Consider the following 41,277-nt stretch of genomic DNA (forward strand, 5'->3'; position numbering starts at 1 on the left):
GAAGCCACTTCTGAGTACAAACACTGACGCTATACTTTGGTTGTTTCTACCTAACCTTTACTTGATTTTTCTCCCTTCCTTTACATCAGTTCCCCGGAAGATTTTACCGCAGGTAAAACGGTACAGGAAAGAACAATCAATGGCTTTAATTTAACCCAACTAAAAACTTTTACCTCATGAACAATCCAACATTAGACGCTTACCAGCAGGTATTTGCAATGGCCTGCATCGTAGGGCGTGCCGCCGGTTACCACGGTCCGGAAACCCTGCTTCAGCAACAGCTTCAGCAAGACCTTTCTTTTTATCTCAGCGGCGTTCCGCCTGTGGATCCCATCAAATCGGCTTCTACCGCCGACCCTTTGGTGACGCCGGTTTTAGGAAACTGGAAACTGGTATGGGGACCGGCGGTGCTTGAAGAAGTGATCAACGGCGTTCCGACCGGTGTTGCCGACAATTCGCTGTTTGTTGCCCAGTGCGATGCCGTGGCATTTCCCGGCGGTACAGTAATGCCCGCTTATGTGGTGGCGGTTGCCGGAACCAATCCCGATTCCCTTTATGACTGGGGCGATGAGGATTTTTCGGTTTCCACAGTCGTGAACTGGAATACCTACGATCCGTCCGGCTTTACCCCGTCGCCTTATGTGGAAGGTACCCCGTTTATCTCCAAAGGGACGGCAACCGGCATTCAGAACCTTCTCGGAATGATTTCCCCGGATGCGGCAGCCGCTCCCGGCACCAGCCTCGAACAGTTCCTGACCGGTGCAAAACCCCAACCGGATACGGCTGTGATTTTCTGCGGCCACAGCCTGGGCGGTGCCCTGTCTCCGACCCTTGCGCTTTACCTGAAACAGAAAAATGACCTGGATGCCTTTGCACTGACGCTGGTGTATCCTACCGCCGGACCGACGCCCGGGGAAGCCAACTTTTCGGAACTATTCAACACCACTTTCCCCGCACTGCCCTCCGGGTGGGAGCCGCAACCGCTTCCCTACCAGAGCTGGAACACGATGCACTGGAATTCCATCGATGTGGTTCCCCACGCCTGGGATACCACCGACCTGGAAAAGGTCGCCACCCTGTTCGGAAAATCGCCTCATTTCTGGACAAACTTCTTTCTCGACCGGTTACAGAAAATTGCCCTTAACGATGCCGCAAAATCCGGAGCGTCCTATACCCGGATCCGGAACAGTTCATTGACGGGCACCCTACAGTACTCGGACGGCAAGAATGCGATTAATGTTCCTCCCCTGAAAATGAAGGATTACATTTCCCAGCTCTTCGTTCAGCATGTGGATCTTTACCGCGGGGTGTCATTCGATCCTGCCGTTCCCGGCCTGATTCTCTCCCGGCCTCTTCCGCCACCGCCGGCCTCGGATCTCATCCCGGGCATCCGTGAGGTCACCCGCGACGAACTGGTCGAGACCACCTGCGCCCAGATCATCAGCTGGATCGCCTCCCGCGCCCTGGCCGCTGCAGAACCGCTGGCGAAAGTTTAAAAATAGAAACAGATTTACCAAATAAAAACCACCTGCCGGATGCGGCGGGTGGTTTTTGTTTAGCATATAGGAATTGGCAGACCTGCTGGTCTTGAACACCGGTTCTTTAATCATATCAATCGTTTTGATCCGGGTAAATTCTTACCGCTTCCCGTATCCCATTCTTTTTAAAATTCTGAATTGCTTTCATTCAATCGTATCTTTGGGATACAACACAATGGGTTCAAATCCCGTATTCTCCACAGAGCAGTTGTGAATTGCTTTCATTTAATCGTATCTTCGTGATACAACACAACATGAGGGCGGTAATATGCCGCCCTATTCTCGTTGTGAATTGCTTTCATTTAATCGTATCTTTGGGATACAACACAACCGTGGTAACCCGGCTCCTTAATCTCTTCCAGTTGTGAATTGCTTTCATTTAATCGTATCTTTGGGATACAACACAACTTAAAAACGTACGGGAAGTACACCTTCCTGGTTGTGAATTGCTTTCATTTAATCGTATCTTTGGGATACAACACAACAATGTTGACGAACCGGGAGTAAACATCCGCGTTGTGAATTGCTTTCATTTAATCGTATCTTCGTGATACAACACAACTTCTTTTAATTTCGTTTATACCTTGAATTCGTTGTGAATTGCTTTCATTTAATCGTATCTTCGTGATACAACACAACAGGCAGCCGGGAAAGCAACGACGTACGCACGTTGTGAATTGCTTTCATTTAATCGTATCTTCGTGATACAACACAACTTTCCTGATGGTGTGTGAGCATCTGAGGCAGTTGTGAATTGCTTTCATTTAATCGTATCTTTGGGATACAACACAACTCATGCTGCCAAGCCCTTTTGTGAAGCGTTGTTGTGAATTGCTTTCATTTAATCGTATCTTTGGGATACAACACAACCAATGACCCAAACGCTATCTACGATGATATGTTGTGAATTGCTTTCATTTAATCGTATCTTTGGGATACAACACAACCTCCTGTTGTACTGCCTGTATCCTTTCGTTGTTGTGAATTGCTTTCATTTAATCGTATCTTTGGGATACAACACAACGCGACTCTTTTGAAGGCGTACTTAAGTGTAGTTGTGAATTGCTTTCATTTAATCGTATCTTTGGGATACAACACAACCCACCTGTCATAAAGTTCTCGAATTTAGTTGTTGTGAATTGCTTTCATTTAATCGTATCTTTGGGATACAACACAACTTTTTGAACATATAAACGAACCACCCATACGTTGTGAATTGCTTTCATTTAATCGTATCTTTGGGATACAACACAACTACGCTTCTTAACTAATTGATAGACGGTTAGTTGTGAATTGCTTTCATTTAATCGTATCTTTGGGATACAACACAACGACGCGAGGGACTTAATCTCATTCCGGTTTGTTGTGAATTGCTTTCATTTAATCGTATCTTTGGGATACAACACAACACCTTCACCATATTGTAATCCACCAACACTGTTGTGAATTGCTTTCATTTAATCGTATCTTTGGGATACAACACAACATCATCCATGATGTAGAACTCTCTTTCGACGTTGTGAATTGCTTTCATTTAATCGTATCTTTGGGATACAACACAACATATAACGTCAAAGGTGATGAGATCAGAATGTTGTGAATTGCTTTCATTTAATCGTATCTTTGGGATACAACACAACTTTAAGGATAAAGTCAAACAGTCTTTCAGAGTTGTGAATTGCTTTCATTTAATCGTATCTTTGGGATACAACACAACGTAGGGAAAAGGGCGGCCGCTAAATCGGCAGTTGTGAATTGCTTTCATTTAATCGTATCTTTGGGATACAACACAACCCATTCGGCGAGCTCGTCGTCATCGTCCAAGTTGTGAATTGCTTTCATTTAATCGTATCTTTGGGATACAACACAACTTCGATGCACGAATGGCCGCTAACCGATGCGTTGTGAATTGCTTTCATTTAATCGTATCTTTGGGATACAACACAACTTCAAAGCCTTAAATTGCTCATCTTTCATGGTTGTGAATTGCTTTCATTTAATCGTATCTTTGGGATACAACACAACTCACCACCTTTTTGAAATGGCACATTCTGAGTTGTGAATTGCTTTCATTTAATCGTATCTTTGGGATACAACACAACCTAAACCGGTCAAGAACGGTTTTTAAATGTGTTGTGAATTGCTTTCATTTAATCGTATCTTTGGGATACAACACAACCCAAAAGTTCTTTTTTCATCCGTATTCCGTGTTGTGAATTGCTTTCATTTAATCGTATCTTTGGGATACAACACAACTAAATCAAAATTCGGCTTTGAACCGATCAAGTTGTGAATTGCTTTCATTTAATCGTATCTTTGGGATACAACACAACAATTTGACGTTATCTTCGGAGTCTGATCGAGTTGTGAATTGCTTTCATTTAATCGTATCTTTGGGATACAACACAACTTGATGATTCAAAGATACAAACACTTTTCTGTTGTGAATTGCTTTCATTTAATCGTATCTTTGGGATACAACACAACTCGCAACCAATAATCAACGCCTTTAATGCTGTTGTGAATTGCTTTCATTTAATCGTATCTTTGGGATACAACACAACCCAGGGCCGCAATGGCTAGAATAATCAATCGTTGTGAATTGCTTTCATTTAATCGTATCTTTGGGATACAACACAACCTTCCCGCTTAACCCCCTCGATGAAAGCGAGTTGTGAATTGCTTTCATTTAATCGTATCTTTGGGATACAACACAACAAAGGGAGAAATAAAAATCGCTCGTCATATGTTGTGAATTGCTTTCATTTAATCGTATCTTTGGGATACAACACAACCGTTAGCGATAAAAGACGTTTTTGTCATATGTTGTGAATTGCTTTCATTTAATCGTATCTTTGGGATACAACACAACGTATGATCGCGAATTATTACGCTGGGACAAGTTGTGAATTGCTTTCATTTAATCGTATCTTTGGGATACAACACAACTATTACGATAAAAGGCAAATCCGATTCTTTGTTGTGAATTGCTTTCATTTAATCGTATCTTTGGGATACAACACAACATACGGAAGGTAGTGCAGGGGATCTGTACTGTTGTGAATTGCTTTCATTTAATCGTATCTTTGGGATACAACACAACAAGTTTGCTCACAATAAAGACAAGACCGGAGTTGTGAATTGCTTTCATTTAATCGTATCTTTGGGATACAACACAACTGACCTGATCCACATACGGAGAACATTCTTGTTGTGAATTGCTTTCATTTAATCGTATCTTTGGGATACAACACAACGTCATAATTTGCCTCCCGGCCTAAACTAATGTTGTGAATTGCTTTCATTTAATCGTATCTTTGGGATACAACACAACTTTTGTTGTTCCGAATTATTAAATCCGTTGGTTGTGAATTGCTTTCATTTAATCGTATCTTTGGGATACAACACAACTTCACCGTAACAGGCCGTTTCCGCCTCATAGTTGTGAATTGCTTTCATTTAATCGTATCTTTGGGATACAACACAACTGAGCAATTGCAAAGCCGGCCTGCTCCGAAGTTGTGAATTGCTTTCATTTAATCGTATCTTTGGGATACAACACAACCGACATGGAAAACATTATACAAAGAATAAAGTTGTGAATTGCTTTCATTTAATCGTATCTTTGGGATACAACACAACAAATCTGTAAAGTAACATCCGAGATCCTGGGTTGTGAATTGCTTTCATTTAATCGTATCTTTGGGATACAACACAACTGGGTTTTCGGGTCATAATCGAATTCACTGGTTGTGAATTGCTTTCATTTAATCGTATCTTTGGGATACAACACAACTCGCCTTCCTGGATACCAACATATTTTCCGGTTGTGAATTGCTTTCATTTAATCGTATCTTTGGGATACAACACAACATCATTTAGTTTTGCAGCAAGAACAGAAGTGTTGTGAATTGCTTTCATTTAATCGTATCTTTGGGATACAACACAACTTTATGGTTTTATGTCAGTCAGTCAGTCAGGTTGTGAATTGCTTTCATTTAATCGTATCTTTGGGATACAACACAACATGGTTTATTTATGGTTATTATGGTTATTAGTTGTGAATTGCTTTCATTTAATCGTATCTTTGGGATACAACACAACTATGGTCAGTCAGTATATGGTTATGTCAGTGTTGTGAATTGCTTTCATTTAATCGTATCTTTGGGATACAACACAACTTATGGTCAGTCAGTCAGTCAGTATTTATAGTTGTGAATTGCTTTCATTTAATCGTATCTTTGGGATACAACACAACTATTTATGGTTTATGGTATGGTATTTATGTGTTGTGAATTGCTTTCATTTAATCGTATCTTTGGGATACAACACAACTTATGGTATTTATGGTCAGTATATTATTTAGTTGTGAATTGCTTTCATTTAATCGTATCTTTGGGATACAACACAACTGTGCCGTTTTGTGGCTGATTGGTTTCGTAGTTGTGAATTGCTTTCATTTAATCGTATCTTTGGGATACAACACAACTAACGATCTTAACGCACTTTTAGCATTTTTGTTGTGAATTGCTTTCATTTAATCGTATCTTTGGGATACAACACAACCTCAACATTTAACCCACTGAAATGCAGTGGGTTTATTTGTTATTTAGGATTAAAAAAATCAGAAGAGTTCGAGCTGCTGGAAGGTTGGAGGCGGTTCTTCTTTATTCCTGGCAAAGAAGATCTCAATATCGCCGAACTGTTTGTCCGTGATGCACATGATAGCGACTTTCCCGGCTTTGGGAAGCATACATTTGACGCGCTTGATATGCACTTCCGCATTTTCACGGCTCGGGCAGTGGCGCACATACATGGAAAACTGGAACAGCGTAAAGCCGTCATCGATCAGCGATTTCCGGAAACGGTTAGCGTCCTTCATATTGGCTTTCGTTTCGGTCGGGAGGTCATACAATACAATTACCCACATAATCCGGTATGCGTTAAACCTTTCGGCGTCCATATTTTTATTTGTAAAATGTACAACAATGTAAGAAGTAATTCAATTCATCAGATCAGTTCAGGATAAGAGATCAGCCGTTTTTCACCGGTATAGCATTTGTAAAGCGATGAAGCCGTGGTTTTCACCGCCACCAGCAATGGCCTGGTTTTATCATCGATGCGTACGTCCCTGGTTGCAATCTGCAGCATATGGGCTTTGAAATCTTTCGACAGTTCATCATTTTCAGGATGAAGTTTAAGCCACTGCATGACCAGCAGATCGACAAATGGCCGGTAAGGCTCCATCAGGTCGTCGGCCAGGCAGTACGGATTGTATTTGTTCTTGTGAAAAATCCCGAGAACCGGGAGCAGTCCCGTTTCTACGATCGCTCTGGCCACAATACTCCGGAGCACCGCATAGCCGAAATTGAAGAACGGGTTGGGCGAATCCCCGAAACGCTGCCTCAGGAAATCCAGGCTGATCAGGTATTTCCAGTAATGCTGGGCGGCAATGCCTTCCATATTTGTACTGTCTCCTGATTTTACATTGCGCTGGTATTCCAGCATCGGTTCGTAATAATTCCCAAGCTTCATCAGGACATTTTTCTGATTTTCGATCTTGCACTCCACCGTCTGTTTCCAAAGCTGTTTTTTCAGCGGTTCACTGGCTTCCAGCTGATCCTTCACCCGGTCCGAGTGCTCGGTATGCCCATACAACGGAAGCATGATCCCGTGCGGCAGATGATGGGCATCACAGCTTACAACCACCACATTATTCCCCATCATTTTCTGGATCAGGTTGTGCGAGACGGTGATCTGGTAATGATCCAGCATCAGAAGTCCCAGGTCTTCAACAGGTACACTCCCCTTTTCCGTTTTCGTTTCCGGACAGAGGATTTTCAGCTGCTCGTCCTTGAGCTTAAGGTAAGCAGGATTGCCGATGTAAATGGAGCGGGTGATCATGGTTTTTAGCTTTAATTATTTAATGATAATATTCATAAAAAATTTCTCTCATATCATCCGCAAATCCATATCCGCAGTACTCCGACCACTTGACACATTGTTCGGCACGGTCTTTAAAATCGTCTAGCAGATTGTTCTTTTTTAAAAATACCAGTGCTGCTTTGTAATTATTAAATGTACCATTATAAAATTGTTCGGAAAAATCCCCGAACAGGGCAGTCAATTCACAGGCACTCTCAGGTAAATATAACATGACGTCCGCCAGGTATTCCGGTGACGGCTGCAGATTCTTAAAATCTGAAATTGCCCGTTTTGCCACAGAAAACTTTTCGGTACTCCGCATCGGATTTTCCACATTGAATTCTTTGCGGATCAGCCTTTTGTATTTTTCCGCCAGTAGTTTTTCGTTGGCCGGATTAAGATAAAACTTATAAAACTCCTGAACTGAACTGTTTTTTTCATACAGATCCAGGATATGTTCGATGAGCTTTTCTTTGTTAAGTTTTTGAAGTTTTTTTTTGAGGGCTGTTTTAGACATAATTAAGATTAAATTAGTAATGTTTAATATTCTCCTACTTCGACAATATCTCCAATATGGTTGAGACGGACTTTTACAATATTCGCTAATGGATTAGTGCTTCTGACACTTATATATGCGACATCTCTAAGCTGTGACTGTTCTTCAACATTTGTTTCCAAATGATTTCTAAACATATAATTTTTTGTTGCCAGCTTTTGCACCCTAAACAAATTTGGACTTATCTCCTTCTTATTTTTTACATCTAACAAATCAACTTCCTTCGGATTAAATCCTGTTTTTTCATTCGGGAAAACAAAGTATTCATTCTGTTTCATGGTGAATAAAAATTGCCATCCTATTCCTTGATTATAATTTTTATCAATTACAGGTTCTCCCGCATTTACGAGTTGAACAGCATCAAACAACGACACTACTCGTTCCTGTAAGCTTCCTTTTTCATCACGGTAAATGGCAACGTGATGATTATTCCCTGTACTCACAAAATCAACCGGAATAGGCTTGCCGTTTTTATCTAAAATTTCGTTTCCAAAATGGTCTTTTTTGTAATGCAAAAATTCGGCATTTTTCACACCTGAAATGGTGACTCTTTTAATTGAAATACCTTTTGCTTCATCGAGCCAGATCGGATTTTTTTCTAAATCGGAAAATGCTTTTTTCGGATCGTTTCCAAACTTTTTTAAACGGTTTTGTAAAATTCTTTTTACCCCTTCGTCCAGGATTTTTTCGATGGTCTTTACATCTTTAAAGTTCTCCGGCGTAATGTCTTTTCGGAAGGAATAATCTTCTTCCAGCCAAGTCAATTTTACTGTTTCGGGAAGAACTTCGGTTTTTTCTTCATTCAGATAAATTGGACTTTTGCTCAAAACGTTTTTTCCGGCAAATGCTTTTTTAGGATCGTTATCATTTTCTGAAAGCCTTTGAAGCAATAATTTTCTATAAATTGGATTGGCTACTTGCTCGATGGTTTGCTTATCAAACTTCGCACTTATTTTTTCTTCTTTATTCACGTAAAACTGGTATTTTCCGTAAACAGTTTCTTTGTGCAATTGCCCTCTCGGTGTCAATTCAACTTTCGTTTTTCCGCCGTTTTTAGACTTGGTTTTATTTTTGTTTTTGGTGACGACTTTATTTTTTGCCTTGTGCGAAACCAGAATATTTTCCAGATGTTCTTTGGCTACCTGCCGGAAATTGGGAATGGGTAATCTAAAAACTCTTTTTTTGTTGCCATCATCATCCGTTTTGATCTCTGTTTCTGCATTTTCAATACCAATAATGCTGTTATGAAGTTTATGAAATTCATTTTTTCTTGCATTCAGGAAATTCAGGTATTGAATATGGCTTTGCTTGGTGAAAGCTACCGTTAAAGCATCCATTGCATGATGACGATGATCATTCCTTTTGCTCCAGTCTACAATGCGTTCCTTAAAACTTCCATCTTTCTTTTCTACCATTTCTGTAAGACCCAAAGCTTTGAATTTTTCAAAATTCAATTCCTGCATAATATTGATAAGATCCCAATCTTCTCGTAACCTTGCAGTTACACTTCCCGTAGTAGGTGTTACAGTCCTGCAAATGTCATATAAAAGATTTCTCGACTTTCTGGCAATATACTGGCTATCACGCAAATCCCTTTCGATGAAACCATCACCAATTTCCGATTCCTGCTTCAGTAATTTCTGGTACTTGGCTTTGGAAATTCCCTCTTCCTTATTTTTCTTTCCCTGTTCAAACAGCATTTCAATTCTTGACTTAAAATTTTCGATACCGGTTTCTCCGAATTCTTCTGAAATATAATCAAAGGCAGTTCTGTTTCCTTTTTTCAGGTTATCCTTTCTGTAAACCACTGTCTTATTTGAAAAACTGTCATCAAACAATTTAGACTGAGGGATAATATGATCAATATCAATCTGCTTACTGAATAAGATTTCTCTAGGGATATATTCATTGGTATACAGGTCTTTATAGCCGGTACCTTTCAGTTCTTCATATAGCCGATACCTGATGATATCATTTCTCGTTGGATTTTTAATATGAAACTCATTCTGAAGCAATTTGAAAATTTTTTCATGGGCGATCTTCGATGCATTGATATTGGAAGTCATTTCCCTGCGTTCTTCTGCATTCTTTTTCAGATCACGTGACAGCTCCACCCGAATTTCATCAAATCTGAAATATTCCGTAATATTTCCTTCCTCATCTTTTTTGCTGTTGGTTTCGATGATTGTGTTGATGACGTTCACCAGTTGATTGAGAATTTTTTCAACCACTGGATTTCTTAAACTGTTCTTTTTGAGGAGTTCCAATTTGTCTTTCAACGGACGATTGGCGATTTCTTCTTTGGTTAAGGACGCAGCGGAATGTCTGTAACCCGCTTGCAGACAAGCTTTATCGTAAGTTACTTCTTTGATATGCGGATAAATTTTCCGCATCGCTTTGCTACTTAGATTTCCGTAATCATCAGAAAAAGCAACATTCGCCAAAATCTGTGAATGTTCTTTTTTGAACCCAAATTTTTCTTCCAGCAATCTGAACAAAGTATCATTTCCAGTTTTAGAATCATCTTCCTGATACGAATACAACAAATGCCAAAGCTGATAGGAAGCCTGTTTTTCAAAATCTTTTCCTTCTAATTCTGCATCAAATTCTAAAATTTCCGTGTTGATATTCAGCACTTCAAAAATACGTCTGATCATATCTTTAATTTCTGATACAGGTGCTTTCAGCTCTGAAACGTCAATATCATCTTTACCTTGCAGGGTAAGCAAATCTTTATCATAGCCTTCTGACTCCAGAATTTTCAGAAAAGCATCATACAGAATTTTATTGGTTCTGTTACCTTCCAATTCTGAATAATTCAATTCCCAATCAGAAGATCTGTAGCCTAAAATTTCAATAATTTTTGCCGATTTCAGATTGCCTTTGATGTTTAACTCATCAAATAATTTCTGTTTGGCTTCCAAATCAAATACAAAAATTTCCTTTTCTTCTTCAAATAAGGTTACAGTGGTTTCTTTTGCAACCCTCTTTTCACTTCCTTTTTTTCTGACCAGAACATTGTTCAGAACCTGCCAGATTTTAAACTCCTGAAATAATGGTGATGATTTGGGAGCAACTTTTAAACCGATGGTCCTTTTAACAGTTTGTCCGTTTTTTTCAATATCTATTTCTTTACTTTCAAATTCACAAAAGCTCACTAAACCTTTCTGCGACTTTAATTTTCTTTGATAAAATATGATAATGTCACGGATTTCAATTTTCAGTTTTTTGGTCAATTCCGGATGAAACTTCGCTTGCATTTCCCATATTTTTTCAAATTCATCCAAATAATCCTGACGATAAAATACCTGATTTTTCAGTCTCGTATGCGGATTTTCTTTCAGTTGTTCATACAGATATTGCCCTACCGTTTGGTTATTGAAATACAATTCTTTGCTTCTATCGCTGATAGCACCCAGATATCCGCTGGAATTATTCAGATTATTGTTGATTTCGGTAATCACAAAAGCGACTTTATCTTTTTCCAATTGCTTCTCGATTGCTTCACTTCTCCACAAATACGCTTGCAATTTTTTTTCTTCTCTCGATTTTGCTTTATTTTCTGCCGTATTAAATCCATATTTCGCCCAAAACATCGCAGAAGTAGCTCGCTGGCCTTTACCTTTTAATTCCATATAAAATTCATCTGTCAGAATTTCAGGATAAAACTGCTTCTGGAAATTCCAGACTTTATCAAATTCTTCTTGTAAATCTGAACGATAAAAATCCGGCAAATACTTTTTTCCTTCTTTTAATAATTGATAAGCTAACTTACCTGGTGTGAGATTTTCTTCATAGATTTTTTTTGCAACTGCCATTCCGTCAATAATTTGACCTTCACCTTCATTTTTGGCCTTACGACTACTTTTGTAGCCTCGTTTTTTATTAATAGCTAGGAAAACTCTTGCCAATGCTTCTTTATTAATTTTCTCTAAAACCGATTTCGCACGTAAATGCCAAGTTTCAAAAGTTGTTTGCTTTCCATCTTCAGCCAATATCGAATTCTCCGAAATAATATTTGCTTTTATTAATACCTCTATCAAGTTTTTTCTTCTTAACTGATAGCGGTCAAGTGTTCTTCTGGCTCCGCGTTTCAATGTTCTTCCTGCATTTGGAGAAAGTCCTCTTCCAGAGGCAAAATCATCTTTAGGACTTTTAGATTCTGTAACCTTTCCTGATTTATCTACTTTATCAAAATTGTCATACTGAATTATTCGAACACCAATTTTTTTTATTGATGATTGTTCAGGCGAATTGCCTTCAGTAACATGAGCAAATCCAATGGAAGTTGTTCCCAGGTCCAGTCCAAGTATATGTTTAATCATAATGTATCAGTTTTTAGAAATTGCATAAATGTAAAAAGAAAAAAAGGAAGTTTTTTACGGGAATCCAGAAAAGGATTAAAAAAATATTTTCTACATTTGTATATGAAAGCAATTCACAATAAGGATTATTCCGTTGTGAAAACATTTGGGTCGCCTCTTGTCCATAATCAGGAGGCTTTTTTATGCCCTGCCGTTTCGGAATGCGGAGAGCACGATCAATACGGTGACGGATAAAACCTGACGGGTTTCGTTTTTAGTTGTGATTAGAGACTGTCTGCAGATCCGGCCGATCTATTTAATCAAACCAGTACGGAAAAGCATACAAAAAGCCACCCCAAAAAAGGAGCGGCCTACAAGATTAGATCTAACAATATTATTTTTTCGCTTTTACGTCTACGGCGATTTCGATGTCTTTGCTGATCATCCATTCGGCAGGATCGGTTTCGGAAGTTCCGAACTTGATGCCCCAATCCGCTCTGTTTACGGTAAATTTAGCCTGTACGGAAGCAGCGTTTTCCATTACGTCTACTTTAGCCGGGAAGGTCACGTTCATTGTTTTTCCGGACAGGGTAAGGTTTCCGCTTACGGTTTTGTTGGCTCCTGCCACCGCGTCTTTAGCTGGCTCTTTAAGATCGGTTACGCTGGTGATTTTGAAGTCGGCCGTCGGGTTTTTAGCCGTATCGAAGAAATCAGGATTTTTAAGGTGAGCCTCAAGATCCGTGTATTTCTTGTCTTTTTCGGTTACGGAAGCCGGGTCTACTTTCAGGGAGTTCATATCGATCACGAAGTTACCGGCGGTAACGTTTCCGTTTTCAACGCTCAGGTCTCCGGATTTTACCATTAAAGTTCCCCAACGCGGCGCCATTCCCCCTTTGTGGAACGCTTTCCAGTTTACCACAGATCCCACGGTATCTACCGGCAATACTTCCCCTTTGCTTTCCGCTACGGTTTTCTCGGTAGACGTTGCTGCATTTTCAGCCGATTTGTCTTTGTTACACGATGCGGCAAGCATTCCTACAGCTACCAATGCAATAACACTAAGTTTTTTCATATTATTTATTTTATTAATGAGTTTAAAGATTTTAAATATAAGCAAAATGAAAGATCCCACAAGAATTTTCATTTAAAAAGCCAAAGATAACAACTTCCCTACTCTGTTTTCTTAACCTACATCAATAAATGAAAACCGAACATAAATTTTACGGGTAGCTGATAAAGATGCTTCCTGGCTGGAATGCGCAAAGTCGCCATTTTCTTTAAAATAATAATGTTTAAAGACGACAAGAATTTGACGCGGTCAAATTTTAATGCTGCTGAAATTGTTTTTTTATAAGATCTGTTTTCACAATTAATCAGCGTTCTACAATTTTATTAAAGATAAGCGCTTTGTGCCTTTGCGCATTCCAACACCTCCACACTATGAATCCCTTACACCTGCTACGCAAGATTCACCGTTCACCCTAAAAACCACCCTGTCAAAAATTCCCTGAATTTTCGACACCCCTCCAAGGGAGGGGAATTGCGGTGAAGGGAATTTACATCAGACTTTTGGTTGGGTTGGAGTACACAAAAGCACTAGGTAATTGGATAATAATGCTGTTGATCGGTGTAGAAATCAACGCTGTCAAATATATATTGTTAAAATTAATATTCTATAATTTCTTTTCTTTAAAATCGATTTTCCAAAACTGCCAGTATTCAGAAACTTGGTGTGCTCCTGTAAATGAAATGGCTTTGTGAAACTTGAAAATGTTATGTATTAAAAAAAACTCCGTATTTTATGTCTTCAGGCAAAAACTTCTTTAAAATTCACATTTCACTATTTACTTGCAGCGCAAAATTCACCATTCACCAACCCACCCCATCAAAAATTCCCTGAATTTTCGACCCCCCTCCAAGAAGGGGAATTGCGGTGAGGATTTCAGCGGTACGCCATTTTATCAGAGGTAAAAACCCTTGCGTCTTTCCCATGAACAGCAATTAAAATCCTTTCGCGCTCTTATGCATTACAATCCTTACGTTACATATAAAATTGACAATTCACCATTGACAAGCGAAGCATATTGACCATTGACCATTCACCTGCAGCGCAAAATTCACCATTCACCCTCCGGTTTTCCGTTTATTCAGTCCTACTCTTACAAAAAGAATGTATTTTAGCCGTTTAAAATTTCAGATGAACACCGTAACCTATATCCGACAATCCCTCAATATATCCGAAAAAAGCATTGACGCTACGCTGAACCTCCTGGCGGAAGACTGCACCATTCCTTTTATTTCCCGATACCGGAAAGACCGTACCGGCAATCTGGATGAAACGCAGATCGAACAGATCTCAAAACTGAACAAACAGTTTGAAGATCTCGTTAAAAGAAAGGAAAGTATCCTCAAATCCATCGGGGAGCAGAATGCCTTAACGCCTGAACTGCAGCAGCGGATTGAAGAAAGCTTCGATCTTCAGGAACTGGAGGACCTTTACCTGCCTTTCAAAAAAAGAAAAAAGACCAGAGCGGATGCGGCCAGGGAGAAAGGGCTGGAACCTTTAGCCAAGATTATCATGAGCCAGAAAGCGCACGATGTACGGTCTCTGGCTTCAAAATACCTGAACGATCACGTTTCTTCCGAAGAAGAGGCCTTGCAGGCTGCCAGGGACATCATGGCGGAATGGATCAACGAAAATATGTACGTCCGGAAAAACCTCCGCCGCCTCTTCCAGCGGAAAGCGGTGATTACCTCCAAAGCGGTAAAAGCGAAAAAAGACGATGAAGAAGCGCAGAAATTCTCCCAGTATTTCGAATGGGAGGAAAACCTTAACCGTACACCTTCCCACCGGCTCCTGGCCATGCTCAGGGCAGAAGCCGAAGGCTTCGTGAAAACCAATGTGGGAATCGACAGAGAGGAAGCCCTGGAATTTATTGAAAAAGCCATCATCAAATCCGACAATGAATCATCGGATCAGATTGCATTAGCGATTAAAGACAGTTATAAGAGACTGCTGGAACCGGCCATTTCCAACGAATCCCTTCAGGAAGCGAAAGAGAAAGCGGATAAAAAGGCCATTGAAATCTTTTCGGAAAACCTGACCCAGCTGCTATTGGCTCCCCCATTGGGCGAAAAAAGGATCCTGGCCATCGATCCCGGATACAGAAGTGGCTGTAAGATCGTCTGCCTCGATGAAAAGGGCGATCTCCTGCATAACGAAACCATTTATCCGCACGCACCGCAGAACGAAACCGGAATGGCCATGAAAAAGATCCGCTCCATGGTGAACGCCTATAATATCGAAGCCATTTCCATCGGAAACGGAACGGCGAGCCGCGAAACTGAATTCTTTATTAAAAAGATTGCCTTCGACAAGCCGCTGCAGGTTTTCGTGGTATCGGAGGCCGGTGCTTCGGTATATTCGGCGAGTAAAATTGCAAGGGACGAGTTTCCAAGTTATGATGTAACGGTCCGCGGTGCCGTTTCCATCGGCAGAAGGCTGGCCGATCCGCTGGCGGAACTCGTAAAGATCGATCCGAAATCCATCGGGGTCGGACAGTACCAGCACGATGTGGATCAGACGCAACTGAAAAACGAACTGGATTCTACGGTGATGAAATGCGTGAATGCCGTCGGCATCAACCTCAACACGGCCAGCAAATCCCTGCTGAGTTACGTTTCGGGAATCGGAGAAAAAATGGCTGAAAATATCGTGAACTACCGGACGGAAAACGGCGCTTTCGAAGACCGGAAGCAGCTGAAAAAAGTACCGCGGTTAGGTGAAAAGGCCTTTCAGCAGGCAGCGGCATTCGTTCGGATCCATCAGGCAAAGAACCCGCTGGACAACTCCGCCGTTCACCCGGAAGCCTACGGAACCGTCGAGAAAATGGCAGAAGATCTGGGCATAAAAACCAACGAACTGATTGCCAACAAAGAGAAAATTGCCCTGATCCGGCCCGAAAAATACATAACGGAAGACATCGGGATTTTAAGCATCAAAGATATCCTGAAAGAACTGGAAAAACCGGGGCTCGACCCGAGGAAAGCCGCTAAAGTCTTCGAGTTTGACCCGAAAGTCAAAAGCATTAAAGACCTGAAAACAGGAATGATCCTTCCGGGCATCGTCAACAACATTACGGCTTTCGGATGCTTTGTGGATCTTGGCATCAAAGAAAGCGGACTGGTCCATATCTCCCAGCTGAAGGAAGGTTTTGTATCGGATGTGAATGAAGTGGTAAAACTCCACCAGCACGTTCAGGTAAAAGTAACCGATGTGGATGAAGGAAGAAAAAGGGTTCAGCTGAGCATGATCCTGTAAAAGGTGAATGGGAATGGTCAATCCGCTGCGCTTGTTAATGGTCAATGGTGAATATTCAACTTTGAATTCACCATTCACCTGCAAAGCAAAATTCACTATTCACTATTCACTATTCACTATTCACTATTCGCCACTGACCATAAAAAAAACCGGCTTTTTGAGCCGGTTTTTTTAGAACAACTATTTTTTTGCTTCTTCAACAGAAACTTTTCTGAAATCCTTGAACAGTTTGCTAAGTTCCAAAGCTGATTTACGGGCTCTTGTTCCCGCTGCCTTGTTTCCTTTTTCTACTTGTTGGTTAGCTTCAGCTGTGAAAGCTTCAAATTCCGCGTTGATTTTTTCAATTAGTTCTTTCATTATTTCAAAAATTTAGGCTGCAAATATAGGTTTTATGGGAATTCCAGCCTAATGGTGAAGAAAAAATTTATATGAATTCGTACAGAAAACAGGCTTTTATTGGAAATGATCCATGTTTTATCCCTCAAAAAACGGATGCCGGCAAAAAACCGGTCAAAAAGGGTCGTCATGATAAGGAAATCCTTTTCAGGTAAGGCACCCGGTTTTTTAGCTTTAAAATTTTAATCAACAGCTTCAGAATTTTTCATCAAACCGTACGAAATTAACCCAGGTCAATTTTTGTCTTATGCCGATGTCCTACTTTTGTCAAAGAAATAAACAACAAAACAATTAATCGAAACAAAAAATTTACAGCTATGAGTACACTTACATTAAAAGACGGAACAGAGATTTTTTACAAAGACCAGGGGCAGGGCCCGGTGCTGATGTTTCACCACGGATGGCCTTTGTCATCGGACGACTGGGACGCACAGGTCATCTTTTTCCTTCAACGCGGATACCGGGTGATTACCCATGACCGAAGGGGCCACGGAAGGTCCAGCCAGAATATTTACGGCCACAACATCGAACAATATGCTTCGGATGCCGCCGAACTGGTCCAATTCCTGGATCTGAAAGAAGTGATTCATATCGGACATTCCACAGGCGGAGGCGAAGTGATCCGCTATGTTCACAAATATGCCAACGGAAGAGCGAAAAAGGCCGTACTGATCAGTGCCGTACCTCCGGTGATGGTGGCCGGTGAAAACAATCCGGATGGGGTCCCAATGTCGGTTTTTGATAACATCAGGGAACAGACAATGAACAACAGGCAGCAATTCTATATGGATCTTACCATTCCTTTCTACGGCTACAACCGGGAAGGTGCCGATATAAAAGACGGTATCCGGAATAACTGGTGGAGACAGGGAATGATGGGCGGTATCGTTGCCCATTACGACGGCGTAAAAGCTTTTTCGGAAACGGATTTTACAGAGGATCTGAAAGCGGTGGAGATTCCGGTATTGGTACTGCATGGTGAAGACGACCAGATTGTCCCTTATGAAAATTCAGGACTGAAATCGGCAAAACTGCTGAAAAACGGCAAACTGATCAGTTACCCGGGGTTTCCGCATGGAATGCCGACCACAGAAGCAGATACCATCAATAAAGACCTCCTGGAATTTATACAGGCGTAATTTCTTTTTTAATACAATATAATGCGGGTCCATGAGATCCGCATTATATTTTGGTACCACTTCGGGCATATTCGGGGCGGTATGATCATTTTATGGCTCCGTTTTTGTGTTGACTTTTTCAGAGCCTTCTGCAGTGGCTCATTGATTTAAAACACCAAAAAAATAGAAATATGCAATTTATCGAATTTAAAAAAGAACATTTTATCCACGACGAAGAACAGAACTGTTACTATCTTGAAATATCCAAAGACGAGGTGGGTTTTGACGGCATCAGGATACAGCAGAAAAAAGACGGTCACCTCTCGGATGACATCGATTATGATGTTATCGACCATCCTACACGCATCCGGGTCGTGGTGAAAACACCGGAAGACATCAGGGTCAATTTCTGACCTTCTTTTACTACCGCTTAATCCATGCAATCCCGGAAATCCAGCCATGAATAAAAACCAACGCTTTGCCGTGCTGCTAGGCAGCATGCTCCTCATCCCTGCCGCTTACCGGGGACAGGAAAATCAGGAGAAACATTATTCGCTTTTCAATCCTGTTCCGGAATCCCTGATGAGGGAGATGGAGACTGACCGGCCGGACGTTACGGAATCGGCCTACACGGTGGACGCCGGACACTTCCAGTACGAAACCGACCTGATCCGGCTCGAGAAAGAAAGATCTGATTCCCGGGAAGTTTCTACGGTACTGGTTAATCATGGAAACCTGAAACTGGGGATTACCGGTTCAACGGCCATACAGATCGGCTTCGAGACTTACGGGGTGCAGCGGGAAAAAGACCTGTCTTCAGGAAATATCCGGAGAACCGACGGATTTGGAGACATCAATGTAAGGATTAAACAGAACCTGATCGGAAATGATCATGGGAATTTCGTTATGGCCATTCTGCCTTATGTTAAATTCCCGACTTCCGGATACGATGATGAGAGCCGTTTTGAAGGAGGGCTGATTGTTCCGATGATGTATAAATTGCCGGGCGAATGGAAACTCGGATTCCAGGTGGAAGTCGACCGCCTGAAAGACCTGGATCTGCCGGCCATGCATACCGAACTGCTGCAGACCCTGACGCTCAGCCATTCCATTGCCAAAGGAGTCGACGGGATAGCGGAAACCTATTACACCTATGATTTCAAAGCCCACGAGCTGTCCAATTACATCAACGCAGCCATTGAGGTCGATATAGCTAAAGATTTTAAGATGGATGCAGGACTGAATTACAGGATCCAGCATCAGGCACAGAAACATTATTTTGTCGGTTTATCTTACCGACATTAACGACAGCAAGTTAGACGCTGAAATTACCTGAATAACCGTATGATCAAGTATGGAAACTTCAGAAAAGTTTACAATAAAACAGGCAATCCGAAAGACTGCCTGTTTTTATTTACGTGAATTCGCCTGTATTCAGCTTGTATTCAAATATTTAATCAATTCAAAAGCAAAATTAAGGCTTTATCAATCAGGATATCAAATAGAATGACTTCTTGTAGGATAAATCAATGGTCCATACCTCTGACAGGATTTTATCGTATCCTGTAATAAGCCGTTCCTTCATGACTTTAAGATAATACAAAGATCTCCGGTCCTATTTTGATCTAATAAACTTCCGGCATCCTGCTTCCCTCTTCCAGCCTTTTCATCCGTATTCTTCTTCGAGTTTACCTTATTTTATTTAAATGAATTAAAACTATTTTTTATTGTACGCCACTCTCCAGACGATGCCGCTTACATCATCGGCTACCAGTAACGACCCGTCTGCAAGCTGAAGCACGCCGACCGGTCTTCCGTACACATCCCCTTTCGGTTCGTTGGCAATGAAACCGGTGAGGAACGGCTGGTAAGGACCCGAAGCTTTTCCGTCTTTAAAAGAAACGAAAGCAACCTGATATCCGGCCAGTGACGATCGGTTCCAGGATCCGTGCTGTCCGATGAACGCGCCGTCCTTATACTTCCCCGGAAACTGTGCGCCTGTATAAAAGGTAAGTCCAAGCGATGCGGTATGGCTACCCAACGGGACATCCGGAACAATGGTTTTTGCTACCAGGTCCGGTTTTTCCCCTTTTCTTCTCGGGTCTTCATTTTTTCCGAAATACGCATACGGCCAACCATAAAAGGCGCCTTGCTTCACCCCCGTCAGGTAATCCGGCACAAGCTCGTCACCCAGTTCATCCCTTTCGTTCACTACCGTCCAGAGTTCCCCGGTTACCGGGTTCCAGCTCATACCTACCGGATTTCTGAGACCTGCGGCATAGATCTTCTCTCCTTTTCCGTCCGGGCTTACTTCCAGGATATTGGCTCTTCTGATTTCATTTTCCATTCCGTTTTCTCCGACGTTGCTTCCGGATCCTACGGAAATATAGATTTTAGACTGGTCTTTGCTGGCAATCAGGTTCCGGGTCCAGTGGTTGTTGTAACCGCCCGCAGGAAGGCTTACGATTTTTTTTCCCGGCTGTGTAATTTTAGTATCTCCCAATTTATATGGGTAGACCCACACGCCATCGGTGTTGGCTACGTAGAACTGGTTGCCGATGATCAGCATACCATACGGCTGGTTCAGGTTGGCCAGAAATACGGATGAGGATTCCGGGATGCCGTCTTTGTTGGCATCGCGGTACATCAGGATCCTGTTGGCCGATTTTCCGCCGACTTCCGCATCGCTTTTGCCACTGATGTCGTTTTTGATTTTCTCGGAAACCGATCGCTCAGAATTGGAAAGGACTACAAAAATATCGCCGTTCTCAGCCTGGATCATGTTCCTCGGGCTCTTGATGTTCTCTGCAAAACGGGTCACTGTAAATCCTTCGGGAGCCGTTGGCGCTTTATCTTTCGGCCAGCCGATGACATTGCTGAATTTATTTTTGGAAGCTTTTTCATTGGGCGGCGGAAGCTTTAGGGTATCGGTCTGGGTAACGGCGGTATCGCCTGATCCTGTTCCGTTGGATTTGTTCTTGTCCTTACAGCTAAACAACAATAAAGCTGCTACCGGCAGTAGATAGTTTTTCATAATATTTCGATTTGTAAATTTTTAAGTGATCTGCCAAAAAGTTACAAAAACCGTTCCTTAAATAAGGCACTTATCTGGCGAAGCGGCAGACTTATGGGAAAGACTTTCCTTATTTAAAAATTAAAATCAAGTTTGGCACTAAAATTATTAATTATTCCAGAGTCATCTTAACCGAAATCACTGAATTTAAATAAGAGAAGGTGCCAATGCTGTTGAAAAAATGACCGGTCTTTAATTATAAGGTTTAATTTATGAAAAAAATAATAACGGCCCTGGCCTTGGGAACTTCAGCAGTCGCAGCAGCTATCTATCTTTCCGGATACGGCTACATTTTCAGAGCCGCAGCCCTCAATCTGAAAAAAGGTGCCGTTACCCCCTCTATCGATGATGAAGAAAAATTCCCTTCCCGGCCGGTGCCGAATCTGAAAGCAGAAGCCTGGAAAAAAGATGCCCACTACAACCGGATGACATTATCAGAGGATATTTTAAATGAACTGAAAAAGACCAGGGCCTCTTCCCTTTTAGTGGTGCAGAACGGGAAACTGCTGCATGAGCAGTATTGGAAAGACCACGATTTCTCTTCCCTCATGAATTCTTTTTCCATGGCAAAGGGTATTTTATCTGTCCTGACCGGATGTGCCATTGATGACGGTTACCTGGAATCGGAAGACCAACTGGTTTCTACGGTATTTCCCCGGTATGCGGAAAGCTTTTACGGGAAACACCTTACCTTCAGGCATCTGATGACCATGCAGGCCGGATTCGACTGGATTGAGGAATACCGCCACCCCTTTGCCGAAAACTCAAAGCAGTATTTTGTGGAAGACCTTGCAGAACAGGCTTTTGACATCGGTTTTATTGAGATGCCGGGCACAAGGTACGAATACCAGAGCGTGGCTGCTCAGCTTCTGGGGCTAGCCCTCAGAAAGGCGGTTAACCAGGATCTTGCCACTTACCTTTCCGAAAAAATATGGAAACCGCTGAATATGGAGTTTCCGGCAAAATGGAGCACCGACGAAAAAGGAATGGAAAAAGCTTTCTGCTGTATCCATGCCACGGCCAGGGATTTTGCAAGACTCGGGCAGCTTATTATGCAGAACGGCCGGTGGAAAGGCAAACAGCTGATCAGCGAAGACTACTGCAAAAGGATGCTTACCCCCACTCCCGAAAATGATGCTTTTTGCTTTACCGTATGGGCTGATGATGAGAACCCAACAAAATGCCGGTTCTTCTACGGTTTTCTCGGCCAGTTTATCATCATGATTCCCGAGCGGAATATGGTGATTGTAAAAACCGGATTTTACAACCGTCTGGAGGTAGATAAAAAGAAAAGGCCGCTTCAGGTAAAATTACTTGCAGATGCCCTTAGCCAAATCAACAAGCCGTTAACCATATAGCTGTCAACAGCCGTTCCTGTCCGGCTGAAACCCGTTGTTTACGGAATTCACCGTAAACTTTAGATACCACACCGCCACCACAGGCATACTTATTGCAAATTATGAGGAGGATCATAAATAAGGTAGGCAATATTTTTGTAATCATTGATTTCAGGAGGTTTTTTAAAGGATGTATACAACAGGAAGACCCAAAGAAAATACTGTTGTCTGATATTGCCGACACCCATTTCTGATCCGGGAATAACCGCAAAATATCAATCTCATGAAAAAGCCCGACAGCATTGCGATCATCGGAGGGGGACCTGCCGCTCTGTTCGCCGTCAAACATCTGATTTCCGAACAGGCATTACCTGACGAATTACACATCTTCGAAAGAGGCAACCGGCTGGGAGCAGGAATGCCCTACAGCGAGCGCGGTGCCTGCCATGAGCATGTGGCCAACGTATCGGCCAATGAGCTTCCCCATTTACCTGAAAGTTTAAGCGATTACATTAAGCGTAAACCTTACTCCGATGATCCTGATTTCAGCGACTACAGGAACCTGAACGAATTCCAGGTGATCCCCAGATTACTCCTCGGAAATTATATGGAAGAGCAGTTTAAGCTGCTCTTAAACCAGGCCAGGAAAACGGGAACTGAAGTACAGGTGCATAAAGAAACGGGCGTGGCGGATATTTATAAAAAAGACGATGAGTTTCATATCAAAACCGAACGGGGCGATTCGTATATCTGTTCGAATGTTATTCTCTGTACCGGGCATCACTGGCCGAAAAAGAATGAAGGTGAAGTTAAAGGCTGGTTCGATTCACCTTATCCCCCATCCAAGTTTACCGGAACGACCAACTGTGCCGTGGCTATCCGGGGAACTTCCCTCACGGCTGTAGACGCCATTAAAACATTAGCCCACCTGAACGGGACATTTACAAAGAACGATGACGGATACACCTATACCCTGCATGAAGAAAGCAAAAATTTTTCAATGACGCTCTTTTCAAAAAGAGGGTATCTGCCGGCCTTGCGGTTCCATTCCGAAGGCAGCCCGTATTCGGAAGGATGGATCATGTCGCAGGAAGAAATTTATGAATACAAACAAAACAACGGAGGTTTTGTAGATCTGGATTATATCTTCGAGAGAAATTTTAAAAAACCGCTGCAAAAAAAGAATGAAAAATTCTATAATGACATCAAAGATCTGAGCATTGAGGAGTTTGTAGAGAAAATGCTGAGTTTACGGGAAGAACTGGATAGTTTCGAGCTGTTTAAAGCAGAATACCGGGAAGCGCAGAAATCCATTGAAAGGCATCAGACCATTGCCTGGAAAGAGATGCTCGCCGCATTCAGCTATGCCATTAATTATCCGGCCAAGCATTTTTCGGCAGAGGATATGATGCGGATGCGCAAAACCCTTCTGCCGCTGATCTCCGTAATTATCGCTTCTCTTCCGCAGTCCTCCTACCGCGAAATTATTGCCCTGTACAATGCCGGAATCATTGACCTCATCAGTGTAGACGAAGAAAGCCGGGTGGAGCCCGATGAAAACGAAGGCATTATCTACCATTACAGCGATCACCAAGGAAACAAGGTAGCGGAGCATTACCGGCTGTATATCGATGCCATCGGACAGCAGCCCGTTCAGTTTAACGACATTCCTTTTAAAGGTCTGCGTGACAGTGGAAGCATCAGTTCGGGCTATCTCAAGTTTAAAGATAAAAATAAAGGAGCGGAAGCTCTGGAAGAGGGCAACAGCCATATCCTGAAAATAGAACCCGATTATTTCTACCTGCGGGTGGACGGATTGAATATCAACGATCATTTTCAGGCACTGGATTATTACGGTGAGGCAACAGAAAATCTGTACATCATGGCAGTACCGTATATTGCCGGCCTGAATCCGGACTATTCCGGTCTTGATTTCTGTGATACGGCCGGAAAGCGGGTGGCATTGGCCATTAAACATACGTCCGAAGCCAACCAGCTGGTTTCATAAGTTACCCGGAATTATTTGAATGATAATGGCAGACCGATTAATTTCTGTCTGCTTTTTTTTAAAATAAACGTGAATTCGAAGAAGAACCTGGATTACCCGGCTGGAAGAAGGAAGCAGGATGCCGGAAGTTTTTCCTGTCAAAACAGGATCAAAGGTCTCGATTATCAAACTGAATATTTTGTCATTCTGCCAGATAGATTTCTGATTCAATCCCGACTCAATAGCTTTAGTTTTATTTTAACCATGATTGAACTGATATCATTTTAGAGTCCCAAAGGAATAGTTCATTACAGGACATGATAAAATCCTGTCAGAAAAGTAAACCGTTTATCTTTCCTGCCGGGAGGAATTCTGTTTAAGCTCCTGACCGAATCAGCCTCAATTTTATTTTTAAACTATATAAACTATTGAATATGATACAAATAAGGTCGAATTCACGTTATCTAAAGTAAAAGAACTCATTCCTGCACCCTGCTGACGGTCAGAAGAGATGAAAGGAAAAAATAAAGGAACAACAATCTGCTGTTCCTTTTACTACACTCGAAATACAATTTATAAAATTATAAAGATAAAAATAGGGAATCTCATCATTGTACAGTATGACCGGAATCATGAAAAGTTATTAAATAACGCGAACGCTGAGTAAATCCTGATAAAAGGCCGGAACAGGTATCAATTTAATCTAGCTAAATTTACGTTAAATAAATTCGGTTTTCCTGCGATCCGGTTTCATAATAGAAACACTGATTCCTGCCACAGCAAATAAAATCCCGGCCGTTATGATTGCCGATGAGGGATCAGCACCTAAAAAATTATTGAAGATAAACCCGAAAGACAGGGTCTGAATCAGCATGGGAATAACGATCATCATATTAATTACTCCCATATACACGCCTCTCTTCTGATGAGGGATTGACGGAGAAACCATTGAATATGGCAGCCCCATCATGGAAGCCCACCCGATTCCCAAAGCTATCATCGGAAGCAGAATGAGATATTCGTTTTTAATGAACGGCAGGGTGACCAATCCGGCCCCTGTAAAGAAAAGGCAGCACGTATAGGTGTTTTTTGAAGTGAACTTATTGGCAAAAGGTACCAGCAGCAATGCGGAAATCATCGTCACGATATTGTAGGAGCCGTTCATCAGCCCGGTCTGCCCGACAGCAACTTCTACCTGATGAAGCACGCCTTTCGCCCAGGTAAGATCTGAAACCGCTACGGAAATCCCGTTTTCGGCATGTTCCATGATTGTATTCGCCTTTGTTTCCTCAGCTTCTGAAATTCCGTACAGGGATGATTTAAGCATCGGGGTTATAAACTGCCAGTAAATAAAAAGTGCATACCACTGGAAGAGGTATACCAGAGCCAGCTGCCATAAAATTTTCGGCATTTCCCGGATGGCCACGGCAATTTCAATAAAAGGTGTCAAAAAAGTACTTTCTTCTTTTGCTTTTTTCAGTTCTGCCAGTTCTTCAGCGGCCGGCGGAATTTCAGGTGTCCTGTAAACGGACCAGGCTACCGAAGCGATCGAACAGAAAGATCCCAGAAAAAATGAATAATATACCCAAACCGGGATTCCACCGCCCGCCGCATTGCCTCCCAGATATTTCTGAAACACAAAAAGTGAAAGGTTGGCCAGGGTAATCCCCGCTCCTACGAACAGGCTCTGCATCTGGAACCCAAACGTCTGCTGGTCTTCCGGCAGCTTGTCTCCGATAAAAGCACGGTAAGGCTCCATGGCGGTATTGTTGGCTGCATCAAGGATCCACAGCAGGCCTAAGGCCATCCAGATCGAAGAACTGAACGGAAACAGAAACAAGGCAACACTGCAGAACACGGCACCCAGCAGAAAAAACGGCTTCCGGCGGCCCCACTTCGGGCTCCAGGTTTTATCGCTGATGGCCCCGATCAGCGGCTGGATCAGCAGTCCGGTAATCGGGCCTGCCAGGTTGAGGATCGGCAGTTGTTCCGCATGGGCTCCCAGAAAGGAATAGATGGGATTTACGGCCGTCTGCTGCAGTCCGAAGCTGTACTGAATACCGAAAAAGCCGACATTCATATTCCAGATCTGCCAGAAGCTCAGGCGCGGAATGATTCGTTTTGTATTCATAAATCCGGGTTTATCAGTTCATAGTTTTTTCCGAGGATAAGATCCGCATTATTTTTGAAATTCCGGATGATCCGGTGTTCAATTTCCAGTACCTGCTCTACAAAATCACTCTGTTCGTCACGGTTACGCTTCACACGGTTTTCATAGGTGTCTTTATAATTCCGGTCGATGAAAATTTTAAAATCAAAAAAATCGATTTCAAAGATATAGGTTCCTTCCACAATTACGACATCGTAAGCTGAAGCATCAAATATCTCCGTTCCTATGGAATTCTCACTGTAATTCACCAAAGGTTTTTCGATTTCTGCAACTCCGTTTTTAAGGTCTTTGATATTTTGAGCCAGCTTTTCCAGATCCACTTCATGGATTCCCACATTTTCCAACGACTTCAACCGGTTTTTATGGTTGGTTCCCGGAGGAAGCTTAAAATAATCATCCATCTGCAGGACCAGGCTTTTTACCTCCTGCCCTTCCAGTACTTTCTGTAGGGCAAATGCCGTCACCGACTTTCCGCTTCCGCTTTCACCGGCAATGCCGATGGCCAACTTGGTCTTGCCCTTCAGTGGAAATCTTTTTTTTAATAGAGCTATGATGTCTCTGGCAGGAGCCAGGTAGTTTTCATTTAATTCGATTGTATCACCGATCATGTTGTTGTTTTTATCTTGTTGTTTGTTCTTTAACGCATAGGCCACAAAATTTTTTTGACTGCTAACTGTTTTTTAAGTTCGCCAACGCATTCTACTTAACGAAGACCGCAAAGAGCTTATTTTCTACCACAGATTTTCACGGATTTTCACAGATGATGACGCTTTATTTTATTTTTTAAAAGCTTAAGCCTTATTTTTAAAATTCCTTGATGATTAATTACACCTAATGAAAATCTTCGATTTTTATTCTTTTGTGATCTGAACCTATGCGCAATACGCTAAACTAAAATCTCATGTGACTCATGTGCCAAAAAAGCTTTTGTGACTTTTGTGGTTGAAATTTCTCCCATAGATTGCATGGATTTTCAAAGATCATTTTATGTGGCTTCGAGAGCCTCAGCCACCAGGCCTTCCAATTTCTCAAAATATGACAATATTAAAAAATCTTTGATTTTTAATCTGATGTGAGTTGAAATATGCGCAATGCCTTAATCTAAAATCTAATGTGCTTTATGTGTTTTTCATTTCAAACCGTCATAAAGAGGTATCCCGATGCGGAAAAGCAAAGCTCTTCCGTTCCCAGCGGGAGCAACCCATCCGTGGAATAGTATTCCCTGAAAGGTTCTCCTTTTTCTCTCATCAGCGTTTCATATTGGGCAAGGATTTTTCCGGGGATTTCCGGTAGTCCTCTTCTTTTAAGCCCAAGGCAGAGCCAGCCCAGGAAAATCGGCCACGATCCGCCGTTGTGAAAATGGTACGGTTTATTTTTGAAACTGTAGCTGTAATTGTTCTCCAACAGACGCCAGTCGTCGTCGCTGGGGTGAATCACAGGGTAAAAGACAGGCAGCATCCAGTGACGGAATTCCCGGTGAACCGATTCGAGAAAGTCTGAAAAGGCTTTTAAGTCCAGGTCAAAATCAAGGAGGATGGCCAATGCATTTCCGGCAAGATCAAACCGTGCGTCGTAACCGTTCGCATTAAGGGATGCCCAGAAATAAGGTTTTACCGGAGCTTTGGCATAAGCTGTCTCGTGGTATTTTACACTACCGGAGTTATTTTTAAGGAAATTTTCCTGGATCAGCTGTTTTGTGCCGACAGCCCTGGCATGAAGTTCTTCATCTTGGTAAATTTCTGCCGCATTTTTCAATGCCCAGTACCGTAGGATATTATCGTATAAAGTATATCCGGAAGTTACATATTCGTCTGCCCAGTTTCCGCCCAGCGGACTGTAGACCAGTCCCCTCTGGTTGTACTCCCAGGTTTTCAGACAGGAAAGCGCCTGGTAAACCGGCTGCCGGAGCTGGTTTTTAAGGGTTTCTTTTTCCGGTCTTTTCAGGTATTCGCAGGTCGTTACAATCAACCAGGTGGTGGCGTCGGTTCTTCCGACATGGGTTCCGTAGCTGGCTTTGCCGTTCACCACATTGGATGGGACCTGTCCGTTTTCAGCCTGTTGCCGGGCCAGCGTAAGGATCGACTGTTCAAGTCCTGCAAGGATTTCCTCATCATCGATTAAAATGCCCGCATATCCCGCCATCATCGAATCCCGCGCCCATACCCTCGCATAATTGTCGCGCTGTTGGGCAGACGCCAGAATCCCTTCTTCGGTAATGGCTTTTCTGATCATTTCAATAGCTTCCTGTTTAAACATCGTGTTGTTTTTAAAAAAGCGGAATGAACCGTAAAGCTCATTCCACAGAGTTTAAATTATTAAAAATCAAATTTCATGCTCGCGCTGTAGGTACTTCCCGGAAGTGTTCTGGCCCGTACAATGCCGTTTCCTCCGGTAATGGAACCTTCTTCCGCTTCCGTAACTGCAATGGTATTGAAGATATTATTGGCATTGACGCTAACGGAAAGATTTTTCATGATCTGATAAGAAACATAAGGATTTACAATCGCATATCCCGGCATCATCAGTTTGTTGCTGTCCTGGGTATAGGCTTTTGTAGCCCCGATCAGGTAGAACCCGATGCTGAACCCGTCCCTACTGAAATTAGGGTTTACGGAAAACATCAGCTCCGGTGTCCTTCTCGGCATGTTCCCGATAATCGTAGGATCAAGTGCGTTTTTGATTTCGGCGTGGGTATAGGTAAGTCCGGCTTTTACATCGAAGCTTCTGCTGATCCGGTAGTAGCCATCCAGCTCCACACCCAGCGACTGGTATTTGTTTTCCGTTTTTCTCTGGGTGGTTGCTTCGTAGTTGGCTTCTTTGGTCCCGGCATAGAATAAGGTGGTGTTCAGGAAGTAACCGGCTCCTCTCAGCTTATATCCGGCTTCCACCTGGTTTACTTTGTTTACCTTTACCGCATCCAGTGCCGGATCATTATTGTTGGTATAGTTGTAGCCGGAAAACAGGATCCGGTCTGCCGAAGCGCTTCCGCCCTGGCTTACCCTTGCAAAGACAGCGTTTTTACTATTCAGTGCGTAGTTCGCTCCTACCGAATACCCGAAGATTCCGTAGCGGTAATTCACAGGAACATTGATGTTATCATTTGAACCCACCATCTGTTCCGGAATATCGATCACCCCGTTTCCGTTCATGTCGCGGCTGGTATACGTTACCGTAGCACCGGAGAAATAACCGCTTACTTTTCCGATGTCATATCTTGCCCCGGCATCAATCGTCAGTTTATCGGTAGCGTTGATTTCCACCTGGGCGTACGGAGCGGTAATATCGTATTTGGTATTGTAATCCCTTTTCAGGTTGCCCCAGTCCTTCATCCCGTAATTCAGTAAACCATTGTCTGTAATGAGTGTGCCTGATGTATTTTTTACATCCACCAGTCTTGCATTGTTATCGCTAACTTCCTGGATATAATTGTTCCACATCCAGGACATATTGATGTCTTGGGCAGATTTGTATAATCCGGCATTCATTTTCACCTGGCTCCATTTTTTGCTGATGTTAAAATCATTCACAAAATTATTGAAGTTGTTGAGCTTTACGTTAAACAGGGCGAATTTCATATAATAAGCATTCATATCGACCGGTGTATTGGTTCCTGCATATACGGCACTTCCGAAATTGGTAAAGTTCCCTGCCGTAAAAAAATCGCTTCCTTTGCTTACACTGGCCGGAAAAGGCGCAATAAACTGCCCGCTGTTCGCAGCATAGCGTATTTTCTCTTCAAATTTCCAGCCTTCTCCAAGATCATAATTAAATTCGGCACCGATGGTTTTGGATACGGAGTGCATTCCGTCTGAAATATCGCTGTTGAAGATATTGCCGTCGTTCCCTAAAGTCCGGTCGTGCTGAAGACTGATCGTCTGCAAGGCTCCGGTAAGGATATTGTAATTCGGCAATGAAGACCATTTCGGATCAGAGTCCGTTCCCGTTACGCTTACCGGCATCGGCATATAGGCAGCCGTCCTGTCATCCAGTACTTTGGCATAAACCCTGAAACTTCCGCGATCGAATTTTTTAAGCAACGATAGCCTGAACTGTCCGCCGTTGTTGGAATTGAAACCTGCTTTCCGGGGTCCGTCCCCGATGCGGTAAAATCCGCCTACTGCTGCATACGTGCCTTCGGCGATCCGGGTCCCGTAATCGAAATCGGTCCGGTAGTTTTTATAATTGAGGCCCAGCTGCTGCGTGATGCTTCCGCCTTCCTTCTCCCCTGTTTTGGTGATGAAGTTGATGATCCCCGCCGGAGAATTGCTGGCAAAAACGGATGCCGAACCTCCTCTCAGCGCCTCTACTCTTGAAACAAAAGAATCGAATCTGGTGAACTGGTCCTGGGTACCAAAGGCAATATCCCCGAACTGCATCACCGGCAGACCGTCTTCCTGGATCAGCAAATACCGTGAACCTCCGGCAGAAACAGGAACCCCTCTTACGGTAATATTCGAGTTTCCTTCACCGCCTGAAGATTCGGAACGGATTCCGGGAATGGTCCGGAAAATCTCGGCTGTGGTTCTCGGGGCTGCATTTTCGATGTCCTTCAGCTTTAATGTAGAAATAGAGGTACTGGTCTTGATGGAAGCCTTCGGATTGGAATTTCCGGTAACCACCACCTCATCAATGGCTTTGCCACGGGTAATCGTGTCATTTTGCACATTCTGGGAGAACATGAATGCTGCGGTATTCATGGCACCGAAAACGAGCAGTCTGGTAAAAATTTTTGATTCCATATTTTTCAGGAGTTTTTAATGATGGTCTAAAAGTATTTTTTTTACCTTATTCAAAATACGGTTTACAGACTGTATTAAATTTGTATTAATTTCAAACGTTTGCGCAAACGTTTGCGGTGGATAAGTAATTTATAATTTAACTTTTTATTAACTTTTATTGCGAAAATATTAACCTTTTTTAACTTAAATTTAGCGATATAATATCACGAAATTAACCCAAATATCGTCTCCATTAACTTAAGAATGAAAAGAGTCACCATAAAAGACCTTGCTGAAATGCTTAATATCAGCATCTCTACAGTATCCAGAGCACTGAAGGATCATCCGGACATCAGCCAGGCCGTGAAGGTGCGGGTAAAGGAGGCGGCAACTACCTTCAACTATGTTCCCAATGACTTTGCCATTAATTTCCGGAAAAAATCTTCGAAGGTAATCGGACTTATCATTCCCGAAATGTCGATGTTTTTTATCCCTTCCATTATTAAAGGGATCTCTTCGGTGCTTCACCGGGAAGGCTATCATTTTTTCGTCCTCTCTTCGGAAGAGTCGCTCAGCATGGAGGCCGAAAATATTATTACCTGTATCAACTCCCGGGTAGACGGGATCCTGATTTCCCTGACCCGGCACACCAAAGATCTTTCGCATCTTCAGAGAATCAGGGAACTGGAAGTTCCGGCCGTGATTTTCGACAAAACGATTCCGCAAAATTTCTTTGAAGAGATTATTTTTGATAATAAAATGTATGCAGAAGCAGCGGCTGAAAAGTTTACAGAAGGAAAATGTAAAAAAATCCTGGCCGTCTTCGGGGATGAAAATCTCGACATCACCCAGACCCGGAGAGATTTTTTCCTACAGAAAATCAGTACCCGTCCTGATATAGAATGTAAAGTAATCTATTGCGAATCGGCAGATCAGGTAAAAGAAAAGCTGAACATTATTCTGGATTATGAACATTTCGACGGATATTTTGCAATGAGCGACGAAACGCTGGCCGGGCTGCACAGCTCGCTGATTAAAAAGAAAGCAGAGACATCAGCCGTCAAGGTCGTAGCCATTACCGAAGGGATCCTTCCCAAATACCTGGACGAATCGTATGAATGCATCATTAACGACGGTTTCAGTATGGGGACAATGGCAGCAATGAAACTGCTGCATCTGATAAAGATCGGAAACGCTGGTTTGCCGGAGAAATAATTTGATTGATACTTATGCTGATTTTTCCTGAATGTGAAATGATGATGTAATGTTGGGATGCGCACAGGCGCTTTTTTCCAACCTTTATAAAAGGCCAGATGAGAATTAAAAAAGACCGTCTGCAACCGTTGATCAAAAAATTATTCTGCCAGACCGAGATTGGCTTTGTTTTTGCCTGCCAGAAAGTATATGAAAACAATTTTTATCGTTGAAGATGAGACAGGCATCAGAGATGCATTACAGCTGCTCCTGTCATTTGAGAATTATGATGTGCGTTCCTTTTCTACTGCGGAAGCATTTAACAAAAGAGACCGATCCGTAGTTCCCGATATTTTTATTCTCGATGTACGTTTGCCGGATGGTTCAGGAACCGATTTATGCAATGAACTGAAACAGGATCCCCTGACTTCCAATATTCCGGTGATGATCATCAGCGCCCATGCCAAAGAAGCGACTGTCATTAATTCCTGCGAAGCGGACGTCTTCGTATCCAAGCCTTTTGATATCGATGATGTAATCGTTAAAATTGAAGATCTGATCGGCAATTTGCAGAACAACTGATTCGCTTACATCCCCTATATAAACAGCCTCCGGAACAGTATGTCCCGGAGGTTATTTCATTGATACCAATACTATTCAGGATAGCGGTTATTTCCAGTAGCTCCATTTATTTCCGTCAAACACCGCAACCGATTTGCTGACGGTATCGAAACACATCATTCCCGGATAAGGGCTTTTAACGGTAAGGTGCGGATTTTTGATGTGCGGAAGGATCATCGCTTTGGTTGCCGATTCCAATACCAACACACCTTTTGAACTGCTTGACGCTGCCCCGACAATAACCCCGTTGCCCGTTTCAGTCCCTGCCACAGGAATCAGGGATGAAACATTTCCGGAATCCGTCATATCGATCCAGTTCCCGTTTTCAAACATCCGTACTTTTGAGGTCTGTCTATCCAGTAAAAAAGTTCCGTTCTGCGGATGATTGGTTGAAGGATTAACCGGTGTGAAAACCGGAGAAGCAACCACGGACGGGAGAATGATCCCTCTGATATTGCTTGTCTCCATATCTTCAGGAGCGAAAGTCTGGGTCATGCCAGCAAATTCCAGAATAGAACTTCCTCCCGAAAGGCCCTGTTTACCTATGGAAACCTGGGCATTTATAAAATTTCCGGCCAGTAAGAGCGGCAGAATATATTTCGTCTTCAATTTCATCAAAATTTTAATCATTACAGCTTCTTTTAATACAGTTCCAGACAGATCCGTTATACAGTTTCACACACTGGGCACTGCGGTCGTAAACAATCATTCCTTTTACGGGATCTGCAACCGCAGCGGTACCGGCAACCCTGGTGATGACCAGGCCTTTACCGGAAGATTCCAAAGCCACTGCACCGTTAGGAATCCCTCCGTTGCTGATGCCCGGACCGGCAGGCCAGTTTTTGAACCGCGATGAAAGCGTGGATATTCCCAGGTCCGTATATGCATCGGGGGTTCCGGTCAGTCCCGGTTTGGTACAGTAATCAACCGCTGTTGTAATGGTTGCCTGGTTACTCGTTAAGTTAGCCGCATCCTTTATTGTGTATGTGAAAGGGCTTGCAGTGCTGAAGAAATTCATTACAGGCGTAAAAGTCAGTAAGCCTGCATTATCGACCAGCCAGGTTCCCTGCCCGTTCACGGTAAAACCTTTTACCAGCCCGTTGCTGTATATGATATTTCCGGCACCGGAAGGCGGCATGAGATCAATGGAAGAAAGCACCAGCGTTCCGGAATCGGGATCCGTATCATTACCTGTAATCAGCAGGCTTTTGGCATTGTTCTTTTCAACGGAAAGATGGTCATTATTAGCAACCGGCGCCTGATGAAGACCGAAATGGTTACCTGTCGAAGTGCTGTTGTTTAAAACAACCGGGAGGCTGGATGAAGTAGTGCCTATCCTGTTCCCCACGACCTGAAAACCTGACGGTGGCACAACCTCTACCCGGTAAGGCCCCTGACTGACATTGGTATTGATATTATCAAAATAATAAAACCCCAGGGTATTGGTTACCGTACTGCGAATTTCCACATTGTTGCTGAAAAGCTTCATCGTAACTCCTGCCAGGCCGTTCCCGTCGGGTATTCCGGCATTGTTATCATTATAGACATATCCTGCGATACTGGCGGCAAAGGTAATCGATTCATGGTTATAGGCCCCGATAAATGCAAGATCCGAGGTTCCCGAAAACGACTGGATCAGTTTCACGGCCTGCGGATAATTGGCAGAGGTAATCCCGAATTCAGACCAATCGGCAGCCAGCACCCTGATTTCCCGTTCACAGCTGGAAGAGGTCCCTGCATTGTAGGCAGGCGGATTTACATTGGCATTATAGAATTTCCAGCAGGCTTTTCCGATGCTGGGTACATTGCTGAAAGCCACCGAATAAGTAGTTCCGACGATATTTCCGTTGATATCTTCAAAATGATAGCTGTCATTGGCAGAAGAAGGATTTCCCATCTGGGTAAAAATAAGGTCCGGAACCCCGTCGCCGATAGAAGAAGCTACAATCCCCATGGTATTGAGGCTGATGCTCGAACCCTGAGGAATATTGAAGATGGCGGAACCCAGACCAAGGCCATTGGCGCCGTCTGACAGATATTCCACCATATTATTGTTGACGGGCACCGGTGAAATATTACCGTTTCCTCCGTACATTTTTCCTACCCCGATAAATGTACTGCTTCCCGGTGCAGGGATGTTATAAATCGGCAGGGATATAAAAGTTCCGGGCTGAAACGTAACGCCGCCTGTGGTGAGCGCTGCATCGTTGACTCCGGTGCTGTAGGTTACCGGTGCATAGGCCGTGCCTGGCCCGTCCGCATCCCATCTGAAAGCAAGAAGGTTATGGCTGTTATCGGGCTGTACGGTGTTGAAGCTGTCCCAAAAGCCGCCGTAATCTGAATAAATCCTGGAAACCGCCCGCTGGGCACTGAGAAATAAGGGAGCAGTAAATACCCCTAAAAATAATAGTTTGTTGAATGTCACTTAACAGTTTTAAAAGGCGGCAAAGGTATGAATCTTTATGTAGTTTTACGTTTAATCATACGACAATATGGGTTTATGTGGTATCTTTATTTTATTAGGCCCAAAAGTAGACTTATTTAAATATGAGCAGCAGATGTTTTTCATTTCCGGAAGGCGAAGTCTATTTCTGAAATCAGATGTTTGCTGTATGCTTTTTATTTTAACGTGAGGATGCCGGAAGTTTCTTTTGTCAAAAACAGGATCAAAGGTCCTGATCATCAAACCACCTACTTTGTCATTCTGTCAGACGGAGTTTCAATTTAACCCTGACTCAAAAAAAACTTAGGCTTATTTTTGAATTGCATAAACAGCTGAATTTGATTTTAATACGGTTGAATTCACTTCGTTTATTAAACGGTTTCCTCATGCAGAGTTTCAATTAAACCATCTAAAAAAAGGAATATGAAGACCAAAGGTCTTTTAAGATCTGTCTTTCACTAAAGTATGATCCGGTTTTGAAACAGGACAAAAGATTTTGATCCACTCCCCTGTTTCTCAGACTTCCTGATTGATTTTTATACTACCGGATTTTTGAATCGAATGTTTTTGACACCGGATTTCAGAAAAATTTTATCGGATACTTAGCCGGAGTTTATTTAATTTAATCTAAACAATTAATACGTGAATTACCCTTCCTGTTCCCTCAAAATATATGATTATAAGCGGATCAGATTTAACATAAAAAATTCGTAAATTTATTGTATCGATTTGAATCATATTAACACCTTTCACTGAATGACTCATTTTTTTTCTGCTTTGGGGATCGACCCGCTCCTCGAACTTCTGCAACAATCCGGCGATGCAATGGCCATTTATACGGGTCCCGAACTCATTATTCAATTTGCCAATGATGCCATGCTTACGTTCTGGGGAAAAGATCAGTCGGTAATCGGTAGAAAGCTCAAAGAGCCCCTGCCTGAAATGAAAGGTCAGCAATTTACAGAACTTCTGAAAAGGGTATGGGAGTCGGAAGAAGCCTATATCGGAAAGGAAATGCCCGCCACTACCGAAATTGAAGGCCAGCGTATTACTTCCTATTATGATTTTATCTTCAAACCCGTGATGAATAAAGAAGGAAAACTCTACTGCATCCTTCATACGGCCAAAGAGGTAACTGAAATCATCAGGGCCAGAGAAATTCTTTTTGAAAAGGAAAAAAAGGAGCAAGAAGCAAAAGAAAAACTGGAAGCCTCCAATAAAACACTGCTTTCCAGCAATGAGGAACTTTCCGCTTTAAATAAAGCATATACCATTACCAATGAAAAACTCGGTGACTCCAACAGGATATTCCAGGATCAGAATCTGCAATTCAGAAAAGAGAACGACGAACTGCTTTTCGGAAATAAAAAGTTTCAGGATGATATAATCCATTTAGGAGACACCAATAAAAACCTCAGTTCAAAGAACCAGGAGCTTAAAGACCTGAATGACACCATTACCAGGCTTAATAATAAATTAACCGAAAGCGATATCAGCTTCAGCAATCTTATTAATCAGGCACCTGTGGCCATCATGCTCCTGAAAGGCGACCGGCTCATCATCACCATGATTAATGAGGCCATGCTGAAACTCATTGAAAAAGACAGTTCCGTTATCGGCAAATCCCTCTTTGAAGTACTTCCTGAACTGGACGGGCAACCGGCTGCCAGGTTGCTGATCGAAACCTTTAAAACCGGAAAACCGAATTCCGACCATTCGAACCCAGTGCTTTTAAACCGCAGCGGCCAGCTGGAACACGGATATTTCACCTTTAATTATACTCCGTTTGTTGAAAACGGAGAAATAACCGGTGTCATCGATATGGCCGTAGAAGTTACCCCCCAGGTCCTGGCGATCCGGGAGCGTGAAGAAATCATCATCGAAAAAAGCGTTTTGGAAGAAACCCTCCTGAAAAGCGAACAGCGGCTCCAGGGAATTCTTGAAACCATGGCAGAAGGGGTGGGCGTTACCGATGCCAACGGACAGCTGGTCTACGCCAATCCGATGGCACAGCACATCCTGGGGCTTTCCGAAAGTAAAATCAAGGAAAGAACGTATGATGATCCTCAATGGCAGAACCTCAGGCTGGACGGCACCCCTCTGCCGTCAGAAGAGCACCCCATGTCTGTCATGATGTCTACTGGAAAACCGGTGTATGACCATGAAATTGGTGTTCAGGCGCCGGGAAGGGAAATCATGTATATCTCCATCAATGCGGCTCCCTTATTTGATGCCGAAGGCAACCTCACCGGTGGAATAGGCACCTTTATGGATGTCACGGCGAGAAGAATGATCACCCGCGGAAAAGAAGACTTTATCAGCATTGCCAGCCATGAACTGAAAACGCCGGTAACTGCCCTGAAAGCTTCCCTGCAGCTGCTGCAGCGTTCCTATGACAGGCTGCCGCCGGAATCCCGTGCCAGGCTCCTGAACCAGTCGATCACCAGCCTTGATAAATTATCAGGATTAATCAACAGCCTTCTGGATACCAGCCGGATAGAACAGGGACAGCTGAAACTGGAAAAACGGCCGTTTACCATTTCGGAACTTTTTGAAGACTGCTGTTCCAGCTTTTCGGAGATTACAGACCAGGAAATTATTTTCCGGGGTGATACCGACCAGCGGGTGATAGCCGATAACCAGCAGATCGGGCAGGTGATGATTAATTTCATTACCAATGCCGTCAAGTATGCTCCGGAATCGAAACAGATCCTCATTACCGCCCGGAAAATCGACGATCAGGAAATCAAAATAAGTGTAAAAGATCAGGGCCCGGGTATTCCGAAAGCCCAACTGGAACATCTTTTTAAGCGCTATTACCGGACCAATTACCATGGACAGAAATTCACCGGTCTCGGCCTCGGTTTATTCATCAGTGGAGATATTATTAAAGAGCACGGTGGGAAAGTTGGGGTGGAAAGCGAAGAAGGACAGGGATCCGAATTCTGGTTTACGCTCCCGATTTAAATGGGTTCTGCTGTAAAAGACGTGAAAATCGTAATTAAGAAAACAGTCGATTACTCACGGGAATCATCTGATTATTTAAATGAGAGACTGAAAGTCAGTTTGGTGAGCCAGGATTTTAAATAAGTTTCTATTGCTAGGTAAGCAAATGATTTCAATAACCTCCCGGATATCAGCCTGGCAAAGAAACTTCAGGAATCCGGCTTCCAGGCTGCACATCTGAATTCTATTACGGGTTTAATTTAATTCCTGATGGTAAAATATAAAGGTTAAATTTAAACGGCCACTTAGTTTCCAAAGTTCACGAAATGCGGGATTTCCGTACCGAAACCATTCAGTGGCAGCACATTATTCCGGTTGCTGTTAAAATCGAAAACATGATCATTATCGAAAGGCACCTTCGGATAATAGGTAAAAGATATCTGGATCCTGTTAAAGACTAAAAAAGGATTGTTGATCATCAGACCAATTCCTATCTTGGTATTGGTGTTGGTCTTCAGGAGCTTTTCATCGGGCATGGCCAGCCATCCTGCCGCCGCGGTAATGTAGGGGCTGAAATGGAAATTCTTCCAGGCTTTGTTGATAAAAAGCTGCAGCTGGTACCGGAGCACCAGTTTTTTGGTTCCGATATAATCTCCGTTGTATACCGGGAATTCATCGCTTCCGGAAAGATTGATCCGGTCGCGGTAGGAGTAGTTATGCTGCGGATTCCCCAAGGCTAAAGTCGGAGAAAAGAAATGCCGGGCTTTGGCAAACTTCCAGTCGGTAAGATTGGTAAAATACGTCCCGTCGAACCGGAAAGACTCACGGTTCTGACGGTCTTCGTTAAAGAATCTTCCGAACTGGGCCTTTACGGTAAAATAGCCGAGTTCCGTAAAATCACCATAAGAAGCGGAAATGCCTGCATACGGGATGATTTTATGGCTTCTGGCCAGAAATCCGGAAGTCAGGTTAGCCGAATAGCCAAAGGAAATATCCTCCGGAAGATCGTACTGAAAGATATTTTTTTCAATGGAAAATTTCCTTTGGATAAGTCCTGCTGAGGCGAGGAAGCTGCTGTAGGAGCTGAAGTAGTCATACTGATCAATCCCGGGACTGTCCTTGTACTGGTAATTCTGAAATCTTCCGATCAGGGCGATGTTGCTGGAAATTTTAGTTTCGGGATCCGATGAAACGGGAATCTGGTAGCCGCCCCAGAGATCCTGGCTGTACACTTTGATCTGTACTTCCGGAAAAACAGTATCTTCTTCAAGAGGAAGCAAGACATGGCGCATAAAATATTCAAAGCTGAAACCGCCTGCCCATTTCGTCAGTGGAGAGAAAAAATCCCGTTTTACGTTCAGGTTGATCCTTTCATTTTTGTAGAAATCCCTTTCTCCTAAAATCTGCGCATTGATATAAGAACCCCAAAGATTGTAGGCGGTATAACTTCCCAGGAAATAATCCTGTTTCTCTTTGGAATCATTCCGGTAAAGGAAATCCAGGTCGTGTCCCAATCCTAAAAGGTTTTCTTCATTAATCCCCATGCCGATCTTGCTTCCGGAATAGCTGGCCCGGGGCTTAAGGCTCCAGGAATCCAGCACTTTCACTACCACATCAATTGAATCCCTGGTCGAAGTACTGTCGGAAACGCTGATGCTTACCCGGTTGATAAATGGCATGGCCCGTAAAAGACGTTCGGATTCATAAAGTTTCTGGGCATTGTACTCTTCCCCTTTTTTAAACAGCAGGTAATTATTCACCGTGGAAATTCGGGTGTTGGAATGAAGATGATTGGTAAACCAGTCATACCATCTGGATTTTTCCTTTCGGTCCCCGGCACCATATCCGAACGGGTCAATGGTCTCAATATGCACGTTCCTGATGTACTTGCCGTCGGACGTCTGCTGAACCTGTTTTTCAGTTGTTGTCTTTACGGAAGCCGAGTCGGGCTCCCTGCGGAAGATAAAACGGTGAAGAAACCTGGTGAATTTTCTCTTATCCGAAAACTTTTCGATCCTGTAATACAGGGAATCCCTTTTCTCCTGTGCATAACCAAAGGAAAAACAGATAAGAAGTCCGAATAACACAATTTTTTTCACCAACCGCTTGTTTGATTAAAGTTTCTTTTATCAATTAACAAGCCAATGGCCGGAGCTGGAAAGAAAATGAAGAAGTATTTTCTGAAACCGCAGATAATGTGTTGTGTGATAAAAGATACCACATCTTATTTTTTTAAAGTTTGCGGCTTAATTGTTGAATATTCTACCGCACACCAATAAAATATTAATTTATGTCAACCAGAAGAAATTCAGGCTCAGGAAGATCCGGATCTTCCAACAATGCTTCGGGCAGAAGCTCAAATTACAACAATTCAAGAGGCGGTTCTTACAACCGTGAAGATGACCGCTACGATGATGATGACGATCGTTACGATTATGATGATCAGTATGACGACGATGATTACGATGAAGAAGATGATGACTATTCTGACGGATACCGTAATAATTATGATGATGATGATTATGACGATGACTATGATGACGACGAAGATTATGATGATGAGGATTATGACGATGAGGAAGAAGATGACGATGATTACGATCACCGGCACGACAACCCGGGAAGACCAA

General features: G+C 42.8%; 26 protein-coding genes and 1 CRISPR repeat array. Of the genes, 12 read left to right on the forward strand and 14 right to left on the reverse strand.

The features are described 5' to 3' along the window. The first annotated feature begins 176 nt into the window (after window positions 1-176). Window positions 177-1,496, forward strand: coding sequence for a lipase family protein (locus CHA01nite_RS17450; protein WP_146943736.1), 1,320 nt, complete (start codon window positions 177-179; stop codon window positions 1,494-1,496). Between the two features lie 172 nt (window positions 1,497-1,668). Then, window positions 1,669-6,104: direct repeats of the CRISPR family, unit length 47 nt; unit sequence GTTGTGAATTGCTTTCATTTAATCGTATCTTTGGGATACAACACAAC. A gap of 58 nt (window positions 6,105-6,162) precedes the next feature. Here CHA01nite_RS17450 and cas2 read toward each other — a convergent pair. Genes cas2 through cas9 form a run of 4 tightly spaced genes read right to left on the reverse strand, consistent with a single transcriptional unit; the run spans window position 6,163 to window position 12,341 of the window. Then, the gene (cas2, locus tag CHA01nite_RS17455) at window positions 6,163-6,501 is read right to left on the reverse strand and encodes a CRISPR-associated endonuclease Cas2 (RefSeq protein WP_146943738.1); all 339 of its coding nucleotides are present in this window, start codon (window positions 6,499-6,501) and stop codon (window positions 6,163-6,165) included. 47 nt (window positions 6,502-6,548) lie between these two features. Beyond that, window positions 6,549-7,442 (reverse strand): type II CRISPR-associated endonuclease Cas1, encoded by an 894-nt coding sequence (cas1, locus tag CHA01nite_RS17460; protein ID WP_146943740.1) that lies wholly within the window; start codon window positions 7,440-7,442, stop codon window positions 6,549-6,551. A 19-nt stretch (window positions 7,443-7,461) separates the two neighbouring features. Further along, on the reverse strand, window positions 7,462-7,980 hold the full coding sequence (locus tag CHA01nite_RS17465; protein ID WP_146943742.1) for a DUF6155 family protein: 519 nt from the start codon (window positions 7,978-7,980) through the stop codon (window positions 7,462-7,464). Between the two features lie 23 nt (window positions 7,981-8,003). After that, entirely contained in the window at window positions 8,004-12,341 is a 4,338-nt protein-coding gene (cas9, locus tag CHA01nite_RS17470; protein WP_146943779.1) for a type II CRISPR RNA-guided endonuclease Cas9, read from the reverse strand. Window positions 12,342-12,446: 105 nt separating this feature from the next. Here cas9 and CHA01nite_RS20960 point away from each other — a divergent pair, with 105 nt between their 5' ends. Further along, window positions 12,447-12,578 carry a hypothetical protein gene (locus CHA01nite_RS20960; RefSeq protein ID WP_262712151.1) on the forward strand — a complete coding sequence of 44 codons (132 nt, stop codon included), beginning with the start codon at window positions 12,447-12,449 and terminating at the stop codon, window positions 12,576-12,578. 139 nt (window positions 12,579-12,717) lie between these two features. Here CHA01nite_RS20960 and CHA01nite_RS17475 read toward each other — a convergent pair whose 3' ends face one another. Continuing rightward, a complete protein-coding gene (locus CHA01nite_RS17475) occupies window positions 12,718-13,395 on the reverse strand; it encodes a YceI family protein (RefSeq protein ID WP_146943744.1) in 678 nt (225 codons plus the stop codon). A gap of 1,125 nt (window positions 13,396-14,520) precedes the next feature. On the opposite strand from CHA01nite_RS17475, the gene CHA01nite_RS17480 reads away from it, so the two are divergent. Beyond that, window positions 14,521-16,644, forward strand: coding sequence for a Tex family protein (locus CHA01nite_RS17480; RefSeq protein ID WP_146943746.1), 2,124 nt, complete (start codon window positions 14,521-14,523; stop codon window positions 16,642-16,644). Window positions 16,645-16,824: 180 nt separating this feature from the next. Here CHA01nite_RS17480 and CHA01nite_RS17485 read toward each other — a convergent pair whose 3' ends face one another. Next, the gene (locus CHA01nite_RS17485; RefSeq protein ID WP_146943748.1) at window positions 16,825-17,001 is read right to left on the reverse strand and encodes a BF3379 family histone-like protein; all 177 of its coding nucleotides are present in this window, start codon (window positions 16,999-17,001) and stop codon (window positions 16,825-16,827) included. A 356-nt stretch (window positions 17,002-17,357) separates the two neighbouring features. Here CHA01nite_RS17485 and CHA01nite_RS17490 point away from each other — a divergent pair, with 356 nt between their 5' ends. From CHA01nite_RS17490 to CHA01nite_RS17500, 3 genes are all read left to right on the forward strand, one after another. Then, window positions 17,358-18,179 (forward strand): alpha/beta fold hydrolase, encoded by an 822-nt coding sequence (locus tag CHA01nite_RS17490; protein ID WP_146943750.1) that lies wholly within the window; start codon window positions 17,358-17,360, stop codon window positions 18,177-18,179. A 170-nt stretch (window positions 18,180-18,349) separates the two neighbouring features. Further along, complete coding sequence (locus tag CHA01nite_RS17495) at window positions 18,350-18,571, forward strand: hypothetical protein (RefSeq protein WP_146943752.1); 222 nt, start codon at window positions 18,350-18,352, stop codon at window positions 18,569-18,571. A gap of 46 nt (window positions 18,572-18,617) precedes the next feature. Further along, a complete protein-coding gene (locus CHA01nite_RS17500; RefSeq protein ID WP_146943754.1) occupies window positions 18,618-19,463 on the forward strand; it encodes a transporter in 846 nt (281 codons plus the stop codon). Window positions 19,464-19,875: 412 nt separating this feature from the next. Here CHA01nite_RS17500 and CHA01nite_RS17505 read toward each other — a convergent pair whose 3' ends face one another. Next, window positions 19,876-21,192 carry a PQQ-dependent sugar dehydrogenase gene (locus CHA01nite_RS17505; RefSeq protein WP_146943755.1) on the reverse strand — a complete coding sequence of 439 codons (1,317 nt, stop codon included), beginning with the start codon at window positions 21,190-21,192 and terminating at the stop codon, window positions 19,876-19,878. 251 nt (window positions 21,193-21,443) lie between these two features. On the opposite strand from CHA01nite_RS17505, the gene CHA01nite_RS17510 reads away from it, so the two are divergent. Beyond that, window positions 21,444-22,589, forward strand: coding sequence for a serine hydrolase domain-containing protein (locus tag CHA01nite_RS17510; RefSeq protein WP_146943757.1), 1,146 nt, complete (start codon window positions 21,444-21,446; stop codon window positions 22,587-22,589). A gap of 262 nt (window positions 22,590-22,851) precedes the next feature. Then, window positions 22,852-24,576, forward strand: coding sequence for an FAD/NAD(P)-binding protein (locus tag CHA01nite_RS17515; RefSeq protein ID WP_146943759.1), 1,725 nt, complete (start codon window positions 22,852-22,854; stop codon window positions 24,574-24,576). A gap of 697 nt (window positions 24,577-25,273) precedes the next feature. On the opposite strand, the gene CHA01nite_RS17520 is transcribed toward CHA01nite_RS17515, so the two are convergent. From CHA01nite_RS17520 to CHA01nite_RS17535, 4 genes are all read right to left on the reverse strand, one after another. Continuing rightward, complete coding sequence (locus CHA01nite_RS17520) at window positions 25,274-26,686, reverse strand: MFS transporter (RefSeq protein ID WP_146943761.1); 1,413 nt, start codon at window positions 26,684-26,686, stop codon at window positions 25,274-25,276. After that, window positions 26,683-27,333 (reverse strand): uridine kinase family protein, encoded by a 651-nt coding sequence (locus CHA01nite_RS17525; protein ID WP_146943763.1) that lies wholly within the window; start codon window positions 27,331-27,333, stop codon window positions 26,683-26,685. Before CHA01nite_RS17525 ends, CHA01nite_RS17520 begins: the two co-directional genes overlap by 4 nt. 526 nt (window positions 27,334-27,859) lie before the next feature. After that, the gene (locus CHA01nite_RS17530; RefSeq protein WP_146943765.1) at window positions 27,860-28,981 is read right to left on the reverse strand and encodes a glycoside hydrolase 100 family protein; all 1,122 of its coding nucleotides are present in this window, start codon (window positions 28,979-28,981) and stop codon (window positions 27,860-27,862) included. A gap of 59 nt (window positions 28,982-29,040) precedes the next feature. Continuing rightward, on the reverse strand, window positions 29,041-31,464 hold the full coding sequence (locus tag CHA01nite_RS17535) for a TonB-dependent siderophore receptor (protein ID WP_146943767.1): 2,424 nt from the start codon (window positions 31,462-31,464) through the stop codon (window positions 29,041-29,043). 243 nt (window positions 31,465-31,707) lie between these two features. On the opposite strand from CHA01nite_RS17535, the gene CHA01nite_RS17540 reads away from it, so the two are divergent. Together CHA01nite_RS17540 and CHA01nite_RS17545 are read left to right on the forward strand one after the other, a co-directional pair. Next, the gene (locus CHA01nite_RS17540) at window positions 31,708-32,658 is read left to right on the forward strand and encodes a LacI family DNA-binding transcriptional regulator (RefSeq protein ID WP_146943769.1); all 951 of its coding nucleotides are present in this window, start codon (window positions 31,708-31,710) and stop codon (window positions 32,656-32,658) included. 189 nt (window positions 32,659-32,847) lie between these two features. Then, entirely contained in the window at window positions 32,848-33,219 is a 372-nt protein-coding gene (locus tag CHA01nite_RS17545; protein ID WP_146943771.1) for a response regulator, read from the forward strand. An 87-nt stretch (window positions 33,220-33,306) separates the two neighbouring features. Here the strand turns inward: CHA01nite_RS17545 and CHA01nite_RS17550 are convergent, their stop codons facing one another. Further along, window positions 33,307-33,873 carry a hypothetical protein gene (locus CHA01nite_RS17550; protein ID WP_146943781.1) on the reverse strand — a complete coding sequence of 189 codons (567 nt, stop codon included), beginning with the start codon at window positions 33,871-33,873 and terminating at the stop codon, window positions 33,307-33,309. A 7-nt stretch (window positions 33,874-33,880) separates the two neighbouring features. Next, complete coding sequence (locus tag CHA01nite_RS17555) at window positions 33,881-35,683, reverse strand: cadherin-like domain-containing protein (RefSeq protein ID WP_146943773.1); 1,803 nt, start codon at window positions 35,681-35,683, stop codon at window positions 33,881-33,883. A 774-nt stretch (window positions 35,684-36,457) separates the two neighbouring features. Here CHA01nite_RS17555 and CHA01nite_RS17560 point away from each other — a divergent pair. Next, the gene (locus tag CHA01nite_RS17560; protein ID WP_146943775.1) at window positions 36,458-38,668 is read left to right on the forward strand and encodes a PAS domain-containing sensor histidine kinase; all 2,211 of its coding nucleotides are present in this window, start codon (window positions 36,458-36,460) and stop codon (window positions 38,666-38,668) included. A gap of 284 nt (window positions 38,669-38,952) precedes the next feature. On the opposite strand, the gene CHA01nite_RS17565 is transcribed toward CHA01nite_RS17560, so the two are convergent. Then, window positions 38,953-40,746 (reverse strand): BamA/TamA family outer membrane protein, encoded by a 1,794-nt coding sequence (locus CHA01nite_RS17565; protein ID WP_228458446.1) that lies wholly within the window; start codon window positions 40,744-40,746, stop codon window positions 38,953-38,955. 191 nt (window positions 40,747-40,937) lie between these two features. Between CHA01nite_RS17565 and CHA01nite_RS17570 the strand changes: the two genes are divergently transcribed. Beyond that, a partial coding sequence (locus CHA01nite_RS17570; RefSeq protein ID WP_176589816.1) for a hypothetical protein occupies window positions 40,938-41,277 on the forward strand: 340 nt, incomplete at its 3' end.

This window comes from Chryseobacterium hagamense, assembly GCF_007991455.1.
In the GTDB taxonomy this organism is placed as follows: domain Bacteria; phylum Bacteroidota; class Bacteroidia; order Flavobacteriales; family Weeksellaceae; genus Chryseobacterium; species Chryseobacterium hagamense.

Bases quoted from the DNA above. Each gene is read 5' to 3' on its own strand.
- CHA01nite_RS17450 (WP_146943736.1), top strand. From the start codon at position 177: ATGAACAATCCAACATTAGACGCTTACCAGCAGGTATTTGCAATGGCC.
- cas2 (WP_146943738.1), bottom strand. From the start codon at position 6,501: ATGGACGCCGAAAGGTTTAACGCATACCGGATTATGTGGGTAATTGTA.
- cas1 (WP_146943740.1), bottom strand. From the start codon at position 7,442: ATGATCACCCGCTCCATTTACATCGGCAATCCTGCTTACCTTAAGCTC.
- CHA01nite_RS17465 (WP_146943742.1), bottom strand. From the start codon at position 7,980: ATGTCTAAAACAGCCCTCAAAAAAAAACTTCAAAAACTTAACAAAGAA.
- CHA01nite_RS20960 (WP_262712151.1), top strand. From the start codon at position 12,447: ATGAAAGCAATTCACAATAAGGATTATTCCGTTGTGAAAACATTTGGG.
- CHA01nite_RS17475 (WP_146943744.1), bottom strand. From the start codon at position 13,395: ATGAAAAAACTTAGTGTTATTGCATTGGTAGCTGTAGGAATGCTTGCC.
- CHA01nite_RS17480 (WP_146943746.1), top strand. From the start codon at position 14,521: ATGAACACCGTAACCTATATCCGACAATCCCTCAATATATCCGAAAAA.
- CHA01nite_RS17485 (WP_146943748.1), bottom strand. From the start codon at position 17,001: ATGAAAGAACTAATTGAAAAAATCAACGCGGAATTTGAAGCTTTCACA.
- CHA01nite_RS17490 (WP_146943750.1), top strand. From the start codon at position 17,358: ATGAGTACACTTACATTAAAAGACGGAACAGAGATTTTTTACAAAGAC.
- CHA01nite_RS17495 (WP_146943752.1), top strand. From the start codon at position 18,350: ATGCAATTTATCGAATTTAAAAAAGAACATTTTATCCACGACGAAGAA.
- CHA01nite_RS17500 (WP_146943754.1), top strand. From the start codon at position 18,618: ATGAATAAAAACCAACGCTTTGCCGTGCTGCTAGGCAGCATGCTCCTC.
- CHA01nite_RS17505 (WP_146943755.1), bottom strand. From the start codon at position 21,192: ATGAAAAACTATCTACTGCCGGTAGCAGCTTTATTGTTGTTTAGCTGT.
- CHA01nite_RS17510 (WP_146943757.1), top strand. From the start codon at position 21,444: ATGAAAAAAATAATAACGGCCCTGGCCTTGGGAACTTCAGCAGTCGCA.
- CHA01nite_RS17515 (WP_146943759.1), top strand. From the start codon at position 22,852: ATGAAAAAGCCCGACAGCATTGCGATCATCGGAGGGGGACCTGCCGCT.
- CHA01nite_RS17520 (WP_146943761.1), bottom strand. From the start codon at position 26,686: ATGAATACAAAACGAATCATTCCGCGCCTGAGCTTCTGGCAGATCTGG.
- CHA01nite_RS17525 (WP_146943763.1), bottom strand. From the start codon at position 27,333: ATGATCGGTGATACAATCGAATTAAATGAAAACTACCTGGCTCCTGCC.
- CHA01nite_RS17530 (WP_146943765.1), bottom strand. From the start codon at position 28,981: ATGTTTAAACAGGAAGCTATTGAAATGATCAGAAAAGCCATTACCGAA.
- CHA01nite_RS17535 (WP_146943767.1), bottom strand. From the start codon at position 31,464: ATGGAATCAAAAATTTTTACCAGACTGCTCGTTTTCGGTGCCATGAAT.
- CHA01nite_RS17540 (WP_146943769.1), top strand. From the start codon at position 31,708: ATGAAAAGAGTCACCATAAAAGACCTTGCTGAAATGCTTAATATCAGC.
- CHA01nite_RS17545 (WP_146943771.1), top strand. From the start codon at position 32,848: ATGAAAACAATTTTTATCGTTGAAGATGAGACAGGCATCAGAGATGCA.
- CHA01nite_RS17550 (WP_146943781.1), bottom strand. From the start codon at position 33,873: ATGAAATTGAAGACGAAATATATTCTGCCGCTCTTACTGGCCGGAAAT.
- CHA01nite_RS17560 (WP_146943775.1), top strand. From the start codon at position 36,458: ATGACTCATTTTTTTTCTGCTTTGGGGATCGACCCGCTCCTCGAACTT.